Here is a 56,545-nt window from a genome sequence, read left to right on the forward strand (position 1 = left end):
AACCCCTGACCCCCTGCATGCCATGCAGGTGCGCTACCAGCTGCGCCACAGCCCCGGATTGTTGCTGCCCTTGTCGAGCATTTCTTCGTGGTCTCCCCCGAAGCAACTCAAATATCTTAGAACAGCAATTCCAAAAATTCCAAATCGGGAATATTCCCCGCCGGTTACTCGGTGTCGGCGGCGGCGCCGGCGGTGGCAGGAGCGTCGGCGGGCAGCTGCAGGTCCACCACGGGGCAGTCCTTCCAGAGCCGCTCCAGGGCGTAGAAGACGCGGTCTTCCTCGTGCTGGACGTGGATGACGATGTCCGAGTAGTCCAGCAGGACCCACCGGCCGCCGGACCGGCCTTCGCGGCGTGCCGGGTGCAGGCCCTGCTTGCCGAGTTCTTCTTCAATGCCGTCAACAATGGCATTGACCTGGCGTTCGCTGGGCGCCGAGGCGATCAGGAAGACGTCGGCGAGGGCGAGGCGTTCGCTCACGTCCAGGCCGACGATGTCCTGCGCGATTTTGTCCGCGGCGGCCTTGGCGGCTGTTCGTGCCAGGCTGATGGATGTTTCTGATGCAGTCACGGGACTCCTTTGTGGGTTCAAGTATGGGTGGCTCAACGAGCCGGTCAGCGCGACATGCCGCTGATGATCAGGATGATGCCGGACACGAGGGCGAGGATCCCGAAGGCGAGGATGCAGAACTGCAGGATACGGTTCCGCCGGGCGCGCGCCAGCCCGGCCGTTGCCGCGTCCAGTGGATCAAGTCCGTGGGCGTCCCGCGCCGGGATCCGGGGCAGCTCGTCGAAGAGGTCGCCGGACTGGTTCTCCGGGAGCACCACGGGCTTGGGACGGCGCGCAGCCTTGGCCGCGGCTTCTGCCCGCGCAATAACCTGTGACCGGCCGTTGCCGGCGTCGGCCGCGGAGGTTCTGGGCCGGGCGGTTGGCTTCCGCTTGCCACCTCCGGGCGGAACCTTCGTTCCGGGCCGGGTGGTGACCGGCACGTGCGACGTTGCCGGCGGTTTCATGACGGGACGGTCGACGCCGGGCACCTGGACGAACTCCAGTGGCGTCACCATGGCCAGGTTGCTGGCAGTGGACGGCCCGGGGGCATCCTTGGCAGCAGCTTCCTTAGTGGCTGCGTCCGTGGTGGCTGCATCCTTGGGTGCAGGGGCCGCACCCCCGGCCTGTTCGGCGAGTTTTTGCCGCGCCATGGCCCTGCGGTTCAGGACGGCGGCCCGCTCGGCCAGTGCAATCTGTTCGGCCAGGATCTCGGGGTCCACCGCCTCGGGATCCAGCGACGCGATGTGCTCCATCTTGGCGATCTGGTTTTTTGCCTGCTCGGCAATCAGTGCCCTCGCGGCGAGGGCCTGTTCAACCGTCATACCCTGCGGCGCGGGCGCTGCAGGCCGGGCAGCAGCCTGCGGCGATGTTCCCGGGCCGGGCTGGTCCGGTGCGGAGCCCGCGGATGGCGGGGCTGCGGGAGTCTTCTGCGAGGCTGGCGCGGAGCCGTCTGCCGGCGGAACCACGGGGTTGGCAGCCGTGAGCGCCTGTTCCTTGAGCTGCTGCAGCCGCAGCTGCCGCCGGGTGGGAGGGCCGCCGGCGTTCAGCTGCTCCTCTTTTTCCTCGAGTTCCTTGATGGTGCGCAACGCGGCGCGGTCCCGGGCGCGGATCTGCGAGGAGCGCTCGGTGGCAGGCGCAGCCTCGGCGGCGGACCGGTGTTCGGCCCCAGGGCCGGGGCGGGCGGCAGCATCCCGGGAAACGGGACGGGCAGGAGCAGGCGCAGCGGGTACGGGCCGGTCCGCCACCGGCGGGCGCTGCTCCGTGGCGGGCTGGGCTGCCTGCTGGGCGTCCCTGGCCTTCCGGAGTTCCCGGCGGCTGCGGATGGGGGGCTGTTCCTGACTCATGGAGAACTCATTCAGTACTGGCTGGTTCGCGTGCTTCGGAAGTTGGACCGTTGCCGTTGGCGGGCACCTCGGAGTAAAGACCGTATTTGGCGATGTACTGGACCACTCCGTCCGGGACGAGGTACCAGACGGGGTCGTTCTTGGCCACCCGGGTCCGGCAGTCCGTTGATGAGATGGCCATGGCCGGCACTTCGAGGAGGCTGACATCCTTGCGGCCCATGCCGTCCAGGACGTGGCCCGGCCGGGTGACGCCGACGAAATGGGCCAGGGACCACAGTTCGTCGATGTCCTTCCACGACAGGATCTGCGCCAGCGCGTCCGCGCCCGTGATGAAGAACAGGTCGGCGTCCGGCCGCTGGGCCCGCAGGTCACGCAGGGTGTCGATGGTGTATGTGGGACCGGGGCGGTCCACGTCGACCCGGCTGACGGTGAACCGTGGGTTGGAGGCCGTGGCGATGACGGTCATGAGGTAACGGTGCTCTGGCTCGCTGACCTGTTTGTGGGACTTCTGCCATGGCTGCCCGGTGGGGACGAAGACCACCTCGTCGAGGTCGAACTCGGCCGCGACTTCACTGGCTGCCACCAGGTGGCCGTGATGGATGGGATCGAACGTCCCGCCCATCACGCCCAGCCGCAGCCGGCCCCGGGCACCATTGCGGTGCAGGTTGTGGGAAATCTTAGTGGCCCTGCCCGTGATCGTGCTTGTTGGGGTGCTGGCGGTGCGGATCCGCGTGCTCCTCGGTGGCTGCGTGGCGGTTGCCCAGGTTGTTGTAGGAGAGCGTGATGAACATCAGAACCACGAAGATGGCGAACATGCTGACTCCGAAGACCCACGGCTCGGCCCACAGCGGAGCGAGCTCCTCATGGCCTGCTTCACCTGCGGCGGCGACGGACGTGGCAATCTGCTGGAGCATTTTCTCCCCTATGGTGATGATGTGGGGGCAGCGGAACGTTCCGCTGCCTTTGACGTTCTGGTCTATGTTACCGCGTTGCTACGCGCGGACCTGGCCTTCGCCCTGGACGATCCACTTGGTGGTGGTGAGTTCGGTCAGCCCCATGGGACCGCGGGCATGCAGCTTCTGTGTGGAGATGCCAACCTCTGCGCCAAGGCCGAGTTCTCCGCCGTCGGTGAACCGCGTGGAGGCGTTGACGATCACGGCCGCCGAATCCACCTCCGCGATGAACCGCTCCGCGTTGGCCAGGCTGTTGGTGAGGATCGCCTCGGTGTGTCCCGTGGACCAGGTGCGGATGTGCTGCATCGCTTCGTCCATGCTGTCCACCATGGCCACCGCGAGGTCAAGGTCCATGTATTCCGTGCCCCAATCCTCGTCCGTGGCCGGCTGCGCGTCGATTCCGGCGGGCAGTGCGGCCCGGATGCGGTCATCGGCGTGGAGCCGGACGCCCGCGGCGCTCAGGGCGGCGGCGACCGCGGGAAGCACAGTGGAGCCCGAGTGGACCAGCAGCGTCTCCACGGTGTTGCAGACGCTGGGGCGCTGGGTCTTGGCGTTGAGCAGGATCTCCACGGCCATGTTTTCGTCGGCCGATTCATCGATGAAGATGTGCACGTTGCCCTCCCCCGTCTCGATGACCGGCACGGCGGAGTTGGTGACCACGGACTGGATCAGGTCGCGTCCGCCGCGGGGAATCAGGACGTCCACCCGGCCGCGGGCCTTCATGAGGACGTTGGCGCCGGCGCGGCCATACTGGTCGACGGTCTGCACGGCGTCAGCGGGAAGACCGACGGATTCGAGGGCCTCGCGCAGCACCCGGACCAGGACCTGGTTGGTGGCCTCCGCGGCGCTGCCGCCGCGCAGGATGACGGCGTTGCCGCTCTTGAGCGCCAGTCCGGCGATGTCCACGGTGACGTTGGGGCGTGCCTCGTAGATGGCGGCCACCACGCCCATGGGCACGTTGACCTGGCGCAGGCGAAGCCCGTTGGGCAGGGTCTGGCCGCGGACCACGTTCCCCACGGGGTCGGGAAGGTTGGCAAGGTTTTCGAGTGCGGCCACGAGGCCGGCGATGCGGGTTTCGTTCAGGGTGAGCCGGTCCAGGAGCGCCGCCGAGGTCCCGTTGGCCTTTCCTGCGGCAACGTCCTGCGCGTTGGCGGTGAGCACTGCCCGGGCGTTTTCCCGGAGCGCGGCCCCGACAGCCCGGAGGGCGCGGTCCTTCCAGGCCCGGTTGGCCACGGCCATCCGGCGCGCGGCGTGGCGTGAACGGTCGGCGATGGCGTGGACTGCCGCTTCGACGCCACCGGGCGCTTCGGCTGATGCCTGCGCTGCGGAAGATGCCGGTCGCGGCTGGGCCTCGGCGGCAGCGGCTCCGGAGTTTTCGGCAGTGTGGTGGATCAGGGCTTCAGTCATGGTCCAAGTTTAGGCGAGCCGCGGGCTCAGACCAGCACCAGGTCATCAACATGAACAACTTCGCGGTCGTAGCCGGTGCCGAGTTCCTCGGCCAGGTCGTGGGTGGACCGGCCCAGCATGCGGGGCAGCTCGTCCGACGAATAATTCACCAGGCCACGGGCGATGACGGTTCCGTCCGCAGCAGCGAGTTCGACGGCGTCCCCGGCCTCGAAGTCGCCGCGTACAGAGGAGATTCCGGCAGGGAGCAGGGAGGTGCGGTGGTGCCGTACCGCGCGGACCGCGCCGTCGTCGAGGACCAGGCGCCCCTGGACCGAGGCGACGTGGGCCAGCCAGAGCAGGCGGACGGGCTTGCGGGCACCGTTGACCGTGAACCAGGTGCCCACGTCTTCGCCGTTCAGGGCTGCCGCCGCGTTCGGGGTGGACGTCACCAGGGCGTGGATGCCGGATCCTGCAGCCATGCTGGCCGCCTCGACCTTGGTCTGCATTCCGCCAGTCCCCACACCCGCCTTGCCTGCCTTGCCGATGGACACCCCGTCAAGGTCGTGGGCGCCGGTGACCAGCGGGATGCGCTTGGCGCCGTGGGCGGGCGGCCCGTCGTAGAGGGAGTCGACGTCGGAGAGCAGCACCAGCGCATCGGCGCGCACCAGGTGTGCCACGAGCGCGGCGAGCCGGTCGTTGTCGCCGAAGCGGATTTCGTGGGTTGCCACGGTGTCGTTTTCGTTGACCACCGGAACCACGCCGAGGCTGAGCAGCCGGTCCATCGCGCGCAGGGCATTGCTGTGCTGGCTGCGGCGCATCAGGTCCTCTGCGGTCAGCAGCACCTGGCTGACCGTGACGCCGTGTGCACCGAACGCCTGGGTGTACCGGGCCATCAGCAGGCCCTGGCCCACGCTCGCCGCCGCCTGCTGGGTGGCGAGGTCGCGGGGGCGTTTGGCCAGGCCGAGCGGAGCCAGCCCGGCGGCGATCGCACCGGAGGAGACCAGGATGATCTCGGTTCCCTCGTTGCGTTTCGCCGCCAGCGCGTCCGCGAGGGCGGTCAGCGCTTCTTCCGAAATTCCGCCCTTGATGCTGGTGAGCGAGGACGATCCCACCTTCACCACGATGCGGCGGGCCTGCGCCAGCACGCTTCTGTCGGCGGGCGCCAGCGGTTCGGCCGCCATGGCCCTGGAAGTCGCCATGGCCCTAGAAGTCATCGTCCGCTTCCACTCCGCTCTCCCTGAGGGGCTGGGCAGCGCGGCGTCCGCTGACGGATTCCGTCCAGATCCCGGCCTTGCGTTCCGCTTCAAGCTCGGCACGGGCGGCAGCCTTGGCCTCGCGGCGCTCCAGCTGCTCCTCGCGCTTCTGGCTGCGGGTGGGGCGGTCGCCGATGTCGGCGAACCGGACGTCGGTGCCGCGCGGCGAGGCCAGGAGTTCAGCCCCCGCCATCATGGTGGGCTCCCAGTCGAAGACGACGCCGTCATCCTCGCCTATGACCACGGTGTCGCCTGGCTTGGCGCCCTGCTTGAACAATTCTGTTTCCACGCCCAGCTTGGCCAGGCGATCGGCCAGGTAGCCGATGGCTTCCTCGTTGGTGAAGTCGGTCTGCTTGACCCAGCGCTCCGGCTTTTCGCCCAGGACGCGGAACAGCGGCTCCAGGTTCTTCTCCTCGCGCCGGATCTTGAACCCGGTTTCGTTGACGGGCCGGGGCCGCAGCACGGCAGGCTGGACCTTGGGCGGCGCAGCTTCGACGGCGTCACGCGCGGCCTGGACGATTTCGGCCATGGCAAAGCCGAGCTGCCGCAGTCCCTCGTGGCTGGTGGCGGACACTTCGAAGACGCGGTAGCCGCGGGACTCCAGTTCGGGCCGCACAAACTCCGCCATGTCCTTGCCGTCCGGCAGGTCAACCTTGTTCAGGGCCACCAGGCGCGGGCGGTGGTTCAAGGGAACCACCTGGCCGTCCTGGCCGGCGTAGCTCATGTCCACGGCGTACTTCTCCAGCTCACCTTCGATGATGGCGAGGTCCGAGAGGGGGTCGCGGTCCGATTCCAGGGTTCCGCAGTCCAGCACGTGCACCAGGGCCGCGCAGCGCTCAACGTGGCGCAGGAAGTTGTGGCCCAGGCCCTTGCCTTCGCTGGCGCCCTCGATGAGCCCCGGCACGTCGGCGATGGTGAAACGGACGTCGCCCGCCTGCACGACGCCCAGGTTGGGTATCAGCGTGGTGAACGGGTAGTCGGCGATCTTGGGCCGCGCGGCGGACATGGCGGCGATGAGGCTGGACTTGCCTGCCGACGGGAAACCCACCAGCGCGATGTCGGCGATCGATTTCAGTTCGAGCACGATGTCGCGGGAATCACCTTCGATGCCCAGCAGGGCGAAACCGGGTGCCCGGCGCTTCTGCGAGGAGAGGGCGGCATTGCCCAGGCCGCCCAGGCCGCCGGCGGCCGCAACGTACTCGGTGCCTTCGCCGACGAGGTCCGCCAGGACCGTGCCGTCCTTGGATTTGACTACCGTGCCGTCCGGTACGGGCAGCACGAGGGTCTCCCCGTTCTTGCCGCCGCGCCAGTCCCCCATGCCCGGGCCGCCGTTGCTGGCGTGCCGGTGTGGTGCGTGGTGGTAGTCAAGGAGCGTGGTGGTCTGGTGGTCCACGCGCAGGATCACGTCGCCGCCGTTGCCGCCGTTGCCGCCGTCGGGCCCCCCCAGCGGCTTGAACTTTTCGCGGTGGACGGAGACGCAACCGTGGCCGCCGGTCCCGCCGGATACGTGCAGGACTACCCGGTCTACAAAGCTGGCCACGTGGATCTCCTCAAAGCTGTTTATGCGGCGCCCGCGGACGCCACATCGATTGTAATGCGGTTAAAAGAGCAGTGGAGCGGACCAACAGGCCCGCTCCACCACTTCAGAACTGGTTGTTACTCTGCAGCTGCAGCAGCAACGATGTTGACGACGCGGCGACCGCGGCGGGTACCGAATTCGACGGCGCCCGGGGTCAGCGCGAACAGGGTGTCGTCGCCGCCACGGCCAACGCCGGCGCCCGGGTGGAAGTGGGTGCCACGCTGGCGGACGATGATCTCGCCGGCGGAAACCACCTGGCCGCCGAAGCGCTTGACGCCGAGGTACTGAGCGTTGGAGTCGCGGCCGTTGCGAGTGGAGCTCGCGCCCTTTTTATGTGCCATCTGAAATGCCTGCCTTTAAATTCTGGGGAATCTGTTGAAATACCTGAACAGTAACCGGAGGTTACTTGATGCCAGTGATCTTGACCTTGGTCAGTTCCTGGCGGTGACCCTGGCGCTTCTTGTAGCCGGTCTTGTTCTTGAACTTCTGGATGACAATCTTCGGACCGCGGAGGTCCTGGAGGATTTCAGCCGTAACAGTAACCTTGGCCAGGTCGGCGGCGGCGGAGGTGACCTTGTCACCATCAACCAGGAGCAGGGCGGGCAGCTCGATGGTGCTGCCGGCTCCACCGGCGACGCGGTTCAGGGTAACGAAGTCTCCAACGGAAACCTTCTCTTGGCGGCCGCCTGCGCGGACAATCGCGTACACCACTTGGGAACTCACTTCTCTCGACGTTTATAACAAAATTGCGTGCGGTACCGGCTCAATAAGCCTGGTTTCTCGCTGTGCCTCAACGCCGTGGGGTTAGAAACCCAAGTGTTGGCGTAAGCACCGAAGATCAAGAATACGCTAGTTTCATCTCCGGCCGCAAATGAGGCTGGTTCCGGCGGGTGGGTTGTGATAGTAACCACAGGCCCACGGCCGCGCCGTCACCGTGCCGTTCCATGATACCGGCGCAGTTGCCGGCGGAACGTCAGGAATGCAGCCGCGGCGCGTCGAAGAAATCGACTTCGAGCTGGCAGGACTGCCGGAAGGCCGTCACCATGGCGTCCCGTTCGTTGTCAGGGGCGTTCCGCCCGGCCGCGTCCACAATCGAGATGGCCTGGCGGGTGGCCTCGGCGAAGGCTTCGTCGGCGTAGGTGCGCAGCCAGTCCGCATACGGGTGGCCGTGGGGCTCCCCCGCCGCCAGGAACTGGGCGTGCAGCTTTTCGCCCACTTCGGCGTAGAGCCAGAAGCAGGGCAGGACCGCGGCGGCCAGCACCGCGTAACTGCCCGACGCCGATGCCGCGGTCAGGTGGTCAACGTAGGACTTGGTCACGGGGCCCAGGCCGCGCTGCGCCGGGCGGGTGCTCAGCCACGACCGGTGCAGCTCCGATTCCACCTCGAGGCACTGCCGGGCAGACCCGGCCCAGAACAGCTGTTCCGCCTCCGACGGGGCCAGCGCACTGGCCCTCGCCAGGACCCGGGAGTAGCCGTTGAGGTAGATCGCGTCCTGGGCGAGGTAGTAGGCAAACTCTTTCTCGGGAAGGTGGCCGCCGGCCAGGCCCCGGATGAAGTCCAGCTCATGGATTTCGGCCAGGTACGGCTCGGATTCGGACCACAGCCGTGCCGCGAAGCCGCCCTCCGGCAGGGAAGGCCGGACGTGGTGGAAATGGTGGACGGGCCCGTTCCCCTGCCCCACCTCCAGCTGTCCGGAGTTTTCCAGGGCTCCGGCCAGCCACGGCTTGACCGTACGCAGGGATGCTTCCCAGTTGCCCACGCGCGCCTGCACGGTGGCCATCGCGGAGGACAGCGAGCAGCCCGTCCCGTGGCTGTTGCGGGTGGGCACCCGCTCTCCAGGCACCTCCACCACTTCGCTGGAGAGCTGGCCGGAGGTGTTCACCAGCGCATCCGGGCAGGCGGATCCGCCCAGGTGCCCGCCTTTCACCAGGATGGTGGCACCGGTGGCGTCGGCCAGCCGCCGCCCTTGCTCCAGTGCCGCCGCCCACGTTTGCGCCTGCTCTTCGCCCACCAGCATGGCAAGCTCGGGCAGGTTGGGGGTGATGAGGTGGGCCAGGGGCAGCAGGTCACGGAGCGCGGCTTCCGCGGATTCCTTCAGCAGCCGGTCGCCGCTGGTGGCCACCATCACCGGGTCCAGGACCACGACGGCGGGACGCACCGCGGCAAGCCAGTCACGGACGATGCCGATGACGGCGTCGTCGCCCAGCATGCCGATCTTAACCGCGTCGATGCAGATGTCGTCGCTGACCGCCTCGAGTTGCTGGGCCAGGAAGGCGGCAGGGGGAACGTGGACCGCCTGGACGCCGCGGGTGTTCTGCGCTGTCAGGGCGGTGATGGCTGCCATGCCATACCCGCCGTGCGCGGCGATGCTCTTAAGGTCGGCTTGGATGCCGGCGCCACCGGAGGGGTCGGATCCTGCGATGGACAGGACCCGTGGGATCGCGCGCCCCGCTGGCTTCACGGCGCTTCCGGACGCAGCTGGCAGGGGCATGGAAAGGGTCGAAGACAACGGACATCCCTTCGCCGGTACTAGCCGGACAGGTTCAACGGGTGTGGATCTCAGCCGGCCCTGTGCGCGGCACCCCGTGTCGGTTTCCAGACTAGCTGTTATGGCCGGCCCGCAATAGGTGACTGCCGCGGATGCAGGAAGTCCCCGCCCGTGGGCCGTTCCCCTGGCGTGAGGGAAACGGCCCGCGGCGCGGGGACTTCCGGTGATGCGTTGGCGCCTAGAGCTCCGACGCGGGCACTCCGACACCGAGGATAATCGGTTCCTCGGCGGGCTTGCCAGCAGCGGCTGACTGGGCTTTCGCCGTTTCCGGAGCCTTGGCCTCGTGCGAGTGCCCGGCGGCGGACCCCGGCGCGCTCTCGTGGTGCTGGACGGTGGTCTCGTTGGCAGCGCCCTGGGCGCGGCTGGCACCCCGGTGGCGCCGCGGCCGGCGCTGGCGGGACTGGTCCGGGGCAGCCGCTGCCGTTTCCGGGCCGGCCGCCGCAGGATTGGCCTCCGGCGCAGCCTCGGCGGGCGCGGTTTCCACCGCGGGAGCAGGCTGCGCGGTTTCCACGGCAGGAGCGGGCTGTCCCAGGTGCGCGAAAGCTTCCGCGAGCCGGTCCAGGGTGAGCGCGGGCTGGGCCTGCTGCTCCCCTGCGTGGTCCACGAACGGCAACGGCACTGTTTCGCCGCCGAAGGTGAGGACGGCAGCCGGCCGGGTGCCGGCGTCGTGCTTCTCCGGCTCTGCCGGGGACTCCTGCTGCACCAGCGGCTGGGCCGGCGCCGCCTGCCGGGCGGCCGCAACCTCGTCATCGTGCAGGTGCGCCGCGTGGGCGGCAGCGGCGATGTTGGCCAGGGCGAGCCTGGTGGCCTCCGCCTTCGCGTGCCGCTCGGCGTCGGCCGGGTCCGGATGGACGGTGTGCACATGCACGGGCGCCGCCGGGGCAGCTTCCGGCTGCTGGCCGCCGCGCCCGCGCCGCCGCTTGCGCTCGGAACGTCCGGCGGGCTGGCCGTTGTCGGTCCGGTGCCCCTCGTTCCGGGATGCTTCCGGCCTGGATTCGGGCCGGTTGTCCGAACGCTGTACGTGGTGCTCCGCCGCGACAATGTTGGCACGGCGGTGCTCCACGGGGTCGTCGTGGGTGACCACGCCGCGGCCGGCGCAGGCCTCGCACTGCTCGCCGAAGACTTCGAGCAGGCCGGTGCCCATGCGCTTGCGGGTCATCTGGACCAGGCCCAGCGAGGTGACCTCGGCCACCTGGTGCTTGGTGCGGTCCCGGCCCAGGCACTCCACCAGGCGGCGCAGTACAAGGTCGCGGTTGGATTCCAGGACCATGTCGATGAAGTCGATGACGATGATGCCGCCGATGTCCCTCAGGCGGAGCTGGCGCACCACTTCCTCGGCAGCCTCGAGGTTGTTCTTCGTGACTGTTTCTTCGAGGTTGCCGCCGCTGCCGGTGAACTTGCCGGTGTTGACGTCCACCACGGTCATGGCTTCGGTCCGGTCGATCACCAGGGAGCCGCCGGAGGGCAGGAAGACCTTGCGCTCCAGGGCCTTGTGGATCTGCTCGTCAATGCGCCAGGCCGAGAAGATGTCCTGGTCCTTGGTCCACTTTTCCAGGCGGCCCACCAGGTCCGGCGCCACATAGGTGACGTAGGCCTCGATGGTGTCCCACGCTTCTTCGCCGGACACGATCAGCTTCGAGAAGTCCTCGTTGAAGACATCCCGGACCACCTTGATGGTGAGGTCCGGTTCGCCGTACAGCAGTTCCGGCGCCAGGATCTTCGTGGACGTGGACTGGCTTTCAATCCCCTCCCACTGGGCACGGAGGCGGTTGATGTCGTGGGTCAGCTCCTCCTCGGAAGCGCCTTCGGCAGCGGTGCGGACAATGACGCCTGCCTGCTCCGGGAGCCGGTCCTTGAGGATGCGCTTGAGCCGGTTGCGCTCGACGTCGGGCAGCTTGCGGGAGATGCCGGTCATGGAACCACCCGGCACGTAGACCAAGTACCGGCCCGGAAGGGAGATCTGGCTGGTGAGGCGGGCGCCCTTGTGGCCCACGGGGTCCTTGGTCACCTGGACCAGGACGGTGTCGCCGGACTTCAGGGCGTTTTCGATGCGGCGCTGCTTGCCTTCGAGGTTGACGGCCTCCCAGTTCACCTCACCGGCGTAGAGCACGGCGTTGCGGCCGCGCCCGATGTCGACGAACGCAGCCTCCATGGAGGGCAGCACGTTCTGCACCTTGCCCAGGTACACGTTGCCGATCAGGGAGTCCTGCTGGGTCTTGGAGACGAAGTGCTCGGCCAGGACGCCGTCCTCGAGGACGGCGATCTGGATCCTGTCGTCGCGCTGCCGGACGATCATCTGCCGGTCGACGGACTCCCGGCGCGCCAGGAACTCCGCTTCGGTAATCACGGTGCGGCGGCGGCCGGTGTCGCGGGACTCGCGGCGGCGCTGCTTCTTGGCTTCCAGGCGGGTGGAGCCCTTGACGCTGGCCACCCGGTCGCTGGCCGGCGCCTCGCTCACGGAGCGGGGGGCACGCACGCGTGTCACGGTGTTGGGCGGGTCGTCGTCCCCGCCGCCGGTCAGCTCAAGGTCCTGGTCGCCACGGCGGCGGCGGCGACGGCGGCGCGAGGTGACGCCGTCCTCCAGCTGCCCGCCGGTGTCCTCGTCCGTGTCCTCCGCGCCGTCGGCGTCGGAATCGGTGCTGCCCTCGGTATCCTCGGCGGCTTCGCCGATGCGGCTGCGGCCGCGCCGGCCCCGGCTGCGGCGCCGGCGGCGTCCTGCAGAGTCCTCCGCTTCAGTTTCTTCTTCGTCCTCGTCCGGTTCCGCGGCGGCGGGCGCGGGGCGCTTCACCGCGCTCAGGTCCGGGGCCTGGAACAGCACCGACGTCGGAGAGCCCGGTTCCATGAACAGGGACGTGAAGGGGCTTTCGGGCTCTGCCGGCGCTGGCTTTTCTTCCTGCGCAGGTTCCGCGGCAGCGTTGGTCACTTCCTGCGGTTCGGCCGGGGTCCCGACGGCGGGTTCTGCCACCGCGGGTGCGGCGGCTTCCGCGCCGGCGTCGTGCGCTTCGGAGTCCAGGGCTTCGGTGTCCTGCGCTTCGGAGTCCTGTGCTTCGGCGGCCTGCAGCTGCTGCACTTCGTCGGCCTGGTCTTCGGCGGGCTGGCCGCCGGTGGCGTCCTGAACCGCCGCTTCGACAGCCGGTTCGACGGCCGGCGAGGGAGCCGCTGCCTTGCGGGTTGCTACCCGGCGCCGGCGGACGGGCTTCGTCTCGGCGTCCGCTTCCGGTACTTCGGCGGCGGGGGCGGTGGCGGGTGCAGCAGTGGTGTCCTGCGCAACCTCCGCGGACCCGTCGTCGTCGGCGGTGAAGGCCGGCAGGGGTTCGGTGGCGTCGGCCTTCTTCCGTGCCCGGGTGCGCCGCGCCGGGGCCTTGGGTTCGGCACCGGCGGCCGCGTCAGTCGGCACGGCAACGTCTTCCGGCGCTGCAGCCGGGGCTTCATCGGCTTTGGGCGCCGCCTTCCGGCGGGTGCGCGTGGCTTTCTTCGGTGCAGCTGCAGTCCCTGCGGCCGCGGCCTCATCATTAACGGCCAGTTCAAGCTCATTGTCCATATGTGGCAACACTCCTGCCCCTGACGTACCGCCACATCCGGCACCCATTGGGGCACATATTGTCAAAACCCGCAGGCGTTGACAGAAGTCACGTGGATACTCCCAGGTTCGCACCGGCATGGAGGGTGCGGCAGCCCGTAGGAGCCGGAGGCTGTTCTGAAAACCCGTTGTTCTACATGCCACAACCAGGTGCCGCTCAATGGAGTCGCGGGAATGTCGGAAGCATCCGAAGCCTGCCCTGCTCGTCATTGGCGGTCTTGGGAACAAGCCACCGGACCGGAGTCCGAATGTGGATCGGCTTCCAGCCACGTTCATTCTCTCACACCCGGGCTAAATCCCGGCGGAAGCGGTGCCCCTGCCCCGGCAAACTGAAGAAGGTCTCCAGCCGCCGGCGTTACAATCAGGCACAGCAGCACCGGACGAAAAGGACGCCACACCCATGCCCAGCATCTCCCCTGTCAGCGGCAGCCACGCGCAGGAACGCGCCGCCGACCCCGTCAGCAGTACTGCAAAGACCGTCCCGGCCATGGCCCGGAACCGTCCCTTTGGCTGGCTGCTGGTCATCACCGGGGTGGTGGGCTGGCTCGCCTCCGGAACCCTGGTCCTGGAAAAGCTCGAGGTACTGAAGGATCCCAACCACACCACCGTGTGCGATGTGAACCCGTGGATCTCCTGCGGCCAGGTGATGCAGACCTGGCAGAGTTCGTTGTTCGGCTTCCCCAACATGTTCATTGGCATCGTGGCCTTCGCCGTGACCATCACCGTGGGCATGGCGCTGCTCTCCGGTGCTTCCTTCGCCCGCTGGTACTGGCTTGGCCTGCAGGCGGGCGTGACCCTGGGCTTCGCCTTTGTGGTGTGGCTGTGGTCCCAGGCGCTCTACGCCATCCACATCCTGTGCCCGTTCTGCATGATCGTGTGGGCGGCCATGATCCCGCTCTTCGTCTGGACGACCATCAGGAACATCTCCGCCGGCGTCATCCCCATGCCGGCCGGCGCGGCGCGCGTGCTGGGCGACTCCGGCTGGATCATCACGGCGCTGCTCTACGTAGCCGTCATCGCCACCATCTTCTTCGCCTTCATCCAGGTTTTCGCGGGAACGTCCGGCTTCTAAACCGTCCGCGCCCGCCGTATGACAGATAAGGCCAATGTTCACGAGGAACATTGGCCTTATCTGTCACTTCGCGCGGAGGAACCGGGTTACTGGAACCAGATCTTGATCTCGCGCTCGGCGGAATCGGTGGAGTCCGATCCGTGCACCAGGTTCTGCTGGACCTTCAGGCCCCAGTCACGGCCGAAGTCGCCGCGGATGGTGCCCGGGGCCGCCGTCGTGGGGTCGGTGGTGCCTGCCAGGGAGCGGAAGCCTTCGATGACGCGGTGGCCTTCGAAGATGGCCGCCACCACGGGTCCACTGAGCATGAACTCCACCAGCGGCTCGTAGAACGGCTTGCCGACGTGCTCTTCGTAGTGCTGCTCCAGCAGCTCCCGGGTGGCGTCGACCTTCTTCAGTTCGGCAAGGCTGTAGCCCTTGGCTTCGATCCGGGCCAGGATGGCTCCGGTCAGGTTGCGGGCGACGCCGTCGGGCTTGATCAGGACGAGGGTGCGCTCTGTAGTCACAACTGCTCCAATGCGTTGGTGGGGGTTTGGGATAAGTCTACGGGGGCCCGGCGCCGCGGCCCGCCCTAAGGCGACTGCGGCTGCGCCGGCCCGGAGGCCTGGTCCGGGTGCGCTGCTTCCCACTCGGCCTGTTCACGTTCGCGCTGCGCGGCTTCGCGGTCCAGCCGGATGCCGGTGCGGATTCCGTACCACCAGGCCAGCGCGAACAGCGCACCCACCAGGAACATGGCAGGTTCGAAGATGCCGGTCAGGATCAGCACGACCTGCAGGATCCAGCCCAGTGCCACGCCCCAGGGTTTGTTCAGGACCGCGCAGGCCAGCACCATCACGACGCTGAGGGCGATGCCCGCTCCGAGGATCAGTGCGGGCGGAAACTCGCCGCGGCGCAGGCCGAACACCGCAAGGGTGGCGAAGAACATCACGAACGCTTCCAGCAGGAGCACCGTGGAGGCGAACATGACTTTGGTGGAGCGGCGCTTCTTGGGCATGCCCGGGCGCCATTCGCGCTGGGCCTTGGTCAGTCGTGCCACGGGCTACGCCTCCGTCTTTCCGAGCAGGATCCGCGCTTCGGCAACGAGCGTGATCGAGCCCGTGACCAGCACTCCGCCGGAAAGGTCCTCGTTGGCTTCGGCCCGTTCCACCGCCCATTCCAGGGCATCGTCCAGTTTCTCGGCGATGTGGACGTTGTCCTCGCCGAAGCCCAGGTCGACTGCGAGCTCGGCCAGTTCCGCGGCCGGGACGGCCCGGGGGGAGTTGGACTGCGTGAAGCAGTATTCCTCGGCAATGTCGCCCAGTGATTCCTTGAGCTGGCGGAGGATTTCCTCGGCGTCCTTTTCCTTGAGGACACCCACCACGGGGACAAGCCGGGTGAAGGTGAACGCCTCGTGCAGGGCGGCTGCGGAAGCCTGGATGCCGCCCGGATTGTGGGCGGCATCCACGATGATGGTCGGCGCGGTCCGGACCACTTCGAGCCGACCGGGGGACGTCACCGCGGCGAAGCCCTCCTGCAGGACCTCTGCGTTGAGTTCCTTGTCACCTCCGAAGAAGGCTTCCAGGGCAGCGACTGCCACGGCTGCGTTCTGTGCCTGGTGGGCACCGTGCAGCGGCACGAGCAGGTCCGGGTAGCGGCCGGCGATCCCCTGGATGGTGACCATCTGGCCACCCACGGCCACGGTCCGGGACTCGACGCCGAACTCCACGCCCTCGAAGCGGAATGGCACACCCACTTCCTTGGCCTTCTCCAGCAGCACCTGCGCGGCGTCCAGCGGCTGGGCGGCGCTGATGAGGTAGCCGCCCGGCTTGATGATGCCGGCCTTCTCGTAGGCGATGTCCGCCGTCGTGTCCCCCAGCAGGTCCGTGTGGTCCAGGGAAATCGGGGTGATCACGGAAACCTGGCCGTCGCCCACGTTGGTGGCGTCGGTAATGCCGCCCAGGCCCACCTCGATGATGGCCACGTTGACGGGCTGGTCCGCGAAGATGGCGAAGCCAAGGATGGTGAGGCATTCGAAGTAGGTCAGCCGCGGCTGTCCCTCCGCCTCGAGTTCGGCGTCCACGATCTGCAGGTACGGGCGGATCTCGTCCCAGATCCGCACGAAGGTTTCGTCGGACACCGGATGGCCGTCGATGCTGATCCGCTCGGTGACCTTGGACAAGTGCGGGCTGGTGTAGCGTCCCGTGCTCAGGCCGTGGGCGCGCAGGACCGATTCGATCATGCGCGCCGTGGACGTCTTGCCGTTGGTCCCGGTCACATGGATGATCGGGTAGGCCTTGTTCGGCTCGCCCAGCACGTCCATGGCCCGGAACAGCGGGGCCAGCCGCGGCTCCATCTTGTTTTCCGGCGCCCGGCCCAGCAGTTCGGCGTAGACGCTTTCCACGGAAAATTCGTCGGTCATCCTAGGCCTCCACTTTTTCGACCACGACGGCGGGCTCGGGCACATCGGCAGGTTCAGCGGCCAGATCCACGGTCAGCGTCTCGCCCTTGACCAGTTCAGCGTTGGCCAACAGCGCGTCCACCACGTTCTGCCGTGCGGTGACGGTGGTCCGGATCCGGTCGCTCACGTTGAGCCCGGCGTCCTTGCGTGCCTGCTGGATGGCACGGACCATGTCGCGGGCCAGGCCCTCGGCTTCGAGTTCGGGAGTCACCTCGGTGTTGAGCACCACGAAGCCGCCGCCGGGCAGCACCGCCACGGCCTTCGAGGCCCCTTCCCCGCCGTCGGAATCCGCCACGACTGTTTCCAGCGTGTACTCCTGGGGTTCCAGCTGGAGCCCGCCGGCGGTGACCAGGCCGTTCTCGTCCACGGACCAGTCGCCGGACTTCGACCCCTTGATGGCCACCTGCACATTCTTGCCCAGGCGGGGGCCGGCGGCGCGGGCGTTGACCACCAGTTTCTGCTGGATGCCAAACTCCTCCGGGGAGGCGCTTTCGGCGTCGAGCAGGCGGACGGAACGGAGGTTGAGTTCGTCGGCGACGACGGCGGCGAAGCCGTCGAGCGCGCCCGCACCGGGTGCCACCACGGTGAGTTCCTGCAGGGGGAGGCGGACCCGCAGGTTGGCTGCCTTCCGGAGCGAGGAGCCGGTGGAGCAGATCTGCTGGACCCGGTCCATGGCTTCGACCAGGGACGGGTTCGCGGGGAACAGATCCACGTCCGGCCAGTCGGCAAGGTGCACCGACCTGCCGCCGGTCAGGCCGCGCCAGATTTCCTCGGCCACCAGCGGCAGCAGCGACGCCGCGGCGCGGGCGACGGCTTCGAGTGCGGTGAACAGGGCATCAAAGGCGTCCTGGTCTTCATCGAAGAACCGCTGGCGGCTGCGGCGGACGTACCAGTTGGTGAGCATGTCCAGGTAGCTGCGCAGGGAGTCGCAGGCACCCGAGATGTCGTAGGTGTCCAGCTGGCCGGTCATGTCCCGCACCAGGTCGCCGGTGTTGGCGAGCAGGTACTGGTCCAGGGTGTCCTTGTAGCCGTCGTAGCGCAGTTTCGCGTCGTAGCCCGCTCCCCCGTTGGCCGCGTTGGTGTACAGCGTGAAGAAGCTGTACACGTTCCACAGCGGGAGGATGACCTGGCGCACGCCATCGCGGATTCCCTGCTCGGTGACGATCAGGTTGCCGCCGCGCAGGATGGGGCTGGACATCAGGAACCAGCGCATGGCGTCGGAGCCGTCGCGGTCCAGGACCTCGGACACGTCCGGGTAGTTGCGCAGGCTCTTGGACATCTTCTGCCCGTCGGAGCCCAGCACGATGCCGTGGCTGATGACGTTCCGGAACGCGGGCCGGTCGAACAGCGCGGTGGACAGGATGTGGAGCATGTAGAACCAGCCGCGGGTCTGGCCGATGTACTCCACGATGAAGTCGGCGGGGTTGTGGGTGTTGAACCACGCCTCGTTCTCGAACGGGTAGTGCACCTGGCCGTAGGGCATGGAACCGGAGTCGAACCAGACGTCCAGGACGTCCTCCACCCGGCGCATCACCGACTGGCCCTCTTCGGGGGTGCGGGGGTCGTCAGGGTTGGGCCGGGTGAGCTCGTCGATGAACGGCCGGTGCAGGTCCACCTGGCCGTCCTTGTTCAGGGGCAGCCGGCCGAAGTCCGCCTCGATCTCGGCGAGGGAGCCGTACACGTCGGTGCGCGGGTACTCGGGGTCGCTCGACTGCCACACGGGAATCGGGCTGCCCCAGAACCGGTTGCGGCTGATGGACCAGTCGCGCGCGTTTTCCAGCCATTTGCCGAACTGGCCGTCCTTGACGTTGCCCGGGATCCAGTTGATGTCCTGGTTCAGTTCGGACATCCGGTCCTTGAACTTGGTGACCTCCACGTACCAGGAGGACACGGCACGGTAGATCAGCGGGTTGCGGCACCGCCAGCAGTGCGGGTAGCTGTGCTCGTAGCTGGCCTGCTTGACCAGGCGGCCCTGGGCGCGGAGCACCTGGGTGATGGGCTTGTTGGCCTCGAAGACCTGCAGGCCGGCGATGTCGTGGAGGTCGCCGTGCTTGAACAGCGGCAGGAATTTGGCGCCCTCATCGACGGAGAGCACGACGGGGATGCCGGCCTCCTCGCAGACCTTCTGGTCGTCCTCGCCGTAGGCCGGTGCCTGGTGGACGATGCCGGTGCCGTCGGTGGTGGTCACGTAGTCGGCCACCAGGAAGCGCCAGGCATTCTCCATGCCGTACTTTTCGTTGTCGCTGAAGTCGTCCCAGAGCCGCTGGTAGGCCAGCCCTTCCAGTTCCGAACCGGTGTGCGTGGACACCACGGCGGCCTGGGCTTCCTCGAAGCTGTCGTACCCGAGGTCCTTGGCGTAGGCGCCCACCAGGTCGGCGGCGAGCAGGAAGCTGCCCGCCACGGGGGCGTCCGCAGCTGCGGCTTTGACGCCGTTGGGGCCTGCCGGCAGCACGGCGTAGGTGATGGAAGGCCCGACGGCGAGCGCGGCGTTGGTGGGCAGCGTCCAGGGGGTGGTGGTCCAGGCGAGCGCCTGCACGCCGGCCAGCTGCCTGGACAGCTCCGAATCCCCCGCGAGGATGGGGAACGTGACCGTCACCGTCTGGTCCTGGCGGTTCTTGTAGACGTCGTCGTCCATCCGCAGCTCATGGTTGGACAGCGGTGTTTCGTCCTTCCAGCAGTACGGCAGGACACGGTAGCCGTTGTACGTCAGGCCCTTGTCGTGCAGCTGCTTGAACGCCCACAGGACGGACTCCATGTACTCGACGTTGAGCGTCTTGTAGTCGTTGTCGAAGTCCACCCACCGGGCCTGCCGGGTGACGTAGCTGCGCCATTCATCCGCGTACTTCATGACGGATGCGCGGCACGCGTCGTTGAACTTGTCGATGCCCATGGCCTCGATCTGGGTCTTGTCGGTCATGCCCAGCTGCTTCATGGCCTCAAGCTCGGCAGGCAGCCCGTGCGTGTCCCAGCCGAACCGGCGTTCCACGCGCTTGCCGCGCTGGGTCTGGTAGCGGCCCACCAGGTCCTTGGCGTAGCCGGTCAGCAGGTGGCCGTAGTGGGGCAGGCCGTTGGCGAAGGGAGGGCCGTCGTAGAACACGAACTCGTTGCTCCCGGGCTCTCCGCCGGGGGCGTCGGCGCTGCGCTGGTCGATGCTGGCCTGGAAGGTGCCGTCCTGGTCCCAGTACTTCAGGATGCGCTCTTCGATCTCCGGAAACTTCACGGAAGCGGAAACGCCGGCACTGCCGTTGCTGGAGGCTGAGGCCTTGGGGTAATACGTCATTTTCGACATCCTGGGTTGAGCGTGGTGAGTCTCCGGCAGAAGCCGAAGATTCAGTTCAGGATGCGAGGACGGCGTCCGTGCTGTCCCTGGACTGCACGCGCACCGCGGTACCACCTCACTTACCGGCGCCGCGTGTTCCCTCGGGAACGGGCGCTGCCCCGGCCTCTCATTACTGCTGTGACGGGCTTACCCGTCCGGTTCTACTGGCGCGCCCTGTCCCTGCGGACTGGCCGCGCGTTCTTCCGGAAGCTCACCGGTGATTGCCGGGTCATAGCCACTCCCGAGTCTACTATTGCGGCCCCACCAGTGCCATTCAGGCCGCGCGTTGCCTAGACTCGCCCCATGACAGCTTCCCCGCGCCCCGCTGCGGGACGGCGTGCCGCCAAAATCTGCAGGTGGCTGTTCCTACCCGCCGCCGCGCCGGTAGCCGCAGTGTCCGCCTTCCGCGCGTTGCCGGTGGAGTGGCCCGTGCTGCCGGTGCAGTTGGTGGCTTTCACACCGTGGCTGGTGGCACCAGCCTCCGTTGCACTGCTGCTGTCTTTCCTGGGGCGCAGCCGCTGGCAGCAGGCTGCAGCGGCGGCGCTGCTGGGGTGCCAGGCGTTCTGGCTCTACCCGCTGGACATCAGGGAACCGGCCGCTGACGCAGCCGGCACGCCGATCAGCCTGGTGGCCATGACCATCAATGCCGAGGTGGGCCGCGCGGATGCCGACGGGATCGTGGCCCTGGTCCGCGACCGGCACGTGGGCCTGCTCGCGGTGGAGGAGTTCACGCCGGACTTGTCCCAAAGACTCACGGCGGCGGGGCTGGACGCGCTGCTGCCGCGCCGGATCTCCCACGCCAGGGATGGTGCCGGCGGCAGCGCCATCTATGCCTCGAACAACCTCACCGAGTCCGGCGTCATCCCCGACACCCCTTTCAGCATGCCCGTGGCCAGGCTTGACCTCGGTGACGGCAGCGGCGCCGCCCTGCGGGTGGTGGCCGTGCATGCCCTGGCGCCTGCGGGCGACGCCGTGGACCAATGGCGCAGCGACCTTGCGGCAGTGGCCGGGGCCGACAACGGTTCCGGGCCCCTGTTGCTGGCCGGTGACTTCAACGCAACATACGACCACCGGGAGTTCCGGGCGCTGCTGGCCGGAACCGGAGGCCGCCGCGCCCTGGTGGACGTTGCGGCCTCGCAGGGCGCCAGGCTGGTGCCCACCTGGCCGATGCAGGACTACCGGCTGCCCCGCATCACCCTTGACCACCTGGTGACCAGTCCGGACATCAGCGGCTCCGCATACTCAGTGCACCGGATCGGGGGAACCGACCACGCCGCCGTGGTGGCCACCTTGAGGATCCACGTCGCCTAGCTTTTCCTGATCAGTTTGTGGGTGGCCGCCTGCGCCACCGGGCGGATGACGATCTGGTCCAGGTTGACGTGGTGGGGCGCGGTGACGGCGTAGCGGACCACATCCGCCACGTCCTCCGCGGTCAGCGGTTCCGCGACGCCCTGGTAGACCTTCTGCGCGGCCTGGGCGTTCCCGAGACGGTTGAGGGCGAACTCCTCGGTCTGTACCAGGCCCGGCGCCACCTCGATGACGCGCACGTTGTTCTCGGCTTCTTCCAGGCGGAGCGCGGTGGTCATGGCGTGCTGGCCAAATTTGGCGGCGTTATAGCCGCCGCCGCCTTCGTAGGCGTCCAGGCCCGCGGTGGACGTGAGGTTCAGCACCGTGCCCTTGCCGTTGGCCCGCAGCATGGGCAGGAAGGCGCGGGTCAGCTTCATGGTACCCAGGACGTTGACACGGTACATCCATTCCCAGTCCTCGGTGCTGGCGTCCCCCACCTTGTCAGCCCCGCGGGCGCCGCCGGCGATGTTGACGAGGGTATCGATGCCGCCCGCCGCGGTGACCTGGGCGAGGAGCCGGGACACGTCGTCGTCCTCTGCTATGTCCGCGGGAATGGCAATGGCGCCGGTGCCGCTTTCAAGCGCGGCGAGGCGGTCTTCGCGGCGTGCAACGGCGAAGACCGTCCACCCGTCGGCGCGCAGGGCCCGGACTGTCGCCTCCCCGATCCCGCTGCTTGCGCCGGTCACCAGTGCTGCCTTGTTCTGCAAGTCCTCAGTCATGGCACCACCCTAACGGGATCAGCCGGTTCGGCGGGAAGGAAGGGGGCATGAAAGAATTGCCCAATGGCTGAAGACACGCAGGGTACAGACACGCCCACCACCGCCCCCATCAACGTTCCGGACAAGCCGGCCCTCGAAGGACTCGAGGCGGCCCTCACCACCCGCTGGCTGGCCGAGGGGACCTATAAGTTCAATCCGGACACCACCCGGGAGCAGGTCTACTCGATCGACACTCCCCCGCCCACCGCGTCCGGCTCCCTGCACGTGGGGCACATGTTCTCCTTCACCCAGACGGACGTCCAGGCGCGCTACATGCGCATGACCGGCAAGAACGTCTTCTACCCCATGGGCTGGGATGACAACGGCCTGCCCACCGAACGCCGCGTCCAGAACTACTACGGTGTCCGCTGCGATCCCGCCATCCCCTACAACGCCGGCTACCGCCCGCCGGCGCAGCCAGCCAAGAACCAGCGTGATTTCGACGTCGTGTCGCGCCAGAACTTCATCGAACTCTGCGAGGAACTCGCCGTCGAGGACGAGAAGGTCTTCGAGAACCTGTTCCAGACCCTGGGCCTGTCCGTGGACTGGGACCTGACCTACCGCACCATCGACGACACCTCCCGCGCCGTGTCCCAGCGCGCCTTCCTCGCCAACCTGGCCGCCGGCGACGCCTACATGGCCGAGGCACCCACCCTGTGGGACGTCACCTTCCGCACCGCCGTGGCCCAGGCCGAACTCGAGGACCGCGAAGTCCCCGGCGCCTACTACCGCTACCCCTTCTTCACCGAAGACGGCGAAAAGGTGTTCATCGAGACCACGCGACCGGAGCTTCTGGCCGCCTGCGCCGCGCTCGTGGCCAACCCGGACGACGAACGGTACCAGCCGCTGTTCGGCAAGACGGTGCGGTCCCCGCTGTTCGACGTCGAACTTGAGGTCAAGGCCCACCCGCTGGCCAAGGCGGACAAGGGCTCGGGCATCGCGATGGTCTGCACCTTCGGTGACCTGACCGACGTCACCTGGTGGCGCGAACTGCAGCTGCCCACCCGGGCCATCATGGGCCGCGACGGCCGCATCATCGCCGAGACCCCGGACTGGATCACTACCGGCGCCGGCAAGGAAGCCTACGCCGCGATCGCGGGCAAGACGGCCTTCTCCGCGAAGGAAGCCGTGGTGGAACTCCTGCAGGCCGCGGACCTGCTCGACGGTGAACCGAAAAAGATCACGCACCCGGTGAACTTCTTCGAAAAGGGCGACAAGCCGCTGGAAGTCGTCACCTCCCGCCAGTGGTACATCCGCAACGGCGGCCGCGACGAAGACCGCCGTGAACGCCTGATCCGGCGGGGCCAGGAAATCGACTTCCACCCGTCGTTCATGCGCTCCCGCTACGAGAACTGGATCGCCGGGCTGAACGGCGACTGGCTGGTCTCCCGGCAGCGGTTCTTCGGTGTCCCGATCCCTGTCTGGTACCCGCTGGATGCGCAGGGCAACCCCGACTATGACAACCCCGTCCTGCCCTCGGACGACATGCTGCCGGTGGATCCCGCCGCGGACGCCGCGCCGGGCTTCGACGAGTCCCAGCGTGACCAGCCCAACGGCTTCACGGGTGACGCCGACGTCCTGGACACCTGGGCCACGTCCTCGCTGACACCGCAGATCGTGGGCGGCTGGAGCCGCGACGAGGACCTGTTCGCGAAGGTGTACCCGTTCGACCTCCGTCCGCAGGGCCACGACATCATCCGCACCTGGCTGTTCTCCTCGGCGGTGCGCGCCGACGCCCTGCAGAAGAACGCCCCGTGGAAGCACGCCGCGATCTCCGGCTGGATCCTGGACCCGGACCGCAAGAAGATGTCCAAGTCCAAGGGCAACGTCGTGGTCCCCACGGATGTGCTGAACGAATACGGCTCCGACGCTGTCCGCTACTGGGCGGCCTCGGCGCGGCTTGGTGCCGACACCGCCTACGAGATCGCGCAGATGAAGATCGGGCGCCGCCTGGCCATCAAGCTGCTGAACGCCTCCAAGTTCGTGCTGAACCTCGGCGCCACCGAAAACTCGGTGCTGTCCGGCGACCTCAGCGTCCTGACCAATCCCCTGGACCGCGCCCTGCTCGCGCAACTGGCAGACGTTGTCGCCCAGTCCACCAAGGCATTCGAGAACTACGACTACGCACGGGCCCTGCAGCTGACGGAATCGTTCTTCTGGCAGTTCACCGACGACTACGTCGAACTCATCAAGGACCGCGCATACGGCGCGGCAGGCGACACGGAGCAGGCTTCCGTGCTGGCCGCCCTGGCCACCACGCTGGATACCCTGCTGCGGCTCTTCGCCCCGTTCCTGCCCTTCGCTACCGAAGAGGTCTGGAGCTGGTGGCGGACCGGCTCGGTACACCGGGCCGCGTGGCCCGCGGCGCTGGAAATCCAGGGCGGGGACACCACGATGCTTGCCACCGTGGGCATCGCGCTCAGCGGTGTCCGGAAGGCCAAGTCCGAGGCCAAGGTCAAGCAGCGCACCGAGGTGCTGTCCGCCACCATCACCGCACCGGAGGGGCTCACGGCCCAGCTGCAGGCTGGCCTGGCAGACCTGAAGGCAGCTTCCAACGCCCGGGACATCACCCTGGCCATCGGCGAGGGCGACCTTGCCGTGACCGATGTGGCACTGGCGCCGAGCGACGAACCGGCAAAGGCCTGATACGGCGGAAGCCCTGATACCGGAGCGGTATCAGGGCAAAGGGGAAGCCCCATCAGCGTTTTGCCGTTGGTGGGGCTTCGACTTTTCGGCCATCTGGTGACGTGCTCTGACGGTCTGGCAGGATCCGCTGATCTTCAGGTCTTACTACCCCGTCACTGGTAGCTTGCATCCGACTTTGCCGATGGCTGCGTCAAACTACATATCACTGAATCTTTGGTTCCTGCGTCCCGCTTCTTTCGAAGTGGGTAAGAACTATTGTGGTCCTGCCCCACGGGACATGCAAGGGCCCCGGGGAAACTACAAATGCGTAGTTTTCCCGGGGCCCTTGCCGTGCCTTTCCTGCAGCGTGCCGGGCGGACGGTCAGCCGAATTCGGGCCGCTCGGTCCGGCTGCGCTTGAGCTCGAAGAAGTGCGGGTAGGCGGCCAGCGCGGTGGTGGCGTCCCAGATCCTGCCGGCCTCCTCGCCGCGGGGAATGCGGGTCAGGACGGGGCCGAAGAAGGCTGTTCCGTTGAACGCCACCACGGGAGTTCCGACGTCCTGGCCCACCAGGGAAATGCCTTCGTCGTGGCTGGCGCGGAGCGCGTGGTCGTAGGCGTCCGTGCCGGCTGCCTCCGCCAGGGATGCCGGCAGGCCGCATTCGGCCAGCGCCTTGGCGATGACCAGGGTGCGGTCCTTTTCACCGGCGTCGTGGATCAGGGTTCCCATGGCGTCGTAGAGGGCCTTGACGGTGTGGTCGCCGTGCTCCTGCTGCGCGGCGATGATCACGCGGACCATCCCCCAGGCGTCGTCCATGGACTTCCGGTATCCGGGATCCAGGTCGCGCCCCTCGTTGAGGACGGCCAGGCTCATCACGTGCCAGACCGTTTCAATGTCGCGTACGGCCTCAACTTCGCCGATCCACCGGGAGGTGATCCACGCGAACGGGCACAGGGGGTCGAACCAGAAGTCGGCTTTGTTCTTGGCGGGTACAGGCATGGGGTCCTTCGGGTCAGGCGGACTTACGGCGCTTGGTCTCGTGCGGGATCATGGTGGGTTCGGCGCCGTGCAGCACAACGTCCTCGGTGATCACCACGCTGGCGACGTCCTCGCGGCTGGGAAGGTCGAACATCACGGGAAGCAGGACTTCCTCCAGGATCGCCCGCAGTCCCCGGGCGCCGGTGCCCCGTTCGAGGGCCTGGTCCGCGATGGCCTCGAGGGCACCGGGATCGAAGACCAGGTCAACGCCGTCAATCTGGAACATCTTCTGGTACTGCTTGACCAGCGCGTTCTTGGGCGTGGACAGGATCTGGATCAGGGCGTCACGGTCCAGGTTCGAGACGGTGGTGATGACGGGGAGCCGGCCGATGAATTCGGGAATGAGCCCGAACTTAAGCAGGTCCTCCGGCATGACGTCGCCGTAGGAGTCCACTTTCTTGCTGGCCTCATTGAGCGGGGCACCGAAGCCGATGCCCTTGCGGCCCGAGCGGGAACCGATGATGTCCTCAAGCCCCGCGAAGGCGCCTGCCACGATGAAAAGGACGTTCGTGGTGTCGATCTGGATGAATTCCTGGTGCGGGTGTTTCCGGCCGCCCTGCGGCGGCACAGAGGCAACCGTGCCTTCCAGGATCTTCAGGAGGGCCTGCTGGACACCCTCGCCCGAGACGTCCCGGGTGATCGAGGGGTTTTCGCTCTTGCGCGAGATTTTGTCGATCTCGTCGATGTAGATGATGCCCTGCTCGGCCTTCTTGACGTCGTAGTCCGCGGCCTGGATGAGCTTGAGCAGGATGTTCTCCACGTCCTCGCCCACGTAGCCGGCCTCGGTCAAGGCGGTGGCATCGGCGACGGCGAAAGGGACGTTCAGGCGCCGGGCGAGGGTCTGGGCCAGGTAGGTCTTGCCGCAGCCGGTGGGGCCGATCAGGAGGATGTTCGACTTGGCGATCTCGACGTCGTCGTGGTGGCCGCCGTCGCCCAGGCTGCCGGACTTGGGCGCGTGGCCTGCCTGGATGCGCTTGTAGTGGTTGTAGACGGCGACGGCGAGGGAACGCTTGGCGGGTTCCTGGCCGATGACGTATTCCTGCAGGAAGTCGAAAATTTCGCGGGGCTTGGGAAGTTCGAAGCTTCCGAGGTCGGCGACTTCCGCGAGTTCCTCTTCGATGATTTCGTTGCACAGCTCGATGCATTCATCGCAGATATAGACTCCCGGCCCGGCAATGAGCTTGCGTACCTGCTTCTGGCTCTTTCCGCAGAAAGAGCACTTCAGCAGATCCGTGCTCTCGCCAATCCGAGCCATATGTGAACCCCTTAGTATCCTGCTGCCAGGCAGCCTTGCACCGTTGCTGAAATCGTTGCCGGCCCGCGGGGCCGGTTTGTGACATCTTCCACTCTAGGTCACATTCGCTCCCAAGGGTGGAAAGAAAAGGCCGGTGCGGGCAAATGAACTGGCCCGCACCGGCTTTTCCGTACTGCTACCTCGTGATCGCCGAAGGCTTGATCTTGCGTGAATCCAGGACCTGGTCGATCAGGCCGTAGGCCTGTGCTTCGTCCGCGGTGAGGATCTTGTCGCGTTCGATGTCATTGTTGACCTGCTCGGACGTCCGCCCGGAGTGCTGGGCCAGCGTGTCCTCAAGCCAGGACCGCATCCGCATGACCTCCGCGGCCTGGATCTCGAGGTCGGACGCCTGGCCGCCCTGGCCGCCGGACAGCGCCGGCTGGTGGATCAGGACGCGGGCGTTGGGCAGCGCGAGCCGCTTGCCCGGGGTACCGGCGGCCAGCAGCACCGCGGCGGCACTGGCGGCCTGGCCCAGGCAAACGGTCTGGATTTCGGGCCGGATGTACTGCATGGTGTCGTAAATGGCCGTCATGGCGGTGAACGACCCTCCCGGGGAGTTGATGTAGATCGTGATGTCACGGTCCGGGTCGGTGGACTCAAGGACCAGCAGCTGGGCCATGATGTCGTCCGCGGAGGCATCGTCAACCTGCACGCCGAGGAAGATGATCCGGTCCTCGAAGAGCTTGGTGTACGGGTCCTGGCGCTTGAAGCCGTAGGGCGTACGCTCCTCGAACTGCGGCAGGACGTAGCGGCTGGACGGAAGATTGCCGGCTGACCACCCGAAGTTGTAGTTCATTGTCTTTGCTCCTGATCGAAGGGGTTCTGGATGCCGGTTAGTTCTGGGAGGCTGATTCGCCGGAAGACCCGTTGGAGGTTCCGCCGCCGCCTGACACGGAGCCGGCGTGCGCGGCAATCTTGTCGAAGAACCCGTATTCAAGGGCCTCGGTGGCCGTGAACCACTTGTCACGGTCGTTGTCCTTGAGGATGGTCTCGACGGTCTGGCCGGTCTGCTCCGCCGTCAGTTCCGCCATGACCTTCTTCATGTGCAGGATGAGCTCCGCCTGGATCTTGATGTCCGAGGCGGTGCCGCCGATGCCGCCCGAGGGCTGGTGCATCAGGACGCGGGCGTTGGGGGTGGCGTAGCGCTTGCCCTTGGTGCCGGACGAGAGCAGGAACTGCCCCATGGATGCGGCCAGGCCGGTTGCCACGGTCACGACGTCATTGGGGATGAACTGCATGGTGTCGTAGATCGCCATGCCGGCCGTGACGGAGCCGCCGGGTGAGTTGATGTAGAGGTAGATGTCCTTTTCCGGGTTCTCCGCGGAGAGAAGCAGCAGCTGCGAGCAGATGGCGTTGGCGTTGTCGTCCCGCACCTCGGAGCCGAGCCAGATGATCCGCTCCTTGAGGAGGCGGTTGTAAATGTAGTTGTCCTGGGCTGCGGGATCGACGGTCGCCATCCGGGGGGCCTCTTGGTGCTGTGACATGTTTACTTACCTCTCGCTGGTGACGGTGACATCACTGAAAATCACTACTTGGACACTAACCGGTTTCACCGACATTTTGTTCGCGCCCCAGCGGCTGTTCGCTGACGGCGCACGATCAGCGGATGCACGGCGCCGCGCCACCGGGTGAACGGCAACGGCCCCCGGATCACAGGGATCCGGGGGCCGTTGCCATGGCGTGGTAAGGACTAGGCCTTCGCGGCTGCAGCGTCCTCGGTTTCGGCCTCGACGGCAGCTTCGGGAGCCTCGGCCTCGGCAGCCGGAACTTCTTCACCGGCGGGACGGACGAAGTCGCTGAGGTCGACAGCCTTGCCGTCGGTGTCGGTCACCGTGGCCTGGCCCAGCACTACGGCCAGCGCCTTGCGGCGGCGGACCTCGGAAACCATCATGGGGACCTGGCCGCTCTGGTCGATGATCTGGGCGAACTGGTTAGGGTCCATGCCGTACTGGCTGGCGGTGCTGACGATGTAGTCGATCAGCTCGCTCTGGCTGACGTTGACTTCTTCCTTCTCCGCGATGGCGTCGAGGATGATTTCGTTTTGGAAGGCGCGGGCCGTGTTGGCGCGGACCTCTTCGCGGTGCTCTTCGGTGTCGTGCTCGCCCTCGCCGTGGCCGTTGCCCTCCTGGAAGTGGGCCTCGAGCTGCTCTTCGACGACGGAGTCGGGAACGGGGACCTCAACGAGCTCGACGAGCTTGTCCAGGACCTTGTCGCGGGCTTCGACGCCCTGCTCCACGATCTTGGAGTCCGCTGCCTGCTTGGCCAGGTCTTCGCGCAGTTCGGCGATGGTGTCGAACTCGGAGGCGAGCTGGGCGAAGTCGTCGTTCGCTTCGGGCAGTTCGCGTTCCTTGACGGCCTTCACGACAACCTTGACCTGCGCGGCTTCGCCGGCGTGCTCGCCGCCAACGAGGGTGGTGTCGAAGATGGCGTCCTCGTCGGCGCTGAGGCCGGTGATGGCTTCGTCCATGCCTTCGAGCATGGTGCCTGCGCCCACTTGGTAGGACAGGCCGGCTGCGGAGTCCACCTCTTCACCGTCGATGCTGGCGGTGATGTCGATGGTGAGGAAGTCGCCGTCGGCAGCGGGGCGGTCAACGGACTTGAGCGTGCCGAAACGGCCGCGCAGTTCGTCCAGTGCCTTGTCGACGTCGGCCTCGGAGGACTCGGCAGCGGCCACCTGGACCTCGATGCCGGCGTAGTCCGGGAGTTCGATCTCGGGGCGGACGTCAACCTCGGCGGCGAACTTCAGCCCGCCGTCGGTGGCGGAGGGGTCGGGAACCTCGGTGATCTCCACCTCGGGACGGCTCAGCGGGCGGATGCCGGACTCCTGCACGGCAGCCTGGTACCAGCCGTTGAGGCCGTCGTTGATGGCGGTCTCCAGGACGTACCCGCGGCCGACGCGCTGGTCGATGAGCTTGGCGGGAACCTTGCCCTTGCGGAACCCGGGAACCTGGATCTGCGAAGCAACAGTCTTGTAGGCCGAGTCGATGCTGGGCTTCAGTTCCTCAAAGGGGACCTCAACATTGAGCTTGACCCGCGTGGGGGTGAGGTTCTCGACAGCGCTCTTCACGGTCTAAGTACTCCTGGGTTGTGGGATCGGGTTCTGCAAACGCAATATGTCCGGATTCGTTCGTTCCGGGCCGCAGAGTCGGGGTGACAGGATTTGAACCTGCGACTTCCTGCTCCCAAAGCAGGCGCTCTAGCCAAGCTGAGCTACACCCCGTTAGTGCACAGGCAAGTCTACGGTGATACGCGTCGCGATTGCACATTTGACACGTAGGCCATGGATTAGGTTTAGTTGTATCCGGCTTGAACAGCCAGCCCGGAGTTTCCGCTGAAAAACGGATCTTCCTTCGGGGACGTAGCTTAATGGTAAAGCCTCAGTCTTCCAAACTGATTACGCGGGTTCGATTCCCGTCGTCCCCTCCAGGACACACAAAAAGGCCCCTCGGTTGAGGGGCCTTTTTGTGTCTGTTCCTATCCCTGCGGCTGCTGGCAGAGCGGGCACCAGTAGAGGTTCCGCCCGGCCAGGTCCGCCATCAGCAGGACAGTCCGGCAGACGCGGCACGGCAGCCCGTGCCGTTTGTAGACGAAGTGGACATCGTCACTTTGCGGAAAGTGGGCGCTCTTCGGCGGCACGGGCAGCCCCGAGGCGGCGGCCCTGGCCGCGTTGGTGCCGTCGAGCCGCCAGTATTTCGGCGGGGTGGTGATGATCCGGCCGTCCGTGACGCCGTCGTTCATGACGGCGGCGATGTCGCGCCAGAGCCGGCGGGCCACGGCGTCAGGGACCGCCGCGCCGGGAAGCCACGGGTCCAGGCGGCGGCGGAACAGGACCTCAGCCCGGTAGACATTCCCGACGCCGGCAATCACCTTCTGGTCCATCAGCAGCGCGGCCAGCGGGGTCTGCCGGCCCTGGAGCCTGGCTGCGAACCGCCCGGCGTCGCCGCGCAGGTTGCGCAGCGGGTCCGGCCCCAGCCGGGCCAGGACGGAGTTGGCCTCCGCCGCGGTGATGGTTTCGCAGGTCGTGGCCCCGCGCAGGTCGGCCCAGCCGTGGCTGCCGGCGAGCCGGACCCGGACGGCCCCAACGGGCGCCGGCGGCCCTGCGTAGGGCGCGCCGCCGTCGTCGTCCCCGCCGCCAAAGGATTCCTGCTCCCCTACCCGCCGTGGCGCACCAATGCTTGACGCTCCGGTGAAGGTGCTGTCGCCGCCAAAGCTCCAGGCGCCGTACAGCCCGAGGTGGACGTGCAGTACCAGCGCGTTGTCGAAGTGCAGGAACAGGTGCTTTCCGTGCGCCTCGGCCGCGAGGAGTGTGTGGCCGTCAAGCAGCGCCGCTCCCCCGCTGAACCTGCCCTGCGGGCTGGAAACGGCGAGCGTATCGCCGGTGAAGACGTCGCCGAACTGGCGCGCGAGCCGCCGGACGGAATGGCCCTCCGGCACTACTCGATGACCTCGCCGGTGGCCTCGTAGGCAGCGATCTTGCCAATCCGCCGAACGTGGCGTTCGTCATTGCTGAAGGGCTCGGCCAAGAACGCCTCGATCAGCCCGGTGGCTTCCTCGACCGAGTGCTGGCGGCCGCCCACCGCCACGACGTTGGCGTCGTTGTGTTCGCGCGCCAGGGTGGCCGTGGAGAGGTTCCATGCCAGGGCCGCGCGGATGCCCTTGACCTTGTTCGCCGCGATCTGCTCACCGTTGCCCGAACCACCCAGCACGATGCCGAGGGCGTGGATGCCTGCCTCCTGGTCGGCCACCACGGCAAGGGCTGCGTTGATGCAGAACGAGGGGTAGTCGTCCTGGGCGTCGTAGACCTTGGGTCCGTGGTCCACCACCTCGTAGCCCTTGCCGGTCAGGTGCGACACCAGGTGGGCGCTGAGCTCCATGCCTGCGTGGTCGGTGGCGATGTGGACCCGCGGGAAGGCAGGGGAAGTTGTCACGAGCAAAGTCCGTTCGGTTGAGGGAGCTGGCGGCCCGCCGGATGGAGGCCGGAACGACAGGGATAAGGATATCGGAAGGCCGCGGTCACGCATCCGGGGCGGCAGGCGGCGGGGCCCCGCCGCGCCGCGCGCGGGCGGCCACCCGGGTAAGGATCTCGGCGAGCCGCACGGCGGAGTCCTGGCTGCCGCCGCTGACGGCAAGGCGCTGCCCGTCGGTCTTGCTCACGACGACGGCGGGACCACTGCCCACGAGCATGGCTTCGGTGCCGCCGTGGTGGCGGTAGCCCCACCCGCCATAGTCCGCGGCTTTGACTTCCGCGGCGCTGGCGTCCGAGATTGCCCCCGCGGGGACGTTCATGACGGGCACCACCCCGGCGAGGAGGACCTTCAGCCCGCGCCGGTCCGCCCTGACCCGGGCGAACAGGAACGCCGCCCCCACGATGGCCAGGAGCACGAGGAGGACTCCGAGCCAGGGCACGGCGATGGCGATCAGCGCCGCGGGGAACAGGGAGGCGATGGCGATCATGACGAAGACGGAACTGCGGGCATGGACCCACAGCCGGATGCTGTCGCGGGCAAGGTCCGGGTCCAGTTCGCGGGCGATGGCGGCCTGCAGCGCCCGGTCGTCGTCGGGCGACCATTGCCGGTCCGCCTTGTACACCATGGCCATGGTGACGCCGAGGGAGACGGCCGCGCCGCTGCCCAGGGCCAGCACTGTCATGTCCACCCGTGATTCCCGGGCATCGGCCAGCCCGGCCTGGCCCACGAGGCCGGCCGCGAGGGCGGAGGTGACGAACAGGCTCAGGAACAGCCCGGCGCCCATCATGATCCTGCGCATCAGGACCGGCCTGCTGAGCGGCACCGCCTGCAGCAGGACCAGCCACCCGCAGGCGATGATCGCGGCGGCGCCGACCCCCACGTAGGCGCCGAAGGGTGCAAACGAGGCCCCGCCGTCGGCCGTCCACCGGATGGCGAGCGGCTCCGGCAGGTCCTTGCGCAGCAGCGACGCGCAGAAAACGAAGCCCGCGGCGAGGACCACCGGAAAGCCGATGGCAAACCGCAGGGCCCTGGCGTCCACCGAATCCAGGAACTTACCCATGCTTTAACGCTACCCCTCTGCGGTGCGGCGGGCGGCGCTGCGCGGCCCGCCGCACGTGACCGGCATAACTTGCCAAGCAGTGAGGGAATGGAAGAATGCATCACAGTGCCGGGCACGGGATCCCCGCCGGCAGCCGACTCTTCTCTGGAGGCCCTCCTTGCCAGGTCTGAACCTGACGCGCGCCGAAGCCCGCGGGCGCGCCGAACTGATCACCGTCGAGTCCTATGACGTCAGCCTGGACCTGACACGCGGCGGGGAGGTCTTTGGCAGCACCACGACGGTGAAGTTCATGGCGTCGCCCGGAAGCGACAGCTTCATCGACGCCGTCACCCGGACAGTGCACAGCGTCACCCTGAACGGCGCCGCCCTCGACCCGGCCACGGTGTCCGACGGCGTGCGGATCCAGCTGCCCGGGCTCGCGGAGCACAACGAGCTGACCGTCGTCGCCGACATGCCCTACATGAACACCGGTGAGGGCCTGCACCGCTTCGTCGACCCCGTGGACAATGAGGTGTACCTCTACACGCAGTTCGAGGTTCCCGATTCGCGGCGGATGTTCGCCGTCTTCGAGCAGCCCGACCTGAAGGCGGCCTTCGCGTTCACGGTCACGGCCCCCTCGCACTGGGATGTCATCTCCAACTCCCCCACACCCGTTGCGGCGGAGGCGGCGCCGGCGGAGGACGGCACCGCCCGGTCGGTCTGGTCGTTTGCCCCCACCCCCCGGCTGTCCTCCTACGTCACCGCCCTGATAGCCGGGCCGTACCAGTCCGTGCGCAGCGAGGTCACCAGCTCCGATGGCCGCACCATCCCGCTGGGCGTCTTTGCACGGAAATCGCTGATGCAGTATCTGGACGCGGAGAACATCTTCGAACTCACCCGGCAGGGCTTCGGCTTCTTCGAGGCCCAGTTCGGCTGCCCCTACCCGTTCGAGAAGTACGACCAGCTGTTCGTGCCGGAGTTCAACGCCGGCGCGATGGAAAATGCCGGCGCGGTGACGATCCTCGAGGGTTATGTCTTCCGCAGCAAGGTCACCGGCGCCCAGATCGAACGGCGTGCCATCACCGTCCTGCACGAGCTGGCGCACATGTGGTTCGGCGACCTGGTGACCATGCGGTGGTGGAACGACCTTTGGCTGAACGAGTCCTTCGCCGAGTACATGTCGCACCTGGCCGCGGTGGAAGCGACGTCCTTCACCAGCGCCTGGACCACGTTCGCGTCGGTGGAGAAGTCCTGGGCCTACCGGCAGGACCAGCTGCCCACCACGCACCCCATTTTTGCGGAGATCAAGGACCTGCAGGATGTCGAGGTCAACTTCGACGGCATCACCTATGCGAAGGGCGCCTCGGTCCTGCGGCAGCTGGTGGCCTGGGTGGGGCCGGAGCAGTTCATGGCGGGCGTGCGGGAGTATTTCGCCAAGTACTCGTGGCAGAACACGGAACTGGGCGACCTGCTGGTGGAGCTGGAGAAGGCCAGTGGCCGCGATCTGGACGCCTGGGGCCGGCAGTGGCTGGAAACCGCCGGCGTGAACACGCTCACCCCGGAGCTGGAGGTCGATTCCGACGGGACGCTGACGTCCTTCGCCATCGTGCAGTCAGCCGTGCCGGAGTGGCCCACCATCCGCCCGCACCGCCTCGCCGTCGGCTTCTACAACCTTGACTCCGCGGGCAAGCTCGGGCGCGTGCACCGGGAAGAGCTTGATGTCGACGGCGAACGCACCGAGGTTCCCTCGCTCGCCGGCCGTGCGCAGCCGGACCTCATCCTGCTCAACGACGACGATCTGGCCTACGCCAAGGTGCGGCTCGATCCGAAGTCGCTGGCGACGGCGACGGCGCACCTGAAGGATTTCGGGAACAGCCTGCCCCGGACCCTGGTCTGGAACTCCGCCTGGGACGCCGCCAGGGACGGGCAGACAGCGGCGCGGAAGTATGTGGAGCTGGTCCTGGCCAACGTCGCCGCCGAAACCGACTCCTCCGTCATCCTGGTCCAGCTCCGCCAGCTGGCGACCACCTTGAACTTCTACGTGGCCGAGGAACACCGGGAGGCCGCCACGGCAGCGGCCGTGGACCGTCTCTGGCAGCTGGCCTCGGAGGTCCCCGGCGGCTCCGACGCCCAGCTGCAGTTCATCAAGTCCTTCGCGCTCCTGGCGTGCACAGCCTCCCAGCTGGACAGCGTGGCCGGACTACTGGACGGATCGCTGGTCCTTGATGGACTGGCAGTTGACCAGGACCTGCGCTGGGAACTGGTGGCCTCGCTGGTGGCGGGCGGCCGGATGGGGCAGGACGGGATCGACGCCGAACTGGAGCGGGACAACACGTCCAGCGGCCAGAACGCGGCTGCCCTGGCGAAGGCCGCGATTCCCACACCAGAGGCGAAGGAAGCCGCCTGGGAGTCGATCGTAGTCAAGGGCGAGCTCTCCAACGCGCTGCAGGGATCCGCGGTGACTGGATTCATGCGGGTCCTGGACCGCACGCTGCTGGAGCCCTACGCGGAAAAGTACTTCGCCGCTGTGCCGGGCATCGTGGCAGCCCGCACCCACGCACTTGCCCAGCAAATCGTCGTCGGACTCTATCCGGCGCTGCTGACCACGCAGGCCACTATCGACCGGACGGACAGCTTCCTGGCCACGCTGCCGGCCGAGAGCGCCGCGCTGCGGCGCATGATGCTGGAAAACCGCGACGGCGTCGCCCGTGCCCTGCGTGCCCGGGCCGCCGACGTCCTGCCGGGCAGCCCGGAGTGAACCTCCACGAACACCGGTACGCGCTGACGGTCCAGTGGACCGGCAATCTGGGGGCGGGCACGTCGTCCTACCGGGGTTACTCCCGGGACCACGACGTCGCCATCGCCGGCCTGCCGGTCCTCAAGGGTTCGGCGGATCCCACCTTCCACGGCGACCGCGAACGCTACAACCCCGAACAGCTCCTCCTGGCTGCACTGGCGCAGTGCCACATGCTGTCCTACCTGCACGTGGCCGTGAAGCACGGGGTGGTGGTCACTGACTACCGGGACGAGGCCACCGGGCTGATGCGGCTCAACCGGGACGGCAGCGGACAGTTCGAGCGGGTGGTCCTGAACCCGCACGTGACAGTGGCGGACGCGGCGCAGGCGGACCTGGCGGCCGCCCTGCACCATGAGGCCAACCAGGTCTGCTTCATTGCCCGGAGCGTGAACTTCCCGGTGGAGCACCAGCCGGTGACCGTGGCCGCCTAGCCTCCCCCGCCCTGGAGCAGCTTTACGAGCCGTTGCTCCGTGGCGGGTGGCAGGCCGGCCTTCCGGGGCCGGTCCAGTCCCCTGGCACGTTCATCAGCCAGCGTGTCCGCCAGGGTTTCCTGCCACGGGCGCAGCACCATCCCCGCGGCCCTGGCGGCCTGGTTGCTGCGGGCCATGAAGCCGTCGTGATGCTGCGGAAGCCAGAGGGGAAGCGACTCCGGACCGGACCAGTAGTTGACGCCGTGTGCGGCCAGCCAATCGCCCGCGGCGGTGGCGCTGGTGCCGTCCGCGCCGGCTGCCTGGCGGCAGGCTGTGGCAACGTCCCCGAAGGGCACCGGGTCCCCGGTGGCGTTCAACGCACCGGTGGTCCCCCGGACAGCGGCGAGCAGGATCCAGGCTGCCAGGTCCCTGACGTCGATGACCTGCACGGGATCGCTGCCAATGTCCGGGACCAGGACCGGGCCGGCATCCCGGGCGAAGCGGGCGGGCCAATAGCCGTAGCGGTCGGTGGGGTCGCCGGGGCCGCTGATAAGCCCGGCGCGGCACAGGTGGGCCGCGCCGTTGGTGGCCGCAAGCGTGGCCTCTTCGATGGCCACCTTGGCTTCGCCGTAAGTCTCCGGCGTGAACGGCGTCCCTGCGGGCAGCGGCGGCAACAGGTCGGCGTCCTCCGCAGCGCCCGGGACCGAGTGGTCCGCATAGGCCGAGCAGCTGGAGACAAAAGTCCAGTGCGCTGTCCTGTCCGCCAGGCTTGCCAGGGCATCACGCGCCGGTTCCGGGTCGCGCGCAACGTCGATGGCTGCGTCCCAGTCCCCGGCCAGTCCCGCGTAGGCGGCCTGGCCCGTTGACCGGTCCGCCCTGACCCAGGCGGCGCCGGAAGGGGGCCCACCCGACGTTCCGCGCGCCAGGCACGTTACGTCATGCCCGGCAGCGACCGCCTGCCTGGCGATTTCCCGGGAGAGGAAGGCCGTTCCGCCGAGGATAAGAATGCGCATGGGCCCACGCTACGGCGCTAGGGTTGAAGGAGAACAGAGCAATATCCCAAGGAGCCACTTCCACCTATGGTTAGCATGTTGTCCATCCTTCCCCCTGCCACCAGCCAGCAAGACGGCGTCAGCATTCCCGGCATCGTGATCAGCCTGGGAATCGGCGTCGTGGTGTGGCTTACGGCCACCTTCGTCATTTCCCGCATCACCAAGCGGGTGGCGGCAGGAAGCAACTTCTTCAGGAAGCGCACCTTCAAGTGGGTGGCGCCGGCCCTGCGCGCACTGGACCACGAACGGCGGGTGCAGCGTGCCGAGACCATCGGTTCGCTGCTGAACAGCATCGTGGGCGTGCTGGTGGTGGTCATCACGGGCATGTATGTCCTGCAGAACCTGGACATCAACATCGCTCCACTGCTGACCAGCGTCGGTATTTTGGGTGTGGCCATCGGCTTCGGTGCCCAGCAGCTGATCCGCGACTTCCTTGCCGGGATCTTCATCACCATCGAGGACCAGTACGGAATCGGGGACATCATCGAAACCAGCGAGGTGGTGGGCGTGGTCGAGTCCATGGGGCTGCGCATCACCCGCGTCCGCTCGGACGACGGCGCCATCTGGTACCTGCGCAACGGCGAGATCCTGCGGGTGGGAAACCGGTCGCAGGGACGCTACGTTCCCCTGCACGAATCGCCCGACGGGACCACCGACCAGGCCTCCACCCACGCCGACACCCCCAAGACCGACCAGAAAGCCGGGGAGTAACCATGAGCATTCCCATCGAACCGGGCCCCGGGCAGCGGCCCCAGCTGATGCAGAACGATCCCTTCAGCAAGCCGGCCTACACCGACAGCTTCTACGACGCCGTGGGCGGCCATGACACCTTCGTGAAGCTCATCGACGTCTTCTACGACGGCGTGGCCACCGACCCGCTGCTGCGGCCCATGTACCCGGAAGAGGACCTGGGGCCGGCCAAGCGGCGGTTCCTGATGTTCCTGGAGCAGTACTGGGGCGGCCCCACCACCTACGGGGAAGAACGCGGGCACCCCCGCCTGCGCATGCGGCACATGCCGTTCAAGGTGACGCCGGAGGCCAAGGACCGCTGGCTCTTCCACATGCGTGCGGCCGTGGACGCCCTGGAGCTGCCGGCCCTGTATGAGGGAACGCTCTGGGACTACATGGAGCGGGCGGCGCTCACCATGATTAACAGCCCGTCCGACGGCTGATGCGGCGTCTCTGCCTGGCCTGCTGCAGGGCGTCCCGATAACCGGTGTGCTTTAGAGCAGGCCGCTGCCGGTCCGCGCCAGGACATGTCCCCGCGGACCGGTGAGCCGGAACCAGCGGCCGGCGCGGTAGAGCTTCTGGTCACCATCGGCCAGGAATCCGAGCGCAAGGGCCGCGAAAGCCGCCCCGAGCGGCAGGCCGGAGTTGTCCAGTTCCCGGCCCCAGACCGCGGCGCGGGCGTTGTTCACGATCAGGGCGCCCGGCTTTTCCGGCACGATCCCCGCCACTTCCGCGATGCCGGCCTCGGCCGCCGTCCGCAGGGCAGCATCGTTCAGGGAGCCCACCAGTTGCCATCCGCCCCGGGGGGCGCCTACGCCCGTCCACGATTCGGTGACGGTGGTGGGCGGGATGGGCAGTTCGACGTCGTCCGCCCCCGCGCGTGCCAGTCGGTCCAGGACCGCGCCCAGCTGGACAGTGACGTCCGTGCTGGAGGGTTCCGCCAGCGCCATGGTGCGCAGGCCAAGGATGGTGGGGGTCGATTCCCCGAGCAGCCGGGGCCGCAGCACGCAGACGTAGGCGGCCAGGACGGACCCGGCGGCCTGCAGCCGGATGGCGCCGTCCTCGATGGCCTTGGCGCGGGTGGCGAAGGTCTTCAGGTCGGCCAGATCCCGGGGATCGGCGAAGCGGAAGGACGAAGTGAGAAGATCAGACACACCAAGAACACTACCGGCTGGGCCCCGGTTGAGTGGTGCAGGGGCGCCGTCTAGAGTCGGACCATGACTGAAGCCGACGCCGGACTCCTGGCGCCCCCCGCCGGAGACCCCACCTCATCGCTGATCGAACTGCTTGACCTCGGCCAACTTGAGGGCGCCCGGACGGACGAGGACATCTTCCTCGGCCCTTCCCAGCAGCAGCCCCACCACCGCGTCTTCGGCGGACAGGTTTTGGCACAGTCATTGGTTGCAGCGACGCGGACCGTTGACGCGGAGCGGTTCGTCCACTCTATGCATGGCTACTTCCTGCGGCCCGGCGACGCGAACCAGCCCATCACCTTCGGCGTGCAGCGCCTCCGCGACGGCCGGTCCTTTTCGGCCCGGCGCGTCCACGCCTACCAGGACGGGGTGCCGATCCTGTCCATGATTGCCTCGTTCCAGGGGGCGGACGAAGGAATTGACCACTCCTCCGCTATGCCTGCCGGCATGCCGGATCCGGAATCGCTGCCGAGCACCGCCGACCTGCTTGGAAAATTCGATCATCCGGTGGCGCGGCATTGGGCCTACGAGCGGCCGTTCGACATCCGGCACGTGGACCCGGCGTTGTATGTGTCCGCCACCGGACCGCGGGAGGCGCGCAATGCGGTGTGGATGAAGACCTTCGGCCCCATGCCCGACGACGCCAACCTCCACCGTGCCGCCCTGGCCTACGCGAGCGACTACACCCTGCTTGAATCGATCCTCCGGCGGCATGGGCTGAGCTGGATCACTCCGGGCATGAACGTGGCGAGCCTGGACCACGCCATGTGGTGGCACCGGCCGGCCCGCGTGGACGAGTGGCTGCTTTACGTCCAGGAGTCGCCCAGCGCCCAGGGCGCCCGCGGACTGGCCACCGGCAGGATCTTCAACCGCGACGGCCAGCACGTCGCCTCCGTCGCCCAGGAAGGCATGATCCGCGTTCCGGGCCCTGTGCCGGGACAGTAGCATTCCGTAACCCGTGGCAGGGTACGCGGGAGGCCGGCACCCCATGGGGTGCCGGCCTCCCGCATACCCGCCGTGTTGCCGCAGTGGGCCGGCGCCGGGGCGACTTAGTCGCGGGTCAGGCGGCGGTGGGTCACGCGGTGCGGCTTCGCGGCGTCGGGACCCAGGCGGTCTACCTTGTTCTCCTCGTAGGATTCGAAGTTGCCCTCGAACCAGTACCACTTGGAGGGGTTATCCTCGTCGCCTTCGTAGGCCAGGATGTGGGTGGCCACGCGGTCCAGGAACCAGCGGTCGTGCGAGACCACCACGGCGCAGCCGGGGAACTCGAGGAGTGCGTTCTCCAGGCTGCTGAGGGTTTCGACGTCGAGGTCGTTGGTGGGCTCGTCGAGGAGCAGCAGGTTGCCGCCCTGCTTGAGGGTGAGGGCCAGGTTCAGGCGGTTCCGCTCACCACCGGAGAGCACACCTGCCTTCTTCTGCTGGTCCGGTCCCTTGAAACCAAAGGCTGCCACGTAGGCGCGGGACGGCATTTCGACGTTGCCCACCTGGATGAAGTCGAGCCCGTCGGAGACGACCTCCCACAGGGTCTTGTTGGGGTCGATGCCGCCGCGGCTCTGGTCAGCGTAGGAGATCTTGACGGAGTCGCCGATCTTCAGCTCGCCGCCGTCCAGCGGCTCCAGGCCGACAATGGTCTTAAAGAGCGTGGATTTGCCAACGCCGTTGGGACCGATCACGCCGACGATGCCGTTGCGCGGCAGGCTGAAGGAAAGCCCGTCGATGAGGACGCGGTCGTCGAAGCCCTTCTGGAGGTTCTTGGCCTCCAGCACCAGGCCGCCGAGGCGGGGTCCCGGCGGGATCTGGATTTCTTCGAAGTCGAGCTTGCGGGTGCGGTCCGCCTCGGCGGCCATTTCCTCGTAGCGGGCCAGGCGGGCCTTGGACTTGGTCTGGCGGCCCTTGGCGTTGGAGCGGACCCACTCGAGTTCCTCGGCGAGGCGCTTGGCCTGCTTGGCGTCCTTCTTGCCCTGGATTTCCAGGCGTGCGCGCTTCTTCTCCAGGTAGGTGGAGTAGTTGCCTTCGTAGGGGTAGAGGTGGCCGCGGTCAACTTCGGCAATCCACTCGGCCACGTGGTCGAGGAAGTAGCGGTCGTGGGTGACGGCGAGGACGGCGCCGGGGTAGCTGGAGAGGTGCTGCTCGAGCCACAGCACGCTTTCGGCGTCGAGGTGGTTGGTGGGCTCGTCGAGGAGCAGGAGGTCCGGCTTCTGCAGGAGGAGCTTGCACAGTGCAACGCGGCGGCGCTCACCACCGGAGAGGTTGGTGACGTCGGCGTCGGCGGGCGGGCAGCGCAGAGCGTCCATGGCCTGCTCCAGCTGGGAATCGAGGTCCCAGGCGTCGGCGGCGTCGATGGCTTCCTGCAGCTTTCCCATCTCTTCGAGGAGGGTGTCGTAGTCAGCGTCGGGGCTGGCCATCTCCTCGGAGATCTCGTTGAAGCGCTGGATCTTGCCGTAGATCTCGCCAACGCCTTCCTGGACGTTGCCCAGGACGGTCTTTTCCTCATTGAGGGGCGGCTCCTGCAGCAGGATGCCCACGCTGTAGCCGGGGCTGAGCCGGGCCTCGCCGTTGGAGGGGGTGTCCAGGCCCGCCATGATTTTCAGGATGGTGGACTTACCGGCACCGTTCGGACCCACAACGCCGATTTTGGCGCCCGGAAAGAAGGACATGCTTACGTCATCAAGAATGAGTTTTTCGCCAACGGCTTTGCGGGCCTTGGTCATTGTGTAGATAAATTCCGCCATGGTCTCAAATCTAGTGGGTAGGCGGGCAGATCTCACATTTGCGGCTGCACGGCGGGCGCGGTTACGAGCCCACGAAGCACTTGCCGCCCGCCAGGACGGGAAGGACCGTGACGGTCACTGTGCCCTCACGGACCTGGCCGATGACACAGGCACCGCCCTGGCGGACCGCCGCTTCGATGGCGTCCGCCTCCAGCCCCGTTGGGGTGCGGCTTTGGGAAACCTGGAGCAGGGCCGGGTCGATCCCTGCCCCGGAAAGTGCCTCGCTGACCTGGGCGGTGGCAGGTTTCGGGGTTCCTGCCGCCAGCCTGGTCAGCGTGTCGGTGACAGTCCGTTTCATGGATTCGGTGGCCGCGGCAGCCGTGGCGGATGCCGCGGCGGAGGTGTCCGCGGACGGCTCCCCGCTGGAGCTGGCCCCCGGCACAGCTGATCCGGACGCCTGGGCAGGCTCCCCCGGGGTGGCCGGCGCCGCGGTGGCCGGCGGAGATGCCTGGTTGCCGCTGCCGTTCATGGCCGGCTGGTTCGAGGACGGACCGGCAACACATCCTGACAGCAGAGTGGCCAGGACCGCACAGGTCAGCGCCGCACCGGCGCGCGTGTGCTGCCGGTGGGAAGGGGTGTGCCGCATGCTGTCATTCTGCCATGGCTGCCAGGACGGTCCTGACGCGCCGGCGCCGTCCTGACCTGCCGCGCCGCTGGCCGGAACCGGCCTGGGCGCAGACTGGGTGGTGCCTGATGCCCGGATTCTGGACCCCGCTTCCTAGACTTCGGCCAGTTCCCCTGTTTCGAGGTCAAGGGAGGCCAGTCCGCCGTCGCTGTCCTCGACAACCACCGCAGGATTGCCGTCGTCGTAAGGATGGCCGTCCTCCCGGTCATCCCGGTCCTCCGGGTCATCCGGGAACTGTTCCGGACCTGGCTGGGCGCTGTCAGGGGCGGGCGGCTGTTCCACGAGCGACAGAACGGGCTTCGATGCCGTGCGGATGAAGTTGGCGGAACCAAAAGTGAGGTCATGCCCCACGGCTTCGGCATCGATGATGGTGGAGTGGTACACGCGGCCGTCCTTCTCCCAGGTGCGGATCTTCAGTTTGCCCACCACGATGACCGGCTGGCCTTTCCTGATGCTGCAGCCAATGCTCCCGGCAAGCTGCCGGTATCCCTGGACGGTAAACCAGTTGGTGTGCCCGTCCGCCCAGACCTTCGTTTCGCGGTCGAACCGGCGGGAGGTGGAACCCAGGCGGAAGGAAGCCGTGGCCACTCCTCCCGGGGTGGTGGAACTCGTTATCTCGGTGGCCACAAAGCCCCGGATGGTGATCATTTCGGTCATCTCTTCGTCCTGTCTCAAGGGTGGCGCCCTTAGCGGGCATGACCAGCATGGCGCCGGATTGCGGCGGGCAGGAGCCACGCGTTGGCGTATGTGGACAACAGCTGCGGCCGCACCGGATGTGGAGGATAAGTGCGGGCAGGTTGACAGCGCAGGCATCGCCGGCACGGTAGACTTTTGAGGTGCCGGCCTGCAGGCCGGACACCGGACGCCTCAGTAGCTCAGGGGATAGAGCAGCGGCCTTCTAATCCGCCGGTCGGGGGTTCGATTCCCTCCTGGGGCACCTTGCTGACCGGCGCCCCGGCCTTCGGGCCGGGGCGCCGGCCGCCCACACGCCATGACAGGGGCTTCTACGCCTGGATCCTGTGCGGTGCGTCCACCAGTGAACGGATAACGCTTCCGGCCGCGCCCAGCAATGCCCCGGCTTCCCCGACCGCGGACACCGCCACCTGCGCGTCCGAAAACCGTCCAGGGGCATACTTGTCCAGGGCCGCCAGCAGCGGCGCGCGCAGCCACGGGTCCAGGATTGCAAAGTGTCCGCCGAGCACGACGGACCCGATGTCGACCACCCGGCAGGTTGATGCGAGCGCGATGCCCAGGTGCCGGCCGGCGCGCTCGACGGCGGCCAGCGCCTGAGGTTCCGCGGCGGCCAGTGCGCCCAGGAGGGCGGCCATGCCGGCCATGCGGGAGGCAGCAGCGACGCCTGCGGCTGCAAAGATGGCGTCCTGGCCCGCGACTGTCTCCAGGCACCCCGTACCGCCGCAGGAACACCGCGCACCTTCTGGCTCCACCACGACGTGCCCGACTTCGCCCGCATGTCCGGCCGGCCCGGTGAACAGTTCGGACCCGATGACCAGCCCGCCGCCAACCCCCACTTCGCCGGAGACAAAGAGGAAATCGGACGCGGTGGCAGGCCGCCGGCGCAGCTCAGCCAGAGCTGCCGCGTTTGCCTCGTTGAACAGCGCGACCCCCAGCGGGGCTTCCGGCAGCAAAGCCGGGAGGTCCAGGTCCACGTTTTCCCAGCCCAGGTTGGGGGCCGTCAGGACGCGCGCGATGGCGGGATCCACCAGCCCCGGTACAGCCAGACCGCCGCCCAGGACGTCCACGCCCTGCTCCCCCGCCGCGCTGCGCACCCTCGCGGCGAGCCCTGCGAGCGCCGCCAGCACCGGGAGGTGCCGGCCGCCGCGGTTGTCGCGCTCCTGCACCTGGCGGACCAGGACAGCCCCGGAAAGGTTCACCACGGCGGCGGCGATGTAGTCGACGTTGATTTCCATCCCCAGGACCGCCCGCCCCGGGTCCAGTACCAGGCCGACACCGGGCCTTCCCCTTCCCTGCGGGTTGAGGCCCACCTCGCGGATGATGCCGGCATCCAGCAGCTCCACCACCAGGCTGGACACGGAGGCCTTGGTCAGGCCGCTGGCAGCAGCCACCTGGGCACGGCTTGGGTGCGTGCCCGGCGGGGCGTCGGCGATCTTGCCCAGGACGAGGGCGAGGTTGCTGCGCCGCACGTCACCCATGCTCCCCGGGGCCGCACCCTCGCTTCCCGCCACCGCCTGGGCCGGCATCACCATTACTCCTCGCAATCACAACAGATCGGCTATTGACCCCACCCTATGCCCGCCCATATAGTTCAGGCAATAAACTAAAACTTCGCAATCAGCCGGAGTACCCGATAGCAAGGACGCGTCATGACTCTCTCCCCCACTCCCGCCGACAAGTTCACCTTTGGTCTCTGGACGGTCGGCTGGACCGGCGCCGACCCGTTCGGCGTGGCCACCCGCGAGGCACTTGACCCGGTCGAAGCGGTGCACAAGCTCAGCGAACTCGGCGCCTACGGCATTACGTTCCACGACAATGACCTGGTTCCGTTCGACGCCTCAGCCTCCGAGCGGGAGCTGATCCTGAAGAACTTCCGCGCAGCCCTGGCAGAAACCGGGCTGAAGGTCCCGATGGTCACCACCAACCTGTTCAGCCACCCGGTGTTCAAGGACGGCGGCTTCACCTCCAACGACCGCTCCATCCGCCGCTTTGCACTGTCCAAGGTGCTGCGCAACATCGACCTCGCCGCCGAACTCGGCGCCGAAACCTTCGTCATGTGGGGCGGCCGCGAAGGCAGCGAATACGACGGCTCCAAGGACCTGGCCGCCGCCCTGGACCGGATGAAGGAAGGCGTGGACACCGCCGCCGGCTACATCAAGGAAAAGGGCTACAACCTCCGAATCGCCCTCGAGCCCAAGCCCAACGAACCCCGCGGCGACATCTTCCTCCCCACCGTCGGCCACGGCCTGGCCTTCATCGCCCAGCTCGAACACGGCGACATCGTGGGCCTGAACCCGGAAACCGGCCACGAGCAGATGGCGGGCCTGAACTTCACCCACGGCATCGCCCAGGCCCTCTGGGCCGGCAAGCTCTTCCACATCGACCTCAACGGCCAGCGCGGCATCAAGTACGACCAGGACCTCGTCTTCGGCCACGGCGACCTCACCAGCGCCTTCTTCACCGTGGACCTGCTCGAGAACGGCTTCCCGGGCGGCGGTCCGAAGTACGACGGCCCGCGGCACTTCGACTACAAGCCCTCCCGCACCGACGGCTACGACGGCGTCTGGGAATCCGCCAAGGCCAACATGGCCATGTACCTGCTCCTGAAGGAACGCGCCCTCGCCTTCCGCGCCGACGCCGAAGTCCAGGCTGCCCTCAAGGCCTCCGGTGTCCTCGAACTCGGCGAACCCACCCTGGCCGCCGGCGAGAGCACCGCGGACCTGCTGGCCGATGCCGCCGCCTTCGAGGACTTCGACGCCGACAAGGCCGCCGAGCGCTCCTTCGCCTTCGTCCGGCTCAACCAGCTCGCCATCGAACACCTCCTCGGCGCCCGCTAAGCCATGGTCCTGGTCGCAGGCATCGACAGTTCCACCCAGTCCTGCAAAGTCGTCATCCGCGACGCGGACACAGGGGCACTGGTCCGCCAGGGCCGGGCCGCCCACCCCGACGGCAGCGAAGTCCACCCGGAGCACTGGTGGACGGCGCTGCAGAAGGCGGTGGCCGACGCGGGCGGCCTGGACGACGTCAGCGCCGTCTCCGTCGGAGGGCAGCAGCACGGCATGGTGTGCCTGGACAGCGAGGGCCAGGTCATCCGGCCGGCGCTGCTCTGGAACGACACCCGCAGCGCCGGTGCTGCCGCGGAGCTGGTCAAGGATGCCGGCGGGGGTGACCCCGCAGCCGGGGCGCGTTTTTGGGCGCAGGCCACGGGCACGGTCCCGGTGGCATCGCTGACGCTGACCAAGCTGCACTGGCTGGCGGCAAACGAACCGGAAAACGCCGCGCGCGTCGCGGCCGTATGCCTCCCCCACGACTGGCTGACTTGGCGCCTTGCCGGGTACGGCCCCGGCAGCGGCGCGGAAGGGCTGGCCGCCCTGGCCACCGACCGCTCCGACGCCTCGGGCACCGGCTACTATGCGACGGCGGCGGGAAGGTACCTGCCGGATGTCCTGTCCGCTTCGCTCGGGCACGTCCCGGCCCTCCCGCGGGTCCTGGGTCCGCTGGAACCGGCCGGCACGACACCGGCCGGAGCCCTGCTGGCCGCCGGCGCCGGGGACAACGCCGCCGCTGCCCTCGGGGCGGGGGCCGGGCTGGGCGATGTCGTCATGTCGCTTGGCACCTCCGGCACGGTCTTCGCCGTCTCCGCGAGTCCGGCGGCTGATCCGTCAGGGCTGGTGGCCGGATTCGCGGACGCCGCCGGCCACTACCTGCCGCTGGTCTGCACCCTCAACGCCACCCGCGTCTTCGACGCCACGGCCGCCCTGCTGGGAGTGGACCTGCCCGCCTTCAATGAGCTGGCCCTGTCGGCCGGGCACGGCGCCGGCGGGCTGACGCTGGTGCCCTACTTCGACGGCGAGCGGACGCCCAACCTGCCGGATGCCACCGGGTCGCTGCACGGCATCACGCGGGCCAACTACACGCCGTCGAACCTGGCGCGCGCCGCCGTCGAAGGCGTGGTCTGTTCCCTAGCGGACGGCCTCGCGGCACTGCAGGAGCAGGGCGTAAAGGCGCGGCGCATCCTCCTCGTCGGCGGTGGAGCGCAGTCCACCGCCGTGCAGGCTGCTGCGGCGCGGCTTCTTGGAACCAGGGTCCGCGTTCCGCGGCCGGGCGAATACGTGGCGGACGGGGCGGCGCGGCAGGCCGCCGCGGCCCTCACCGGACGCTTCCCGGACTGGACGCTGGACGCCGTCGACATCGCCGCGGGGATGGACGACGGCGGCGTGCTGGCACGGTACCGCCGGTTCGCCTCGCTGCATTCCTAGGCAAACAGCGCACGCAGGCAGACAACGCACCCAGGCAGACACTGCGCAGAAGGCCCGGACCGCCCACGGTCCGGGCCTTCTGGCGGTGGGGCGCAGGCTCCTGCCGTGACGTTAGCAGGAGCCCGCGGTCTTGAATCAGGCGTACGGCTGGACCAGCTCCGCGTAGCGCTCCTTGACCGTGGCCAGGACAGTGTTGCCGTCCGTGTCCCAGATCTCCTGATTGAAAATTTCCACCTCGATGTCGCCGGTGTACCCGGCGTCGCGCACCCAGGTGCCGATCGTGGCGAAGTCCACCACGCCGTCGCCCATGTACCCGCGGGACAGCAGCGGGTCGGCTGCGATCGGCATGTTGAAGTCGCACACCTGGTAGGAGGCGATCCGCTGTTCCCGGCCGGCCCGTTGGATCTGGGCCTTCAGTTCCGGGTCCCACCAGACGTGGAAGGTGTCGACGGCCACACCCACCGCCGCTGCGTCGAAGGGTGCCGCAAGGTCCAGGGCCTGGCCCAGGGTGGAGATGAGGGCGCGGTCGGCGGCATACATCGGGTGCAGCGGTTCCAGGACGAGGCGGATGCCGTTCTCTTCCGCGAAGGGAACCAGGTCGGCCAGGCGGTCGGCCACACGCTGGCGGGCCGCCACCACATCCTTCTCCCGCGGGGCCAGGCCGCCGACCACCAGGAACAGTTCCCTGGTGTCCAGGGCGGCGGCCTCGAGGATGGCGGCCCGGTTGTCGGCGAGCGCGGCGGCCTGGCCCTCGGCGTCAGCGGCGGTGAGGAACCCGCCGCGGCACAGCGAGGAGACGCGCAGGCCTGCGTCCTTGATCAGCCGCGCCGCCTTGTCCAGGCCGGCTTCCTCCACCCGGTCCCGCCAGGGTCCGATGGCTGGGATGCCGGCGTTCACGCAGCCCTCGACGACCTGGGCCAGTGTCCATTTCTTGGTGGTGGCGCTGTTGATGGAGAGGCGGGAGAAGTCGCTCATACTCCCACCCCGTTGATCCGCAGGTAATCGGACATCCGGAAGGCGGCGAGCGCCGGGTCCCTGAGCAGTCCGGCTTTGTCCGCCAGCTCGAAGGTTGTGGCCAGGTGGCACACGGAGCGGCCGGAGTGCAGGCCGCCCACCATCTGGAAGCCGGGTTGCTTGCCGTTGAGCCAGGACATGAACGCGATGCCCGTCTTGTAGTAGAACGTGGGGGCACTGAAGATGTGCTTGCCCAGCTCCCGGGTGGAGTCAAGGATTTCGCGCGCCCTGGCGTTGTTGCCGGCGTCGTAGTTCTGCAGCGCAACCGAGGCGGCCGGGTAGATGGCCGCGAAGATGCCGAGCAGGGCGTCGGAGTGGTGGCTGCCGTCGCCGTCGATGAGTTCGGGGTAGTTGAAGTCGTCGCCGGTGTAGAGGCGGACCCCTTCGGGCAGCGCTGCGCGCAGTCCCACCTCGTGGCGGGCGTCGAGCAGGGAAACCTTGACCCCGTCCACCTTGTCCGCGTTGTCCCGGATCAGGCCCAGGAACGTGTCGGTGGCGGCGGCGACATCGTCGGATCCCCAGTAGCCGGCGAGGGCGGGATCGAACATGGTGCCCAGCCAGTGCAGGATGACCGGCTGGTCCACTTCCTGCAGCAGCGTGGAGTACACCCGCAGGTAGTCCTCCGGGCCGCGGGCCACCCGGGCCAGCGCGCGGGACGCCATCAGGATGACCTTGGGTCCGGCCTCGGCGATGACGGCGATCTGCTCGCGGTATGCCTCAAGGACGGCCTTGATGCCTGCCTCCCCGGTGGGCAGCGCGTCGATGTCCAGCTGGTCGGTGCCCGCACCGCACGACACGAGGTCCCGGACGGACTTGCCGGCGGTGGCGGCACTGCCGGCGGAGACTACCGACGCGGCTTCCGCCCCGGTCCGCTTGATGAGCTGCTGGGTGGCGGCCCAATCCAGTCCCATGCCGCGCTGGGCGGTATCCATGGCGTCGGCAACGCCCAGGCCATAGGACCACAGCTCGTGCCGGTAGGCGAGGGTGGCATCCCAGTCCAGCTGCGCGGGGGCTCCGGGAGTGTTGTCGGCGAGGACTTCGGGAATGACGTGGGCGGCGGCGTAGGCCCGCCGGGAAGTGAGCGGGGCGGCGGGGCGGGCCCAGGTGGTGGCGCCCTGGAGACGGTACTCCCGGGTGCCCCCGTCGGAGGAGGGAAGGATGAGTGAAGTCATGAGAGGGTGATCTCCGGGATGTCGATGGTGCGGCGTTCGTCGTTGGACTGCAGGCCGAGCTCGGCGAGCTGGACGCCGCGTGCTGCGGACAGCAGGCCGAAGCGGTGCTCACGGCCGGCGACGACGTCGCGGAGGAACTCTTCCCACTGCAGCTTGAAACCGTTGTCCAGTTCGGCGTTGGCGGGAACTTCCTGCCACTGGTCGCGGAAGGATTCGGTCACGGGCAGGTCCGGGTTCCAGACGGGCTTGGGTGTGTGGGCGCGCTGCTGGGCGACGCATTTGTTCAGGCCCGCGACGGCGGAACCGTGGGTGCCGTCCACCTGGAACTCGACCAGTTCATCGCGGTAGACGCGGACTGCCCAGGAGGAGTTGATCTGTCCGATGACCTCGTCGCCGCCCGGAGTCTCCAGTTCGAAGATGCCGTAGGAGGCGTCGTCCGCGGTGGCCTTGTATTCCTTGCCGGCCTCGTCCCAGCGGGCCGGGATGTGGGTGGCGGTCTTGGCGTTGACGCTCTTGACCTTGCCGATGATGCCCTCGAGGACGTAGTTCCAGTGGCAGAACATGTCCGTGGTCATTCCGCCGCCGTCTTCCTTGCGGTAGTTCCAGGAGGGGCGCTGGGCGGCCTGGATGTCGCCTTCGAAGACCCAGTAGCCGAACTCGCCGCGGATGGAGAGGATGCGGCCGAAGAAGCCTTCGTCCACCAGGCGGCGGAGCTTGACCAGGCCGGGGAGGTACAGCTTGTCGTGCACAACGCCCGCGGTGATCCCGGCTTCCTTGCCGATGCGGGCGAGCTCGATGGCTTCCTCGAGGGTCTCGGCCGTGGGCTTCTCGGTGAAGATGTGCTTGCCGGCCCGCATGGCCTTCTTCAGCGTTGCGGCGCGGAGGCTGGTCATGGAGGCGTCGAAGACGACGTCGACGGTGGGGTCGTTGATGACGGCGTCCAGGTCCGTGGTCCACTCGGCAACCTTGTGCTTTTCGGCAAGCTCGCGGATTTTCGCCTCGTTGCGGCCCACCAGGATGGGCTCCACCTGTACGCGGGTGCCGTCCTCAAGCGTGAAGCCGCCGGCGTCGCGGATGGGCAGGATGGACCGCAGCAGGTGCTGGCGGTAGCCCATCCGGCCGGTGATGCCGTTCATGGCGATACGGATTGTCTTGGTTTCGAAGCCCATGTGTCCTCCACGGTGAGTAGGCAGTGTGTTCAAGCATGTCGGGAAAGCGCATTCCCACTGCTTCCATGATGCACGCTGCAGCATCATCTGGCAAGCGCTTTCCGAAACGAGCCGGCGGCTGCCATAATGTGCCTACGTATTTGTCCCCTTTGACACCAGGAGATGCCGTGGCCGCAAGTACCCTTACCGAGGTGGCACGCCTGGCCGGAGTGTCCCCCGCCACAGCCTCGCGCGTCCTGAACGGCTCGGCCCGCAAACCGGGCAAGGACATTGCCGAACGGGTCCGGCAGGCGGCGGAATCGCTGGGGTACATCCCCAACGCCCAGGCACAGGGCCTGGCAAAATCCAGCTCGGGGCTGATCGGGCTGATCGTCCACGACATCGCGGACCCCTACTTCGCCGCCATCGCCAGGGGGGTGCAGGCAGCCGCGCGTGAGCAGCGCAGGATGGTGCTGCTGGCCACCACCGGTGGCGGGCCGGCCGAGGAGAAGGAAGCGGTGGCAGCCTTTGCCGCCCGCCGCGCCGACTCGATAGTGATCGCCGGGTCCCGCTCGCGCCGCCCCGAGGACCGGGACGGCAATGCCGAACTGGCGGCCGAACTTGACCGCTATTGCCGCAACGGTGGCCAGGTGGCGGTGGTTGGCCATCCCGTGGTGGGTGCCACCGCCCCCGAGGGCTACCACGTGGTGGAAGTCCCCAACCAGGACCTCGCCCGGCAACTCGCGACCCGGCTGGCCGAGGGCTGGAATGGGGAGTTTGTCATCATCGGCGGCCCCGAAGGCCTCTTCACCTCCGACGACCGGATCCAGGGCTTCCAGGAAGGCCTGGAGCAGGCGGGCCGGGAGCCGGCGGAGGTCCTGCGCAACTCGTTCAACCGGACGGGCGGCTACGACGCGGGCATCAACCTGGCAGCCCGCATCACGGCCGGGCGCTCCGGGGACGGGGAAGGCCCGAAGCTTTGCATCTTCGCGGTCAACGACGTTATGGCCATTGGCGCCGCGGCAGCACTGCGGGCCGAAGGGCTGCGCATTCCCCGGGACGCGGCCATCGCCGGTTTCGACGACATCGAGACGCTCCGCGACTTCCGGCCCGCCCTCTCCACCGTCCGCCTGCCGCTGGAAGAAATCGGCAGGCTCGCCACGCAGGCCACGGGGCGGCCTGCCGGCGGGGACCAGGACGGGGAGGAAGTGCACGCGGGCCCGATCACAGGCGAGGTCACGCTCCGGCGCAGCACCGAAGCAGCCGCCTGATGGAACGGCGCGGGCTCTCGGCCGTGCCGGCGCGCGGCGCCGCACCCGGTCCCCGTCCGGCCATCCTGGTCCTGCCGGGCGGCGGCTACGCCCGCCAGGCCGGGCACGAGGCCGAGCCCGTGGCCCGGTGGCTGGCCTCGCTGGGCATCCACGCGTTCGTGCTGCGCTACCGGGTTGCCCCGGACCGCCACCCGGCGCCCCTGGAGGACGCCAAGGACGCCATGCTTTACATCCGCAGCGGGCGGCACGGCTTCGACCTGGACCCCGCCCGCGTTGGCGTCCTGGGGTTCTCGGCCGGCGGGCACCTCGCCGCCACGCTGTGCACCGGCGCCGCCACCGGAAGCCGGGACCTTGACGTTGCGGCCGCCGTCCCGGACCTTTCGGTGCTCTGCTATCCGGTGGTGTCGCTGACCCGCGACGTCCACCAGGGTTCGATCGACAACCTCCTTGGCGGCGCGCCGGCGTCGGCCATGCTTGCGGGGCTCTCGGCCGAACGGCAGGTCACGCACCGCACACCGCCGGCATTTGTGTGGCACACGGCGGACGATGCGGCAGTCCCCGTGAGCCACAGCCTGGCGTATGTCCAGGCGCTGTGGAACGCCGGCGTGGCGGCTGAGCTGCATGTCTTCCCGCAGGGACGCCACGGCCTGGGCCTTGCCACCGGTGAGCCCGGACCCGGGCAGTGGACGGCCCTGTGCGCGGCGTGGCTGGAGCGGGCGGGATGGGCGGACGCCGGAGCCGCGGAGGCCACAGCGGCAACGGTGCCTGCCAGCCTGTAGTGCCTCAGAGCGCCCGGATGGTCCATGTTGCCGAGTGGGACTGCCCCGGCTGCAGGTGGATCAGGTCCTGTCCCGAATTAAACGCGTCCGGCGGGCACGTCATCGGCTCAACGGCGAGGCCCAGCCGGTCCGGGCCCACGGGTTTGTCCGCGGTGTGGACCTGGACCCACGGCCACGCGGCATCCCATTCCAGCTCAACCCCGGTCCCCGAAGGGTCCAGGACACGCACGCGCGACTGCCCGTCGCTGCCGCGGGCGATGCCGGTGAACGCGTGGTCGATCTTCACATCCCTGAGCAGACGGGGCGGGCGGAAGTCAAAGGGCCCACCATCCACGCGGCGCAGGCCCACGGGGAGCAGGCGGTCGGGTGTGACTTCAAGGTAGGAATCGGCGGGAAGCTCCAAGGCCCACTCATCCAGCGGCGAGGGGCCGGCCACCAGGTAGGGATGGGGGCAGACGCCGTAGGGCGCCGCCGCCGAGCCCGTGTTGACCGCCAGCACCGTGCCGCGCAGCCCGTCGCCGGAAACTGAATATGTGGCGTGGAGCGTAAGCCCGGCCGGGTAGTCCGGCCCCGCAGAAATCCGGCAGCCGAGGACCACCCGGTCAGCCTCCGCCTCCACCACGTCCCAGGCGCGGTGGATCGCCAGCCCGTGCAGGGCCGCGCCCCGTTCGGGTTCATTGACGGCGGCGGCATACGACTTCCCGGCATAGGTATAGGTGCCGTCCGCCAGCCTGTTCGGCCAGGGCGCGCAGATGACGCCCCGGTAGTCCGGGACTCCGCCGTCCGGCCCAAAGCTGACCACCAGGTCCCGGTCCCCGTGGCGCAGTTCCCGCAGTGCGCCGCCCCGCGGGGTGACGATGGCGGAGTAGGGTCCATGGGCAATGCGGACGTCGGTTCCGGGCATGGTGTCCTTCAATCAAGGAGTGTTAGCGCTCAACAGCGTACCCCACCCTGCCGGTGAACGCTGGCTAGAGTTGCCTCATGCATGCACCTGCCGACGAGGACCTGATCGCCGCCATCAGGGAGGCGCTGCGGGGCCGCGCCGACCCCGCACGCGCCGCGGGCGCCCAGGCGTACATGAAGTCGTCCATGCCCTCATTGGGCGTGCGCGTCCCCGAGGTACGCCGGATCGTGGCGTCCGCTGCCGCGGCCTTTCCGCCCGGCTCGGGCGGCCAGCTGCTGGCCACGGTGCTGGAGCTGTGGCGCACGTCGGCCTACCGTGAGGAGCGGTACGCCGCCATCGACCTGACCGCCGCCCGGCTGGTGGCCCGGGACCTGGGCATGCTGCCGGTGTACGAGGAGATCATCCGGACAGGCGCATGGTGGGATTTCGCCGACGGGATATCCGGCCGGATCTGCGCCCTGCTGCAGGCCCACCCCACGACCATGGACCAAGTCCTTCGGCGGTGGAGCCGCGACCCGGACCCCTGGATCCGGCGCGCGTCGATCACGTCGCAGCTGCGGGCGAAGAAGGCAACGGACACGGCGCTGCTGGCCGCAGCCATCGAAGCGAACCTGGCGGACACGGAATTCTTCATCCGGAAGGCGATCGGCTGGGCGTTGCGGGAATATGCAAAAACGGCACCGGACTGGGTGGAGTCGTTCGTAGCCGGGCACGCCGCGACGATGAGCCCGCTCTCGCGGAGGGAGGCGCTGCGGCGGCTGGCTGCGCCGCCGGCGGCCGGGTAGCCGGGCGAGCCTAAATAACGGGACGTTCGACGACGGGTTCGTGCGTTTTGCGGAACAGCCGCCGGGTGCGGGGGTCCCAGAAGATCAGGTACAGGGCGAACAGCAGGGCGGTGACCGCGGCGGCAACACGGGCCATGGCAAGCGCGAAACCCAGGTCCTGGGTCTGCAGGTAGGGGAACACGTCCAGCTGGTCCGAAAGGGCGTAGATCATGAAGAACGACACCACGAAGTACAGCGCCTTGACCTGCCAGTCGTTGCGGATGCCCGTGACGGCGAAGAGCGGGATGAGCCACACCACGTACCAGGCCTGGATGATGGGGGCCAGCAGCACCACTGCGGCCAGGCCGAGGGCCAGGCGCCGCATCAGTCGGTCGTACTCGCCCCTGAACATCTGCCAGGCGACGACGCCGATGGCGAGCAGCTTGCCGGCGTCGAACACCCAGCCGGCCGGCACGGACCCGTCCAGGCCGAACGCGTTGGCCAGCGAGCCCACCACCATGCCGATCAGGCCTACGGGCGCGTACCAGATGGAGATGCTGCCCGGGGCGGAAAGCCCGTTGATCCAGCCGAAACCAAAGCCGTTGACCAGGCTCATGGCCGCCAGGACACCGAGGCTCAGGGCAGCGGTCATCGCCCAGAACAGGCCCTTGCGCACCCAGCCGGCGTCCCTCCCGGCCCACAGGAGCCCGATGAACGGCAGGAAGAGGATCGTGATGGGTTTAACCGCGATGGAGAGCGTCACCAGCAGGATCCCCCGGACGGGCCGGTGGGTCGCGGAGTAGTACAGGCCCGCCAGCGCCATCCCGATCATCAGGGAATCGTTGTGGACGCTGGCAATGAAGTTCGTCAGGAAGAGCGGGTTGGCCACCGTCAGCCAGAGGGCCCGGTGCGGGTTGACCCCGTGGAGCACCGCGAGCCGGGGCACGTAGATGACGCACAGCACCACGCCGGCCAGCGCAACCAGGCGGAACAGCATGATGCAGGCCTCCGGCTGGACGTTGGTCAGCCACACCACCAACTGTTCGATCCACAGGAACAACTGGCCGTACGGCACCGGGGCTTCGGTCCACATCTTGTCGGCGCCGAGCTGGAAGTAGTTGGAGAGCGCCGAGATGCCGTTCTCGTAGGGATTGAAACCCTCCACCATCAGCCGGCCCTGGCCGATGTAGGCATAGACGTCGCGGCTGAACAGCGGCACGCAGAACATCATGGGCAGTCCCCAGGCCACCACCGCGGCAAGAGTGGCGCGCCGCGCCTCATCGCCCCACACCCGGACCTTCTGGCCAAGCCGCAGCCAGGCCCGCACCAACAGCATGCCGCCCACCGCCAGCAACACGATCGACAGGGCGACACCGGGCGCTTCGGTGCGCATCCAGATGAACATCGGCATCCGGCGCAGTTCCGAAACGGGCGCCAGCCAGCCAACGCCGATGGAACCGGCGAGCATGAACAGGGAGCCGAGGAAGCCGGCGAGCAAGGATGAGCGGGGATGGTCCACTTCGGCACCCCTTGTGCCGGGAATGCCGTCCGCCGCCATCTCCCCCGCTGCGGGCACAGGCGCCGTCATCTCAGGATTGTCCAATCTTCTTGCGTTACCGCGTCTCGTCCCCTTGTCCGGGGCACGCTCCAGGGCGGAGGGCGACCCGCCGCGTACCCGAAATCCTAGCATCGGCCGGTGTCCGGAGGCTGTAAAGGTAGGCTGGTCCGGTGCCTATAACTAACGAACGCATCGTGTGGATCGACTGCGAAATGACCGGCCTGGACATCAAAAACGACGCCCTCATTGAGGTGGCGGCCCTGGTCACCGACTCCGAACTGAACATCCTGGGTGACGGCGTCGACGTGGTCATCAAGCCGGACGATGC

General features: G+C 67.9%; 49 protein-coding genes, 3 tRNA genes and 1 riboswitch (1 of these 53 cut by a window edge). Of the genes, 16 read left to right on the plus strand and 36 right to left on the minus strand.

Annotated features, from left to right (window positions below; all coding sequences use genetic code 11):
* Positions 1-164: 164 nt before the first annotated feature.
* From rsfS to ACYSM9_RS13675, 11 genes are all read right to left on the minus strand, one after another.
* Positions 165-566, minus strand: coding sequence for a ribosome silencing factor (gene rsfS / locus ACYSM9_RS13625; RefSeq protein WP_461857499.1), 402 nt, complete (start codon positions 564-566; stop codon positions 165-167).
* A 44-nt stretch (positions 567-610) separates the two neighbouring features.
* On the minus strand, positions 611-1,888 hold the full coding sequence (locus ACYSM9_RS13630) for a hypothetical protein (RefSeq protein ID WP_461857500.1): 1,278 nt from the start codon (positions 1,886-1,888) through the stop codon (positions 611-613).
* 7 nt (positions 1,889-1,895) lie between these two features.
* Positions 1,896-2,552, minus strand: coding sequence for a nicotinate-nucleotide adenylyltransferase (gene nadD, locus ACYSM9_RS13635; protein WP_461857554.1), 657 nt, complete (start codon positions 2,550-2,552; stop codon positions 1,896-1,898).
* Positions 2,553-2,565: 13 nt separating this feature from the next.
* Positions 2,566-2,802 carry a hypothetical protein gene (locus ACYSM9_RS13640; RefSeq protein ID WP_461857501.1) on the minus strand — a complete coding sequence of 79 codons (237 nt, stop codon included), beginning with the start codon at positions 2,800-2,802 and terminating at the stop codon, positions 2,566-2,568.
* 78 nt (positions 2,803-2,880) lie between these two features.
* The gene (locus ACYSM9_RS13645; RefSeq protein WP_461857502.1) at positions 2,881-4,248 is read right to left on the minus strand and encodes a glutamate-5-semialdehyde dehydrogenase; all 1,368 of its coding nucleotides are present in this window, start codon (positions 4,246-4,248) and stop codon (positions 2,881-2,883) included.
* A 26-nt stretch (positions 4,249-4,274) separates the two neighbouring features.
* A complete protein-coding gene (gene proB / locus ACYSM9_RS13650) occupies positions 4,275-5,408 on the minus strand; it encodes a glutamate 5-kinase (protein WP_461857555.1) in 1,134 nt (377 codons plus the stop codon).
* Between the two features lie 22 nt (positions 5,409-5,430).
* Positions 5,431-7,020: a GTPase ObgE gene (gene obgE / locus ACYSM9_RS13655; RefSeq protein ID WP_461857503.1), complete on the minus strand. Its 1,590-nt coding sequence runs from the start codon at positions 7,018-7,020 to the stop codon at positions 5,431-5,433.
* A 116-nt stretch (positions 7,021-7,136) separates the two neighbouring features.
* Positions 7,137-7,400, minus strand: coding sequence for a 50S ribosomal protein L27 (rpmA, locus tag ACYSM9_RS13660; RefSeq protein WP_009372867.1), 264 nt, complete (start codon positions 7,398-7,400; stop codon positions 7,137-7,139).
* 61 nt (positions 7,401-7,461) lie between these two features.
* The gene (rplU, locus tag ACYSM9_RS13665) at positions 7,462-7,770 is read right to left on the minus strand and encodes a 50S ribosomal protein L21 (RefSeq protein WP_003803420.1); all 309 of its coding nucleotides are present in this window, start codon (positions 7,768-7,770) and stop codon (positions 7,462-7,464) included.
* 262 nt (positions 7,771-8,032) lie between these two features.
* Positions 8,033-9,550, minus strand: coding sequence for a bifunctional hydroxymethylpyrimidine kinase/phosphomethylpyrimidine kinase (gene thiD / locus ACYSM9_RS13670; RefSeq protein WP_461857556.1), 1,518 nt, complete (start codon positions 9,548-9,550; stop codon positions 8,033-8,035).
* A 7-nt stretch (positions 9,551-9,557) separates the two neighbouring features.
* Positions 9,558-9,655, minus strand: a riboswitch (TPP riboswitch).
* Between the two features lie 130 nt (positions 9,656-9,785).
* Positions 9,786-13,148: an Rne/Rng family ribonuclease gene (locus ACYSM9_RS13675; RefSeq protein WP_461857504.1), complete on the minus strand. Its 3,363-nt coding sequence runs from the start codon at positions 13,146-13,148 to the stop codon at positions 9,786-9,788.
* Positions 13,149-13,587: 439 nt separating this feature from the next.
* Here ACYSM9_RS13675 and ACYSM9_RS13680 point away from each other — a divergent pair, with 439 nt between their 5' ends.
* Positions 13,588-14,259 carry a vitamin K epoxide reductase family protein gene (locus ACYSM9_RS13680; protein ID WP_461857505.1) on the plus strand — a complete coding sequence of 224 codons (672 nt, stop codon included), beginning with the start codon at positions 13,588-13,590 and terminating at the stop codon, positions 14,257-14,259.
* An 86-nt stretch (positions 14,260-14,345) separates the two neighbouring features.
* Here ACYSM9_RS13680 and ndk read toward each other — a convergent pair whose 3' ends face one another.
* From ndk to ileS, 4 genes are all read right to left on the minus strand, one after another.
* Complete coding sequence (ndk, locus tag ACYSM9_RS13685; protein WP_459790462.1) at positions 14,346-14,762, minus strand: nucleoside-diphosphate kinase; 417 nt, start codon at positions 14,760-14,762, stop codon at positions 14,346-14,348.
* A gap of 65 nt (positions 14,763-14,827) precedes the next feature.
* Positions 14,828-15,292: a DUF4233 domain-containing protein gene (locus ACYSM9_RS13690; RefSeq protein WP_461857506.1), complete on the minus strand. Its 465-nt coding sequence runs from the start codon at positions 15,290-15,292 to the stop codon at positions 14,828-14,830.
* A 3-nt stretch (positions 15,293-15,295) separates the two neighbouring features.
* Complete coding sequence (locus ACYSM9_RS13695; RefSeq protein ID WP_461857507.1) at positions 15,296-16,654, minus strand: bifunctional folylpolyglutamate synthase/dihydrofolate synthase; 1,359 nt, start codon at positions 16,652-16,654, stop codon at positions 15,296-15,298.
* A 1-nt stretch (position 16,655) separates the two neighbouring features.
* On the minus strand, positions 16,656-19,973 hold the full coding sequence (gene ileS, locus ACYSM9_RS13700; protein ID WP_461857508.1) for an isoleucine--tRNA ligase: 3,318 nt from the start codon (positions 19,971-19,973) through the stop codon (positions 16,656-16,658).
* A 342-nt stretch (positions 19,974-20,315) separates the two neighbouring features.
* Here ileS and ACYSM9_RS13705 point away from each other — a divergent pair, with 342 nt between their 5' ends.
* Entirely contained in the window at positions 20,316-21,323 is a 1,008-nt protein-coding gene (locus ACYSM9_RS13705; protein ID WP_461857509.1) for an endonuclease/exonuclease/phosphatase family protein, read from the plus strand.
* Here ACYSM9_RS13705 and ACYSM9_RS13710 read toward each other — a convergent pair.
* Complete coding sequence (locus ACYSM9_RS13710; protein WP_461857510.1) at positions 21,320-22,078, minus strand: SDR family oxidoreductase; 759 nt, start codon at positions 22,076-22,078, stop codon at positions 21,320-21,322. The two genes, ACYSM9_RS13705 and ACYSM9_RS13710, sit on opposite strands and share 4 nt — an antisense overlap.
* 63 nt (positions 22,079-22,141) lie before the next feature.
* On the opposite strand from ACYSM9_RS13710, the gene valS reads away from it, so the two are divergent.
* Positions 22,142-24,763 carry a valine--tRNA ligase gene (valS, locus tag ACYSM9_RS13715; protein ID WP_461857511.1) on the plus strand — a complete coding sequence of 874 codons (2,622 nt, stop codon included), beginning with the start codon at positions 22,142-22,144 and terminating at the stop codon, positions 24,761-24,763.
* A 361-nt stretch (positions 24,764-25,124) separates the two neighbouring features.
* Here valS and ACYSM9_RS13720 read toward each other — a convergent pair whose 3' ends face one another.
* The 6 genes from ACYSM9_RS13720 to ACYSM9_RS13745 all read right to left on the minus strand — a co-directional run bounded on the left by ACYSM9_RS13720 (position 25,125) and on the right by ACYSM9_RS13745 (position 30,292).
* Entirely contained in the window at positions 25,125-25,739 is a 615-nt protein-coding gene (locus tag ACYSM9_RS13720; protein ID WP_461857512.1) for a mycothiol-dependent nitroreductase Rv2466c family protein, read from the minus strand.
* A gap of 13 nt (positions 25,740-25,752) precedes the next feature.
* The gene (gene clpX / locus ACYSM9_RS13725) at positions 25,753-27,033 is read right to left on the minus strand and encodes an ATP-dependent Clp protease ATP-binding subunit ClpX (RefSeq protein WP_461857513.1); all 1,281 of its coding nucleotides are present in this window, start codon (positions 27,031-27,033) and stop codon (positions 25,753-25,755) included.
* Positions 27,034-27,208: 175 nt separating this feature from the next.
* On the minus strand, positions 27,209-27,868 hold the full coding sequence (locus tag ACYSM9_RS13730) for an ATP-dependent Clp protease proteolytic subunit (protein ID WP_461857514.1): 660 nt from the start codon (positions 27,866-27,868) through the stop codon (positions 27,209-27,211).
* Between the two features lie 37 nt (positions 27,869-27,905).
* Positions 27,906-28,529, minus strand: coding sequence for an ATP-dependent Clp protease proteolytic subunit (locus ACYSM9_RS13735; protein WP_018761581.1), 624 nt, complete (start codon positions 28,527-28,529; stop codon positions 27,906-27,908).
* A gap of 233 nt (positions 28,530-28,762) precedes the next feature.
* Positions 28,763-30,139 carry a trigger factor gene (tig, locus tag ACYSM9_RS13740; protein WP_461857515.1) on the minus strand — a complete coding sequence of 459 codons (1,377 nt, stop codon included), beginning with the start codon at positions 30,137-30,139 and terminating at the stop codon, positions 28,763-28,765.
* A gap of 78 nt (positions 30,140-30,217) precedes the next feature.
* Positions 30,218-30,292 (minus strand) — tRNA-Pro (locus tag ACYSM9_RS13745).
* Between the two features lie 132 nt (positions 30,293-30,424).
* Between ACYSM9_RS13745 and ACYSM9_RS13750 the strand changes: the two genes are divergently transcribed.
* Positions 30,425-30,498, plus strand: a tRNA-Gly gene (locus ACYSM9_RS13750).
* Between the two features lie 48 nt (positions 30,499-30,546).
* Here ACYSM9_RS13750 and ACYSM9_RS13755 read toward each other — a convergent pair.
* The 3 genes from ACYSM9_RS13755 to ACYSM9_RS13765 all read right to left on the minus strand — a co-directional run bounded on the left by ACYSM9_RS13755 (position 30,547) and on the right by ACYSM9_RS13765 (position 33,099).
* Positions 30,547-31,506, minus strand: coding sequence for an Fpg/Nei family DNA glycosylase (locus ACYSM9_RS13755; RefSeq protein WP_461857516.1), 960 nt, complete (start codon positions 31,504-31,506; stop codon positions 30,547-30,549).
* A complete protein-coding gene (locus ACYSM9_RS13760) occupies positions 31,506-32,000 on the minus strand; it encodes a ribose-5-phosphate isomerase (protein ID WP_461857517.1) in 495 nt (164 codons plus the stop codon). The genes ACYSM9_RS13755 and ACYSM9_RS13760 overlap by 1 nt, the downstream gene beginning before the upstream one ends.
* An 85-nt stretch (positions 32,001-32,085) precedes the next feature.
* Positions 32,086-33,099 (minus strand): hypothetical protein, encoded by a 1,014-nt coding sequence (locus ACYSM9_RS13765; protein ID WP_461857518.1) that lies wholly within the window; start codon positions 33,097-33,099, stop codon positions 32,086-32,088.
* Between the two features lie 157 nt (positions 33,100-33,256).
* On the opposite strand from ACYSM9_RS13765, the gene pepN reads away from it, so the two are divergent.
* On the plus strand, positions 33,257-35,836 hold the full coding sequence (pepN, locus tag ACYSM9_RS13770; protein ID WP_461857519.1) for an aminopeptidase N: 2,580 nt from the start codon (positions 33,257-33,259) through the stop codon (positions 35,834-35,836).
* A complete protein-coding gene (locus ACYSM9_RS13775; protein ID WP_461857520.1) occupies positions 35,833-36,306 on the plus strand; it encodes an OsmC family protein in 474 nt (157 codons plus the stop codon). Before pepN ends, ACYSM9_RS13775 begins: the two co-directional genes overlap by 4 nt.
* On the opposite strand, the gene ACYSM9_RS13780 is transcribed toward ACYSM9_RS13775, so the two are convergent.
* Positions 36,303-37,298, minus strand: coding sequence for an NAD-dependent epimerase/dehydratase family protein (locus tag ACYSM9_RS13780; RefSeq protein ID WP_461857521.1), 996 nt, complete (start codon positions 37,296-37,298; stop codon positions 36,303-36,305). The genes ACYSM9_RS13775 and ACYSM9_RS13780 overlap by 4 nt on opposite strands.
* Before the next feature lie 66 nt (positions 37,299-37,364).
* Here ACYSM9_RS13780 and ACYSM9_RS13785 point away from each other — a divergent pair, with 66 nt between their 5' ends.
* Both ACYSM9_RS13785 and ACYSM9_RS13790 read left to right on the plus strand, forming a co-directional pair.
* Entirely contained in the window at positions 37,365-38,048 is a 684-nt protein-coding gene (locus tag ACYSM9_RS13785; protein WP_461857522.1) for a mechanosensitive ion channel family protein, read from the plus strand.
* A gap of 2 nt (positions 38,049-38,050) precedes the next feature.
* Complete coding sequence (locus ACYSM9_RS13790; protein WP_461857523.1) at positions 38,051-38,509, plus strand: globin; 459 nt, start codon at positions 38,051-38,053, stop codon at positions 38,507-38,509.
* 51 nt (positions 38,510-38,560) lie between these two features.
* Here the strand turns inward: ACYSM9_RS13790 and ACYSM9_RS13795 are convergent, their stop codons facing one another.
* Entirely contained in the window at positions 38,561-39,220 is a 660-nt protein-coding gene (locus ACYSM9_RS13795) for a hypothetical protein (RefSeq protein WP_461857524.1), read from the minus strand.
* A 63-nt stretch (positions 39,221-39,283) separates the two neighbouring features.
* On the opposite strand from ACYSM9_RS13795, the gene ACYSM9_RS13800 reads away from it, so the two are divergent.
* A complete protein-coding gene (locus tag ACYSM9_RS13800) occupies positions 39,284-40,204 on the plus strand; it encodes an acyl-CoA thioesterase (protein WP_461857525.1) in 921 nt (306 codons plus the stop codon).
* Positions 40,205-40,308: 104 nt separating this feature from the next.
* Here ACYSM9_RS13800 and ettA read toward each other — a convergent pair whose 3' ends face one another.
* From ettA to ACYSM9_RS13815, 3 genes are all read right to left on the minus strand, one after another.
* On the minus strand, positions 40,309-41,991 hold the full coding sequence (gene ettA, locus ACYSM9_RS13805; RefSeq protein WP_461857526.1) for an energy-dependent translational throttle protein EttA: 1,683 nt from the start codon (positions 41,989-41,991) through the stop codon (positions 40,309-40,311).
* Positions 41,992-42,052: 61 nt separating this feature from the next.
* Entirely contained in the window at positions 42,053-42,616 is a 564-nt protein-coding gene (locus tag ACYSM9_RS13810; RefSeq protein ID WP_461857527.1) for a DUF6993 domain-containing protein, read from the minus strand.
* Between the two features lie 132 nt (positions 42,617-42,748).
* Entirely contained in the window at positions 42,749-43,312 is a 564-nt protein-coding gene (locus tag ACYSM9_RS13815) for a single-stranded DNA-binding protein (RefSeq protein ID WP_461857528.1), read from the minus strand.
* A 207-nt stretch (positions 43,313-43,519) separates the two neighbouring features.
* On the opposite strand from ACYSM9_RS13815, the gene ACYSM9_RS13820 reads away from it, so the two are divergent.
* Positions 43,520-43,592: transfer RNA gene (locus ACYSM9_RS13820), tRNA-Arg, on the plus strand.
* Between the two features lie 67 nt (positions 43,593-43,659).
* Here the strand turns inward: ACYSM9_RS13820 and ACYSM9_RS13825 are convergent.
* Positions 43,660-44,880: an ROK family protein gene (locus ACYSM9_RS13825; protein WP_461857529.1), complete on the minus strand. Its 1,221-nt coding sequence runs from the start codon at positions 44,878-44,880 to the stop codon at positions 43,660-43,662.
* A gap of 117 nt (positions 44,881-44,997) precedes the next feature.
* Here ACYSM9_RS13825 and xylA point away from each other — a divergent pair, with 117 nt between their 5' ends.
* On the plus strand, positions 44,998-46,185 hold the full coding sequence (gene xylA / locus ACYSM9_RS13830) for a xylose isomerase (protein WP_461857530.1): 1,188 nt from the start codon (positions 44,998-45,000) through the stop codon (positions 46,183-46,185).
* A gap of 3 nt (positions 46,186-46,188) precedes the next feature.
* On the plus strand, positions 46,189-47,607 hold the full coding sequence (gene xylB / locus ACYSM9_RS13835) for a xylulokinase (protein ID WP_461857531.1): 1,419 nt from the start codon (positions 46,189-46,191) through the stop codon (positions 47,605-47,607).
* A 135-nt stretch (positions 47,608-47,742) separates the two neighbouring features.
* Here the strand turns inward: xylB and ACYSM9_RS13840 are convergent, their stop codons facing one another.
* Genes ACYSM9_RS13840 through ACYSM9_RS13850 form a run of 3 tightly spaced genes read right to left on the minus strand, consistent with a single transcriptional unit; the run spans position 47,743 to position 50,962 of the window.
* Complete coding sequence (locus tag ACYSM9_RS13840; protein ID WP_461857532.1) at positions 47,743-48,582, minus strand: sugar phosphate isomerase/epimerase family protein; 840 nt, start codon at positions 48,580-48,582, stop codon at positions 47,743-47,745.
* Positions 48,579-49,793, minus strand: a complete 1,215-nt coding sequence (locus ACYSM9_RS13845) for a dihydrodipicolinate synthase family protein (RefSeq protein ID WP_461857533.1) — start codon at positions 49,791-49,793, stop codon at positions 48,579-48,581. The genes ACYSM9_RS13840 and ACYSM9_RS13845 overlap by 4 nt, the downstream gene beginning before the upstream one ends.
* Positions 49,790-50,962: a Gfo/Idh/MocA family protein gene (locus ACYSM9_RS13850; RefSeq protein WP_461857534.1), complete on the minus strand. Its 1,173-nt coding sequence runs from the start codon at positions 50,960-50,962 to the stop codon at positions 49,790-49,792. Before ACYSM9_RS13850 ends, ACYSM9_RS13845 begins: the two co-directional genes overlap by 4 nt.
* A 167-nt stretch (positions 50,963-51,129) precedes the next feature.
* Here ACYSM9_RS13850 and ACYSM9_RS13855 point away from each other — a divergent pair, with 167 nt between their 5' ends.
* Together ACYSM9_RS13855 and ACYSM9_RS13860 are read left to right on the plus strand one after the other, a co-directional pair.
* Complete coding sequence (locus ACYSM9_RS13855) at positions 51,130-52,212, plus strand: LacI family DNA-binding transcriptional regulator (protein WP_461857535.1); 1,083 nt, start codon at positions 51,130-51,132, stop codon at positions 52,210-52,212.
* Positions 52,212-52,991 carry an alpha/beta hydrolase gene (locus ACYSM9_RS13860; RefSeq protein ID WP_461857536.1) on the plus strand — a complete coding sequence of 260 codons (780 nt, stop codon included), beginning with the start codon at positions 52,212-52,214 and terminating at the stop codon, positions 52,989-52,991. Before ACYSM9_RS13855 ends, ACYSM9_RS13860 begins: the two co-directional genes overlap by 1 nt.
* Positions 52,992-52,995: 4 nt before the next feature.
* On the opposite strand, the gene ACYSM9_RS13865 is transcribed toward ACYSM9_RS13860, so the two are convergent.
* Positions 52,996-53,895: an aldose 1-epimerase family protein gene (locus ACYSM9_RS13865; RefSeq protein ID WP_461857537.1), complete on the minus strand. Its 900-nt coding sequence runs from the start codon at positions 53,893-53,895 to the stop codon at positions 52,996-52,998.
* Positions 53,896-53,972: 77 nt separating this feature from the next.
* Between ACYSM9_RS13865 and ACYSM9_RS13870 the strand changes: the two genes are divergently transcribed.
* The gene (locus tag ACYSM9_RS13870; protein WP_461857538.1) at positions 53,973-54,680 is read left to right on the plus strand and encodes a DNA alkylation repair protein; all 708 of its coding nucleotides are present in this window, start codon (positions 53,973-53,975) and stop codon (positions 54,678-54,680) included.
* 10 nt (positions 54,681-54,690) lie between these two features.
* Here ACYSM9_RS13870 and mptB read toward each other — a convergent pair whose 3' ends face one another.
* On the minus strand, positions 54,691-56,247 hold the full coding sequence (mptB, locus tag ACYSM9_RS13875) for a polyprenol phosphomannose-dependent alpha 1,6 mannosyltransferase MptB (protein WP_461857539.1): 1,557 nt from the start codon (positions 56,245-56,247) through the stop codon (positions 54,691-54,693).
* Between the two features lie 140 nt (positions 56,248-56,387).
* Between mptB and orn the strand changes: the two genes are divergently transcribed.
* Positions 56,388-56,545, plus strand: the start of a protein-coding gene (gene orn / locus ACYSM9_RS13880; protein ID WP_461857540.1) for an oligoribonuclease. The gene runs 472 nt beyond the window's last position; the window shows 158 of its 630 coding nt (coding positions 1-158); its start codon is at positions 56,388-56,390; its stop codon lies off the right edge, out of view.

The organism is Arthrobacter sp. C152 (assembly GCF_054890965.1).

What these genes read in the sequence shown, in the direction of transcription:
- ileS (WP_461857508.1), bottom strand. Translation starts at nt 19,973, where the DNA reads ATGACGTATTACCCCAAGGCCTCAGCCTCCAGCAACGGCAGTGCCGGC.
- ACYSM9_RS13680 (WP_461857505.1), top strand. Translation starts at nt 13,588, where the DNA reads ATGCCCAGCATCTCCCCTGTCAGCGGCAGCCACGCGCAGGAACGCGCC.
- ACYSM9_RS13710 (WP_461857510.1), bottom strand. Translation starts at nt 22,078, where the DNA reads ATGACTGAGGACTTGCAGAACAAGGCAGCACTGGTGACCGGCGCAAGC.
- ACYSM9_RS13730 (WP_461857514.1), bottom strand. Translation starts at nt 27,868, where the DNA reads ATGAACTACAACTTCGGGTGGTCAGCCGGCAATCTTCCGTCCAGCCGC.
- ACYSM9_RS13640 (WP_461857501.1), bottom strand. Translation starts at nt 2,802, where the DNA reads ATGCTCCAGCAGATTGCCACGTCCGTCGCCGCCGCAGGTGAAGCAGGC.
- xylA (WP_461857530.1), top strand. Translation starts at nt 44,998, where the DNA reads ATGACTCTCTCCCCCACTCCCGCCGACAAGTTCACCTTTGGTCTCTGG.
- ACYSM9_RS13780 (WP_461857521.1), bottom strand. Translation starts at nt 37,298, where the DNA reads ATGCGCATTCTTATCCTCGGCGGAACGGCCTTCCTCTCCCGGGAAATC.
- proB (WP_461857555.1), bottom strand. Translation starts at nt 5,408, where the DNA reads ATGGCGGCCGAACCGCTGGCGCCCGCCGACAGAAGCGTGCTGGCGCAG.
- ettA (WP_461857526.1), bottom strand. Translation starts at nt 41,991, where the DNA reads ATGGCGGAATTTATCTACACAATGACCAAGGCCCGCAAAGCCGTTGGC.
- ACYSM9_RS13785 (WP_461857522.1), top strand. Translation starts at nt 37,365, where the DNA reads ATGGTTAGCATGTTGTCCATCCTTCCCCCTGCCACCAGCCAGCAAGAC.
- ACYSM9_RS13800 (WP_461857525.1), top strand. Translation starts at nt 39,284, where the DNA reads ATGACTGAAGCCGACGCCGGACTCCTGGCGCCCCCCGCCGGAGACCCC.
- mptB (WP_461857539.1), bottom strand. Translation starts at nt 56,247, where the DNA reads ATGACGGCGCCTGTGCCCGCAGCGGGGGAGATGGCGGCGGACGGCATT.
- ACYSM9_RS13790 (WP_461857523.1), top strand. Translation starts at nt 38,051, where the DNA reads ATGAGCATTCCCATCGAACCGGGCCCCGGGCAGCGGCCCCAGCTGATG.
- ACYSM9_RS13845 (WP_461857533.1), bottom strand. Translation starts at nt 49,793, where the DNA reads ATGACTTCACTCATCCTTCCCTCCTCCGACGGGGGCACCCGGGAGTAC.
- ACYSM9_RS13765 (WP_461857518.1), bottom strand. Translation starts at nt 33,099, where the DNA reads ATGGGTAAGTTCCTGGATTCGGTGGACGCCAGGGCCCTGCGGTTTGCC.
- rpmA (WP_009372867.1), bottom strand. Translation starts at nt 7,400, where the DNA reads ATGGCACATAAAAAGGGCGCGAGCTCCACTCGCAACGGCCGCGACTCC.
- ACYSM9_RS13825 (WP_461857529.1), bottom strand. Translation starts at nt 44,880, where the DNA reads ATGGTGATGCCGGCCCAGGCGGTGGCGGGAAGCGAGGGTGCGGCCCCG.
- ACYSM9_RS13630 (WP_461857500.1), bottom strand. Translation starts at nt 1,888, where the DNA reads ATGAGTCAGGAACAGCCCCCCATCCGCAGCCGCCGGGAACTCCGGAAG.
- thiD (WP_461857556.1), bottom strand. Translation starts at nt 9,550, where the DNA reads ATGCCCCTGCCAGCTGCGTCCGGAAGCGCCGTGAAGCCAGCGGGGCGC.
- clpX (WP_461857513.1), bottom strand. Translation starts at nt 27,033, where the DNA reads ATGGCTCGGATTGGCGAGAGCACGGATCTGCTGAAGTGCTCTTTCTGC.
- ACYSM9_RS13675 (WP_461857504.1), bottom strand. Translation starts at nt 13,148, where the DNA reads ATGGACAATGAGCTTGAACTGGCCGTTAATGATGAGGCCGCGGCCGCA.
- ACYSM9_RS13705 (WP_461857509.1), top strand. Translation starts at nt 20,316, where the DNA reads ATGACAGCTTCCCCGCGCCCCGCTGCGGGACGGCGTGCCGCCAAAATC.
- ACYSM9_RS13695 (WP_461857507.1), bottom strand. Translation starts at nt 16,654, where the DNA reads ATGACCGACGAATTTTCCGTGGAAAGCGTCTACGCCGAACTGCTGGGC.
- ACYSM9_RS13645 (WP_461857502.1), bottom strand. Translation starts at nt 4,248, where the DNA reads ATGACTGAAGCCCTGATCCACCACACTGCCGAAAACTCCGGAGCCGCT.
- ACYSM9_RS13720 (WP_461857512.1), bottom strand. Translation starts at nt 25,739, where the DNA reads ATGCCTGTACCCGCCAAGAACAAAGCCGACTTCTGGTTCGACCCCCTG.
- ACYSM9_RS13840 (WP_461857532.1), bottom strand. Translation starts at nt 48,582, where the DNA reads ATGAGCGACTTCTCCCGCCTCTCCATCAACAGCGCCACCACCAAGAAA.
- xylB (WP_461857531.1), top strand. Translation starts at nt 46,189, where the DNA reads ATGGTCCTGGTCGCAGGCATCGACAGTTCCACCCAGTCCTGCAAAGTC.
- ACYSM9_RS13850 (WP_461857534.1), bottom strand. Translation starts at nt 50,962, where the DNA reads ATGGGCTTCGAAACCAAGACAATCCGTATCGCCATGAACGGCATCACC.
- ACYSM9_RS13870 (WP_461857538.1), top strand. Translation starts at nt 53,973, where the DNA reads ATGCATGCACCTGCCGACGAGGACCTGATCGCCGCCATCAGGGAGGCG.
- ACYSM9_RS13810 (WP_461857527.1), bottom strand. Translation starts at nt 42,616, where the DNA reads ATGCGGCACACCCCTTCCCACCGGCAGCACACGCGCGCCGGTGCGGCG.
- ACYSM9_RS13815 (WP_461857528.1), bottom strand. Translation starts at nt 43,312, where the DNA reads ATGACCGAAATGATCACCATCCGGGGCTTTGTGGCCACCGAGATAACG.
- ACYSM9_RS13860 (WP_461857536.1), top strand. Translation starts at nt 52,212, where the DNA reads ATGGAACGGCGCGGGCTCTCGGCCGTGCCGGCGCGCGGCGCCGCACCC.
- ACYSM9_RS13865 (WP_461857537.1), bottom strand. Translation starts at nt 53,895, where the DNA reads ATGCCCGGAACCGACGTCCGCATTGCCCATGGACCCTACTCCGCCATC.
- ACYSM9_RS13735 (WP_018761581.1), bottom strand. Translation starts at nt 28,529, where the DNA reads ATGGCGACCGTCGATCCCGCAGCCCAGGACAACTACATTTACAACCGC.
- valS (WP_461857511.1), top strand. Translation starts at nt 22,142, where the DNA reads ATGGCTGAAGACACGCAGGGTACAGACACGCCCACCACCGCCCCCATC.